The organism is Catellatospora sp. NPDC049111, from assembly GCF_040648615.1.
Lineage (GTDB): Bacteria > Actinomycetota > Actinomycetes > Mycobacteriales > Micromonosporaceae > Catellatospora > Catellatospora aurea.
The window spans coordinates 1-57,258 of the sequence record NZ_JBEZEB010000045.1 but is presented as its reverse complement, the minus strand read 5'-3'; the positions used below and the strand labels follow the sequence as shown (position 1 = coordinate 57,258).

The following is a 57,258-nucleotide window of genomic DNA, read 5'->3' as shown; positions in this document are numbered from 1 at the left end:
GGGGAGACCGGCAAGCCGTACGTGTTCGTCGACCCCGGCGCGTTCACCAACATGTTCATGGGCGTCGGCATCCTCAAGGTGAAGTCGCTGTTCCGCAAGCTGCGCAAGCTGGCGCTGCGCTACGGCGGCGTGATCGTCTTCTTCGACGAGGCCGACTCGCTCGGCAGCCGCGGCCAGCTCGCCCAGGGCGGCCCCGGCTTCCCGCGCGGCATGACCCCGGCGTTCACCGCCGGCCCCGGCTGCCACGGCTTCGGCTGGCTGTCCCCGGAGACGCAGTGGCGGCTGGCCAGGAACGCCGCGGCCGAACCGGCTCCGGCTCCGGCGCGGCGCCACCGGTTCGTGATGGGTGCGGGCATGAACAACGGCGGGGGCATGGGCACCCTGCAGGCCCTGCTCACCGAGCTGTCCGGGCTGAAGAAGCCGCGCGGCTTCGTCAACCGGTACGTGCGCCGGGTGCTGGGCATGCGCCCGAAGCCGCCGCCGCGATACCGCATCCTGGTGATGATGGCGACCAACCTGCCGGAGGCGCTCGACGAGGCGCTGCTGCGGCCGGGCCGCATCGACCGCATCTACAAGGTCGGCTACCCGAGCAAGGCGGGCCGGGTCCGCACCTACGAGGGCTACCTGGGCAAGGTGCGCCACGAGCTGACCGCCGCCGAGATCGACAAGCTGGCGACGATCACGCCGTACGCCACCGGCGCGACCATCAAGGACCTGATCAACGAGGCGCTGATCACCGCGATCCGGGACGGGCGCGAGGTCATCGCCTGGCGCGACGTGATGCGGGCCAAGCAGCTCAAGGAACTCGGGCCGCCCGAGGACGTCGAGTACATCGAGCGGGAACGGCACGCCGTCGCGGTGCACGAGGCCTGCCACGCGGTGATCGCGTACCGCACCCGGCACCACATGGAGATCGACATCGCGACCATCGAGAAGGGCAGCGACTACCTCGGCATGGTCGCCAGCATCCCGCCCGAGGACCAGTTCACCCGGTGGCGCACCGAGTACGAGTCCGACATCTGCGTGTCGTTGGCGTCGCTGGCGGGCGAGCGCATGTTCTTCGGCGGGGACAGCTCGTCCGGCGTCTCCGGGGACCTGGAGTCGGCGACGACGGTCGCGTCGTTCATGGAGGGCTTCTGGGGCATGGGCGGCACCGTGTCGTCGTACTCGACCGCCAAGCGACTGGAGGTCGGCGCACCCGGCGGCGGGCAGGGCGGCCGGCGCAAGAAGGGCCAGGACACCGAGGCCGAGGTGCGCCACGCGCTGGCCGACCGGATCGAGGACATGCTCGGCGACCTGCTGGCCCGTACGGCGGACCTGCTCGCCCAGCACCGCCGCGACGTGCTCGCCCTGGCCCACGCGCTGGAGACACACAAGACGCTCACCGGCGACGACGTGGTCGCGGTGCTCGAAGGACGGTCGGGCCCGGTCGTCGACGGCACCCTCTACCGATCCGAGGAGTTCCTCGCCGAGCTGGACAGATACCACGAAGCCGCGGCTGCGGCCCACCTCGGCCACAGCAGGCTGACCATGGCACTGCCCGCGGCGGCCGTCCCGGCGGAGCCGGTCCCCGCCGCCGTCGCGGTCGCCGTGGCGGAGCCGACTGCCTGGCCGGCTCCTGAGCCTGCCGTGCCCCCGGCCGACCCGGCCGCGGGGCAGGCTGACTGATGGAGCCGGCCGGCTCGGTCAGCCAGCCGTGGCCCCGTCGCGGGCGCAGGTCCGCCCGCAGCGGGACTGGGGTCAGCCACCCGGGCAGGTGTTGCGTCCACCGCTGACCGACACGCACCCGGTCCACGCCGGCACGGGTTCGGGCCGGGCGTCCTCCGGCCGGGTCAGCGGCGTACGCAGCCCGATGGTGGCCAGCGCGAGCACCGCCGTTGCGACGGCCAGGGCGGCTGCGCGGCGTGGTCTGCGGCGCATCCGCCACACGGCGAGCGCGCCGCAGACCTGTATCCCGAGCAGCACGTTCAGGGCGATGACAGTGCCGTCGTGGAACTGAAGCCGCTCGTCCCACGACACGAATCGCACCCTGCCGTTCGCGGCGGCCGACCCGACGAGGATGAGCAGCGCCGTGCCGAGCCAGCCGAGCACCAGGAAGAACCGCAGCAAGGGGTACCAGCCCTCGTCGATCGGCTCGGCAGGTGGCGGGGCTGGTTGCGGACTGGCAGTGATCATCCGGACAGTGTCGTACGCGTGCGCTCCTTTCGCTGTCCCCGGCCGCCGTGCCGGTGGCGTGCGTCAGCTCAGGTGCTCGCGCAGGTGGACCGCGGTCAGCGAACGCTGGTCGGCCAGCAGGTCGTGCGGGGTGCCCGCGAACACGATGCGGCCGCCGTCGTGGCCAGCGCCGGGGCCCATGTCGATGATCCAGTCGGCGCGGGAGACGACGTCGAGGTTGTGCTCGATGACGATCACCGTGCTGCCGCCGTCGACGAGGCGGTCCAGCAGCCCGATGAGGTTGTCGACGTCGTTCATGTGCAGGCCGGTGGTGGGTTCGTCGAGCACGTAGACGCGAGAGGTGTTGCCCAGCTCGGTGGCGAGCTTGAGGCGCTGGCGCTCGCCGCCGGACAGGGTGTCCAGGGACTGGCCCAGGGTCAGGTAGCCGAGGCCGACGTCGACCAGGGCGGTCATCGTCGGCTTGATCGCCTTCTCGGTGAAGAACGACGCCGCCTCGGTGATCTGCATGCGCAGGATGTCGCTGATGTTCTGCCCGCGCAGGGTGTGCTCCAGGACCCCGGGCAGGAAGCGGCGGCCGTCGCAGGCCTCGCAGGTGCTCACCACCGGGTCCATGAAGGCCAGATCGGTGTACAGCAGGCCGATGCCCTGGCACTGCGGGCAGGCGCCCTTGGAGTTGGCGCTGAACAGGGCCGCGTTGACGCCGTTGGCCTTGGCGAACGCCTTGCGGATCGGGTCGAGCACTCCGGTGTAGGTGGCCGGGGTGGAACGCTTGGAGCCGCGGATCGGCCGCTGGTCTATGAAGATCGCGTCGGGGTGATGCCGGGGCAGGCAGCCCTGGACGAGCGAGCTCTTGCCGGAACCGGCCACCCCGGTGACCACGGTCAGCACGCCCTGCGGGATGGCCGCGGTGACGCCCTTGAGGTTGTGCAGCGCCGCGTCCTTGATGACCAGCTCGCCGGTGGCGGTGCGCACCTTCGGCTTCAGCGCCTGCCGGCGGCTGAGGTGTTCGCCGGTGAGCGTGCCGGAGGCGGCCAGCCCGGCCAGGTCGCCGGAGTAGACGACCTGCCCGCCGTCGCGCCCGGCGCGCGGGCCCATGTCCACCACGTGGTCGGCGATGGCGATGACCGAGGGCCGGTGCTCGACGACGAGCACGGTGTTGCCCTTGTCGCGCAGGCGTACCAGCAGCTCGTTGAGGCGGTGCACGTCGTGCGGGTGCAGCCCGACGCTCGGCTCGTCGAAGACGTACGTCATGTCTGTCAGGCTGGAGCCGAGGTGGCGGACCATCTTCACCCGCTGCGACTCGCCGCCGGACAGGGTGGCGCTGGGCCGGTTGAGGCTGAGGTAGCCGAGCCCGATGTGGGTGAGGTTGTCGAGCCGGGCCGCCAGCGAGTTCAGCATCGGGGCCAGGGTGGGCGCGTCGACGCCGCGGATGAACGCGGCGAGGTCGGCGACCTCCATCGCGGCGCACTCGGCGATGTTGCGGCCGTCGATGCGGCAGGCCAGCGCGGCGGCGTTGAGCCGGGCTCCGCCGCAGGCCGGGCAGGCCGAGCGGGTGGCGACGCGCTCGATCGCGGCCCGGATGTGGGGGGCCGTGGTCTCGGTCTGCTTGCTCAGGTAGAGCCGCTTGAACTTGGGCACCAGGCCCTCGTAGGTGGAGTTCATGCTGCCCGCCGGGGTGGCCAGCTTGACCTTCGCCTCGGGCAGGTACATGAGCCGGTGCCACTCGTCGGCGGTGTAGTCGCGCAGCTTCTTGTCGTTGTCGAAGAAGCCGGACTGGGTGATGATCGCCCAGAACCAGCTGTCCACGTTGAAGCCGGACAGCCGGATCGCACCCTCGTTGAGCGACTTGTCCCGGTCGACGATGGCGTCCTCGTCGATCGACGCGACGTCGCCGAGGCCCTCGCAGTCCGGGCACATGCCGTTGGGGTCGTTGAACGACAGCACGCCCGGGTTGGCCACGGCGGGCGAGCCGAGCCGGGCGAAGATCAGCCGGAGCATCGAGTACGCGTCGGTGACCGTGCCGACCGTGGACCGGGAGTTCCCGCCCAGGCGCTTCTGGTCGACGATGATCGCGGCGGACAGGTTCTCCAGCGAGTCCACGTCCGGCTGGCCGTAGCCGGGCAGCAGCGACTGCAGGAACGCCGTGTAGGTCTCGTTGACCAGGCGCTGCGACTCGGCGGCGATGGTGTCGAACACCAGCGACGACTTGCCCGAACCGGACACGCCCGTGAAGAGTGTGATCTTACGCTTCGGGATGTCGAGACTGATGTCCTTGAGGTTGTTCTCGCGGGCTCCGCGTACCTGGATGAAGCCGTAGTCAGCAGTGGTCACGGGCAGACCTCCGGGATTGGGGTGAGAGCGGCTCGCAAGCGTAGCCTGTACCGTACGACGTACGCCAACTGATAAAACGAGGTGGAGTGTTCCCGTGAGCGGCAAAAGTGACCCAGGTCGCAGTCTCGCGCTGCTGTGGGGCTCGCACACCCGGCCCGGCCGGTCAGGCCTGACGGTCCGCGCGATCGTCGACGCCGCGATCGAACTCGCCGACGCCGAGGGCCTGGAGGCGGCCACCATGCGCCGGGTCGCCGACAAGATCGGGTCCGGGACCATGTCGCTCTACACCCACGTGCCCGGCAAGGCCGAACTCAACGACCTCATGGTCGACACGGTGCTCGGCGAGCTGTACACCGGCGTCGACGACCCGTCCGGACATGGCGGATGGCGCGAGGGCCTGCGCTATGTCGCCGAGCGCAACTGGGACATCAGCCTGCGCCACCTCTGGCTGCTCGACGCCACCGGCGGCCGCCCGACCCTGGGCCCGAACGCGGTCCTGAAGTACGAGGCGGAGCTGCGGGTGCTCGACGGCATCGGCCTGACCGACCTGCAGATGGACTCCGTGCTCACCCTCGTGCTGACCCACGTCGAAGGCGTCGCCCGCAGCCACGCGGGGCTGGTCCGCGCGCAGCGCGAATCCGGTCTGGACGAGCAGGAGTGGTGGCGGGCCACCGCCCCCGTCCTGGAGCGCGTCATGGCCGGCCACGACTTCCCGGTCGCCGGCCGCGTCGGCGAGGCCAGCAGCCAGGTCTACCAGGCTTCCGCCGACCCCGCCCACGCCTTCGCCTTCGGCCTCGATGTCATCCTCGACGGCGTCCAACGCCTCATGAAGTAGGCAAGGTCAACATCAAGTAAGCAAGGTCAACCTCCCTGCGCGGTAAGGAAGGGCACCTTCTACAACACATAGCGATGTGAAGGTGCCCTTCCTTACCGAGCAAGGCCGGGAGCAGGCAGGGGCCGTGGTCAGCGGCGGTCGCGGGCGCCGGCCACGGCGACCTGGCCGAGGCTGATGCCGCCGTCGTTGGGCGGGACCTGGCGGTGGGTGAGCACCCGGAAACCGGACAGGGTCAGCCCGTCCAGGGTCCGGCCGAGCAGCAGCGTGTTCTGGAAGACGCCGCCGGACAGCGCCACGGTGTGCAGGCCGTGGCGTTCGCGTACCAGCAGGCAGGCGTTCACGATCAGGTCGGCGACGCCGGCGTGGAACCGGGCGGCGATCTCCGCCACCGGCACCCCGTCCAGCCGGTCCGCCAGCACCGCGCGGACCAGGTCGGCGCCGCTCAGCGACAGCACCGCGTCCTCGGTGATCTCCGCCGGGTAACCGGCGACCTCGCCGCGCCGTGCCACCTGCTCCAGCTCCACGGCGGCCTGGCCCTCGTAGGTGACCTCGTCGCGCAGGTCCAGCAGGGCCGCGACCGCGTCGAACAGCCGCCCCGCGCTGGAGGTCAGCGGCGCGTTCACCCCCGCCCGCGCCGCGTCGCGCAGGGTCGACCAGGCCGCCGCGTGCCGCGCCGCCACCGGCAGGTCGGGCAGCTCGCCGCCGAGCGCGTCCAGGTAGGACAGCGCCATGCGCCAGGGCTCGCGCACCGCCGCCGCGCCGCCGGGCATCGGCACCGCGGCCAGATGACCCGCCCGGGTGTACGCCGCCAGATCCGCCACCAGGATCTCGCCGCCCCACAGCGTGCCGTCGTCGCCGTAGCCCAGCCCGTCGAACGCGACCCCGATCACCGCCTCCTGCTCCGCGTGCTCGGCCAGGCAGGACGCGATGTGCGCGTGGTGGTGCTGCACCCCGACCAGCTCCACCCCGTCCCGCTCCAACGCGTACGCCGTCGACGGGTAGTCCGGGTGCAGGTCGTGCGCGAGCAGTTCGGGCGTAATGCCCAGCAGTCGCTCCAGGTGCCCGACGCCCTCGGTGTACGAGCGGAACGTCGCCGCGTTCGACAGCTCGCCGATGTGGTGCGACAGCGTCGCGAACTCGCCCCGGGCCAGGCAGAACGTGTTCTTCAGGGCGGCCCCGCAGCCCAGCACCGGCCGGCGCAGCTTCCACGGCAGCCGCACCGGCCGCGGCACGTACCCGCGCGAGCGGCGCAGCAGCATCGGCGACCCGCGCACCACCCGCGCCACCGAGTCGTCGGTGCGCAGGTGGATCGGCCGGTCGTGGGTCAGCGCGACGTCGGCGATGCCGGTCAGCCGGGCCATCGCGTCGTCGTCGCGGTAGGCGATCGGCTCGTCGGAGGAGTTGCCGCTGGTCATCACGAGCGGCCGGACGATCGTGGCGAGCAGCAGGTGGTGCAGCGGCGTGTACGGCAGCATCACTCCCAGCTCGCGACAGCCCGGCGCGACGGCCTCGGCGATGCGGTGCGCCGGACGGCGGGTGCGGCGGGGCAGCAGCACGATCGGCCGGGCCGGATGGCGCAGCAGGCGTGCCGCGGCGGGCTCCACCTCGGCGATCCCGGCCGCCTCGGCGAGGTCGGCGACCATCAGCGCGAACGGCTTGTCCTCGCGGTGCTTGGCGGCGCGCAGCCGGGCGGCGGCCTCGGGGTGCGTCGCGTCGACGGCCAGGTGGTAGCCGCCCAGGCCCTTGATCGCGACGACGGCCCCGGCGCGCAGGAGCCGCGCGGTCGCGGCGACCGGGTCGGCCCCGGCGGTGAGCACCGAGCTGCCGTCCATGCCCAGCAGGCTGAGCCGGGGCCCGCAGGCCGGGCAGCACACGGGCTGGGCGTGGAAGCGGCGGTCGGCGGGGTCGCCGTACTCCTTCGCGCAGTCGTCGCACATGGCGAACCCGGCCATGGTCGTGTTCGGCCGGTCGTATGGCACGTCGCGCACGATGGTGAACCGGGGACCGCAGTGGGTGCAGTTCGTGAACGCGTACCCCTGCCGGCGGCCGCCCCCGCCGGTGGTCTCGTCCAGGCAGGCCTCGCAGGTCGCGGCGTCCGGGGTGACCTGCGCGGCTGGCGGGCCGGACGCGTCGCTGGCCACGATGGTGAAGCCGGGCGCGCCGGTCACCGGCAGCGGCGCGGCGGTCATCGAGTCGATCACCGACAGCGGCGGGCGTTCCAGGTCCAGCGCGCACAGGAACGCGTCCAGCGCCGACCGCGGCCCCTCGGCCTCGATGAACACGCCCTCGGTGTCGTTGCCGACGTGCCCGCGCAGGTGCAGCCGCTGCGCGAGGGTGTACACGAACGGCCGGAACCCCACACCCTGGACGACTCCGGCGACCCGCACCGCCAGCCGCTCATGGGAGGCTTCGTCGGAAATCACCCCGTATGCCATGACATGATTCTGCGGCCCGGCGGCCCGAAAACCGGCGGACCCGCCCGGCGGCGGCCTAATAGGGGCGACGCATGCCGTGCCGGGCGAGCACCCGCTCGTAGTAGGCCAGCAGCGCGTTCAGCTCTCTGACGACGTCGTCCAGCTCGTCCAGGGCGTCGGCGTCGCCGGGAGTCTCCCGCAGCGTCCCCGCCGCGCCCGCCAGCTGCGTACGCAGCACCGACAGCGAGTCGCCCTGGAGGTTCACGCCGGGGAAGGCCCGACCGGGCAGGTGCACGACAGCGGCGTTGCCCGCCTGGCTGAGCAGGGTCACCTCGGTGGGGCGCTCGGGATCCGCAGAGGGCTGCATCAGGTCATGATCGGTCCCCCGCGACCGGGCCCGCAACGGAGAATGCCGCCGCGACGCCGAGGAGGGCCTGGCATCGCGCGGCCGGGCTTTGATCAGACGCGTTCGAGCGGTAGGTGCGGCTCGGCGGGCAGCTCGACCGTGACCGTGTCGCCGGGGCGCACCGGTCCTCCGGCCAGCACGATGCTCATGATGCCCGCCTTGCGGATCAGGTCTCCCGCCTCGTCGCGGTACACGACCTGCTTGAGCAGGCCGTCCTCGAAGCGGTCGATCTGGGCGCAGGGATTGCGCAGGCCGGTCACCTCGACGACGGCCTGCGGGCCGATGCGCAGCACCGTTCCCCGGGGCAGCGACAGCAGGTCCAGGCCACGAGTGGTGATGTTCTCGCCGAGCTGGCCCGGCGCGACCGCGAAGCCCTGCTCGCGTACCTCGTCGTGCAGCTCGGCGTGGATCAGGTGGACCTGGCGCAGGTTGGGCTGGGTCGGGTCGGCGGCGACCCGCGACAGGTGCTGCACGGTCACGCCCGCGTGCGCGTCCCCGGCCACGCCGAGCCCGGCGATCAGCTCGATCTCGTCGGCGTTCGGCTTGCTGAACCGGTGTTCGGCGTCCCGGCTGACGGCCACCACGATGGGAGCTGACATGCGCCCATCCTCGCATCCGGCCCGGCAGGTGTCAGGTGGGCAGGAGGCCGCCGGGTTCAGCCGAGGCGCTCGACGGCCACCGGGATCAGGCCGTGGGCGCGGGCCAGCTGTCGCAGATCGCCCAGCAGCGCGGGTATCGCGGTGGCGGGTCCGTCGCGCAGGCACGCGGTCAGGTCGACGGCCCAGCCGAGGCCCGGCCCGATACGGCGCAGCTCCCAGGTCAGCTCGTGCCCGTTTACCTCGCGGCGGGCCCGCCCGACGAGGCGGCCCGACGGGTCGGCGGCGGGTTCGACCGGGTCCAGCCGCCACCACAGCCGCAGGCACTGCAGCCCGTGCCGGTCCAGGTCGCCCGCGAACAGGATCCGGTACACGTGCCGATCTCGGAAGCCGGGCGGCGCCTGGGCCGGGCCGAGGCGCAGCAGCGGGGCCGAGGGCAGTGGCAGGAAGTCGCCGAACCGCGCCCGCAGCCACGCTTCGTCCGGCAGGTCGCGACCGCCGAGTTCGCGCAGCGCGGTCTCGGCGGCGCCCGCGTCGACCGCGCGTGCCCGCCCGCGAAGCCGCGCGTCGGCGCGCAGGTCTCGGCTGAGCGCCGGGGTGCACTGCCACGAGCCGCCGGTCGCCGTCCAGGTCACGTTGTCGATGCCGATGGCGGTGCCGTCGTCGCGCAGCACCAGGTCCTCGACGACGACCGCCGCAGGGCGATCGGACTCGTCGGCGGCGAGCAGGTAGTAGTCCAGCTGCCTGGGCGGCGGGAGGGGCATGTGCAGATGATGCACCCTGCCGGGCGGATCCGGGTATCGCGACCCGCCCCGCCCGGTCAGTGCCGGGCGACGCGCTCCAGCCTTACCTCGGCCAGGGCCCGGGCGTCGTAGGTGTTCTCGCGGTTCTCGGCGAAGTCGGCCAGCCGGTCCAACGCCTCCTTGTTGCGGCCGTGCAGCAGCAGGTCGTTCAGCTTGTTGCGGATCGCGAGCAGCGGGCCGCGGGTGAAGTCCTCGACGAGCGTGACCAGGGTCGAGTGGGCGTCCAGGCGGACCAGGCGGAAGTCCGCGACCGCCTCGCCGAGCGGCCACATCCGGGCCCGCATCACCAGCCGGTACGGCGCTTCGCAGCGCACCACGTGGGTGACGTCGGCGGTCGACAGCGGCCAGGGGCCGACCTTGTGGTGCAGCCTGCTGCCGAGGGCGGGCCAGGAGGAGTCGACATCCCTGATGTGCGCGGTGCCGACGACCCAGTCCGCGTAGGTCCAGCCGTCGGCGAGGACGGCGAAGACGCGCTCGGGCGAGGTGTCGATGACGCGCTCGGTTCGTGCCATGCGGGGGTCGTACCCAGCCCAGGAACGAAATATGCATATCGCCCATATGCCGCTCGCGACCGTCCGTGATCCACCGAGTTGCCAGGCAATCGTGGATATCTTGCCGGCTCATTCGCCCAGGTGCCGGGCAAGTCGGGTGATCATGGGCGGGTGCGGCCGGGTTAGGCGGGCGGCGGAGCGGGTAGGCGGTCGTCGTCAGCACCAGTCCAACGAGGAGGAGGAAGACATGACTGCCATGAACCCGATCCCCTGGGACCCGTGGAGCTACAGCGCGGACCTCGACTACAAGACGACCGACGAGGGCGGGGACCGCTCGATCGTCGGCTTCCACGTCGAGGCCGTCGACGGCGGTATCGGCAAGATCGATGAAGCGACCGGGGCCGTCGGCTCCAGCTACATCGTGGTCGACACCGGTCCGTGGATCTTCGGCAGCAAGCGGATGCTTCCCGCGGGAGTCGTGAACAACATCGACTGGACCGAGGAGAAGGTGTTCGTCAACCGCTCGAAGGCCGAGATCAAGGACGCTCCGGAGTACGACCCGGACCTCCGCGACGAAACGCTGTACCGCGATCAGGTCGGCACGTACTACGCCGACCGCGAGCGCCGGTGACGATGTGAGAAGGACGGGCCCCGGCGCACGAGCCGGGGCCCGTCCTCGTCTGTGCCCGGTTCAACCGCGCCACTGCGCGGGCAGCGGAGCCTCGCACAGGCAGCACGTGTAGTCGCCGTCCTTGACCAGGTTCAGTGCGGCGCAGGCCGGGCAGCGGCGGAACTCGAACGCGGCGGTGAAGCCGCCCGGGTGGGTGATCCCGGCGCGGTCGAGCGCCGCGGCCACCGCCGGCCACGACGCCGGCGCGGGTGCGTACCCGGTGGACTGGTTGCTGACCTCGGCGACGGCCCAGCCCGTGGCCGTGCGCCGCAGTGACAGCTCGCCCGCGCTCAGCACGTCATGGCCGCCCGCGCAGGCGACGTGCTCGCTGCGCCGGTCCGCCGCCAGCAACCGGCCGGACGCGTCGACGACATAGGTGAACGGCTCACCGCCTACCCGCGCCACCCAGGCCCGCACGGCCTGCGCGGAGTCGAGCAGCCGACCGGACTGTCCAGGGTCGACGGTCGCGAGCAGGTCGGGCGGGCCGATGTAGCGGTACAGCCGAGCGGCAGCCTCGTCCATCCCCGCAGTCTGCGCTCCGGCGCTCGGCGCGGCCACGTGGTTTCCCGGGCGCTGGGCAGGTGTTGGTTTGGCGTCCGTGGGCTGCGGGCATCGCCGTGTCAACGACAGGGAAAGGAAAACACCGTGGAAATCACCGGTATCTTCACCGCCGTCATCATCGGTCTGGTCATCGGTGTGCTCGGTCGGCTGGTCCTGCCGGGCCGGCAGTCCATCGCGCTGTGGCTGACCATCGTCATCGGTGTCGTCGCGGCCCTGCTGGGCACGTTCGTTGCGGGCGCCTTCGACGTGGCGAACACGGGCGGGGTCGACTGGCTGGAGCTCCTCTTCCAGATCGGATTCGCGGCGCTGGGCGTCGCGCTGGTCGCGCCGATCGCCTCGCGGTCGCGCATCGACTGACACCACAGCCACGATGCGGGCCGGGCACGACGCCCGGCCCGCATCACGCTGTCCGGACCCGGTCCGGCTCGCCGCGCGGGGTGTGCGCGCGGACGAAGTCGCCGACGAGCCGGTGCCAGTATCGGGCACGGCGCAGCATGCCGTGGCCGTCGCCGGTGACGTCGAGGAAGGCGACGTCCGCTCCGGCCTTTTCCGCGGCGACGGCGTACCGGCGGGAGGCGCCCGGGTCGGTGATCCGGTCGGCGTCGCCGTGGGCGATCAGGACGGTGCGCCCGGCGAGCTGCGCGACCGGGTCGCCGGGCTCGATCCACGGGGCGAGCGCGCAGACGGCGATGACCTGCGGATCGCCCGCACCCCACAGGGCCGCGCGAGCGCCCATCGAGTGTCCGACGAGGACGACCGGCAGCCCCGGGTGGCGGCTGCGGGCCTGGTCCAGGGCCCACTCCAGGTCGCGCACGGGGTCGGCGGCCGCGCCGTTCCAGCCCCGGAAGCGGTAGCGCAGTCGCCACACCGTGACGTCGCCGGGCATGGCCCGCTGGAACGGGAGCATGCGCAGGTAGGCGGCTCGGCCGCGGTGCGCCCGCCCGTGCCCGTCGGTCGCCCCGCCGTGCAGCAGGATCACCAGCGCCTGCGGGCGGTCGGCCGCCTCACGGATCTCCAGCGCGGGTACGCGCATGTCTGCTCCCTCGGTGATCGGGGCCGGTGCTCGCCGCCGGCCCCTGCCATCTGTACCGCGCGCGGGGCCGGACATCCAGCCGGTGCCCGCCCGCTTGCCCCAGAGATGGTGATGTGCCATCATTGTGTTCCTAGCACATAGTGAGTGTGCATCACGATCTCGGGAGGCTCCGTGGCCGAGCAGCGGCACCTGGCGGCGCTCGACCGCGTGCTCGAACTGGTCGTGCTGCTCAACAAGGACATGACCGAGAGCCTGGCCAAAGAGGGGCTCACCCCGTCCCGGACCACCCTGCTCTGGCTGCTGCGCAGCAGTGGGCCGAGCACCCAGCGGGCGCTGGCCGACGGGCTCGGGGTGAGTGCGCGCACCGTCACCGGCCTGGTGGACGGGCTGGAGGCGACCGGCTTCGTGACCCGGCAGCCGCACCCCACCGATCGCCGGGCGCTGCTCGTCTCGTTCACCGAGCACGGCGCGGCGGTCGTCGCCGACATGGAGAGACAGCAGGCCGGGTTCGCCGACCTGCTGTTCGGCGGGATGTCCGAGGACCGGTTCGAGTGCCTGAGCGCCGGCCTCGACGAGATCGTGGACCGGCTGCGCGCAGTCGGCCTGACCACCACCCCTGGCGAGGAGCCCTCATGACGACCCCCGCTTCCCTGTCCCGATGGCAGCAGGCGTGGCGGCTGACCCGCCGGTTGTTCGCGTACGAGCTGGGCATGTGGCGCAGCCTGTACCGCTGGGTGCTGCGCCGCCCGCTGGTGACCGAGGACGGCGGTGCCGCGTTCGGCTACGCCAAGGCGATGACGCCGGTGATCTGGGTGTTCATCGTGATCTCGGCGATCGAGATCCCGGCCGTGGACCTGCTGCTGCCGTGGGAGAGCGCGCGGCTGGCGCTGGCGCTCGTGGGCGTGTACGGCCTGGCCTGGATGATCGGCCTGCTGGCCATGGTGAAGGTGCACCCGCACCTGGTCGTGCCGTCCGGCCTGCGGCTGCGGCACGCGGCGACGATCACGCTGCCGATTCCGTGGGAGAACGTCGTCTCGGTGAGCGCCCGCAACCGCTCCCTGCAGGCGAGCCGCACGTTCCAGTACGAGCAGACCGCCGACGGCACCGTGATGAGCATCGTCATCCTGAGCCAGACCAACGTGGACGTCGTCCTGCGCGGGCCGACCGTGTTCCACCTCCCGAAGGGGCCGACGGAGCCGGTCACCCACGTGCGGGTCTGGGCCGACGACCCGAAGGCCCTGGTCGCGGCGGCCCGTGAGCACCTGGCCCGCTCCGGCGCGCACACGGCCTGAACCCTGCTCCAGTCCATGATCACGGTGTCAGTGATCATGGACTGGGCTGCGTTTCGGCAGTTCAAGACAGCGAATCGGAGATCGGGCGACCCGATGGGGTCAAGAGATCCATTTCGTATGGTCGTCCCCGCGGCCCCGTACCGCCCATGTATTCGCAGGTCGAAGCGTGACCGGGAGTTCTCCCTCGGCGTCGGAACCGGTACCGCGGCTGGGACATGCTGTTCCGTTTGCGGCTACATCTTTTTTGATGTGGCCACATCAAAAAAGATGTAGCCGCTCGCACCGACACCTCGTTTCCCTCTGTGTCATCCTTGGGGAAGGCAGGGTGACCTGCTGAAACTTTGACCCGTGAGGGCGCGCAAGGAGAACCACCCCCGTGACATCGCACCACCCGGTACCCGACCCCGAAGTACCGGCAAAGCCCCGGACCAGGACATACCCGGCCGCTTACAAGGCGCGGATCCTGGCCGAGTACGAAACCCTCGATAAGGCCGGCAAGGGCGCCCTACTGCGCCGCGAAGGCCTGTACACCTCGCTGATCGCGGCGTGGAAGCACCAGCGTGATCAAGGAGCCCGCGAGGCCCTGGCCAAGCCCGCCGGCCGACCCAGGACCGACCCCGCGGTACGCGAGGCCGCGCGGCTGCGCGCCGAGAACGAACGACTGCGCGCCGAGCTCGACAAGGCCCGCAAGGTGATCGAGGTCCAGGGAAAACTCTCCGCGCTGCTGGGTCAGCTCGCCACCGACAGCGCGCCCGAGCCGGGCGAGACCAGATGATCGACACCGCCGTGGAGGCGGCGATCACCGAGTTGGCGCCGCTGATCGGGGTCCGGGCGGCGTGCGCGGCGACCGGCCGGCCGCAGGCCAACCACTACCGCCGCCACCGCAAGAGCCCACCGCCGCCACGCCCGGCACGAACGCCCAAGCCCCAGCCGCGTGCGCTGAGCACGGCCGAGCGCGACAGCGTCCGGGCGCTGCTCAACAGCCCCGACTTCGCCGACATGGCCCCCGCCGCGATCTACCACACCCTGCTCGACGAAGGCGTCTACCTTGCGTCGGTGTCGAGCATGTACAGGATCCTGCGCGAACACGGAGAGGTCCGCGAACGCCGCCGCCAGGCCGTCCACCCGCCCAAGGTCAAACCCGAGCTGATCACCGACACCCCCAACCGGGTCTGGTCGTGGGACATCACCAAACTGCGCGGGGCGGCCAAGCGGGAGTTCTACCACCTCTACGCGGTCATCGACATCTACAGCCGCTACACCGTGGCCTGGCTGATCGCCGAACGAGAGGACGCCGCCCTGGCCGAACGACTCCTGGCCGACGCGGTCACCAAGCAGAACGTCAGCCGTGACCAGTTGACCATCCACGCCGACCGTGGCACCTCCATGGCGTCCAAGACCGTCGCGCAGATGATGGCCGACCTCGGCGTCACCAAGTCCCACTCCCGGCCCCGGTGCAGCAACGACAATCCGTTCTCCGAGGCCCAGTTCAAGACGCTGAAGTACCGGCCGGACTTCCCCGACCGCTTCGGCAGCCTCCAGGACGCCCGCAACCACTGCCGGACCTTCTTCACCTGGTACAACACCATCCACCGACACTCCGGCATCGGCTGGCACACCCCGCACGACGTCCACCACGGCCACGCCGACCGGGTACGCGAGGTCCGCGCCGACGTCCTGGCCGCCGCCTACGACCGCAACCCCGAACGGTTCGTCCGCGGCACCCCGCAACCGCCTGCCCTACCCGCAGCCGCGTGGATCAACAAGCCCGAGGAGAACACGGCTCAGTCAACGAATCCCTGAACCGACCGCCCCACAACGGTTGACACCTTCCGTTTTCCGCCACCCGCGATACGCTGCCCGCCGTGACCGGCCACCGCGACGACTTCACCCTCGGCATCCGCGACGATGAGGCTCCCACCACGGCCGCCCTGCGACGGGTCCTGAGCGAAGCAGCAGGGGTCGTCATCGTCGGGACGTCCCCGCACCAAGTACACGAACCGGATGCCGACCGCATCACGCTCGCCGGTGCCGAGATCGGTGAGCTGGCCGACCTCCTGGCCATCGTGGACGGCGGCACGGGCGATCTTTGCCGGTGCCTTGGCTCGCCGACGATCCTCGTGCGCGACGCGGCCGGCCAGGACATCGCTCAGTGGACCCTGCATCACCAGACCAGCCTGCGGGGCATCGGGGACTGCGACGCCGACCTGCGGGACGGCCCCGCGCTCACGGACTGGCTCGCCGAACACGGTCTGACCGGACCCCGCGAGATCCAGCGGATGCTGGCGGAATACGAGGCGCAGGAGGAGTACCGCCGGGTCGCGTGGGTGCAGGCCGCCCCGTCAGGGCTCACCGAGGCCGCAGAGGCCACGTCCCAGCGGGAGGACGACGCGGAGGAGCGGCTCGCCGAACTCACCGCCGTGCGCTTTCCGGATGCCGCGCAGCGGATCGCGGTGCTACTGGCCTGGGCAGGCTTCACCCCGCACGCCCCGCCGGTGCCCGGGGGCGGCACGCCCTGGTATGAACTCGCGCCGCAGCGGATGCTGTTGCGGGAGTCCGTTGAGTCGATCTTCGAGGTGCTGGCCGCGCCCACGCCGGAACAGCTCGACGGCGCCGCCGATCTGTTCACCACCCTGGAGTGGAAAGGCCGGCCCGACCCGCCGGAGCCGCTGCGGTCCGTGCTGATCGCGCACGTCTCAGCCACGGGGACCGGGCCGATGAAGTCCCGGATGGGGTGGGGCTACGGCCGGGCGGGCTGACGGCCCGCTCAGGTCCAGCGGCGTACGTACTCGCCGTCGGGGTCGAAGCGTTCGGCCTGCCGGTCCGGGCTGAAGCGCCGGTACGGCTTGGTGTCGGTGCCGGTGCCGGCGACCCACTGCCAGTTGCCGTAGTTGTTGGCCACGTCGGCGTCGATCAGCATCCGGTCGTACCAGGCCGCGCCGTCGCGCCAGTCCAGCCCGAGGGTCTTGGTCAGGTATGAGGCGGTGACCAGCCGCGCCCGGTTGTGCATCCAGCCCTCGGCGGCCAGCTGCTTCATGCCCGCGTCCACGATGGGCACCCCGGTCTCGCCGGCCTGCCACGCCTGCAACGCCACCGGGTCGTCCTGCCACTGCTCCTGCGCGCCCGGCCGGAAGGCCTGCGTGCGCAGCTTCGGGAACGCGGCCAGCAGCTGGTGGTAGAAGTCGCGCCAGCACAGCTGCCGGACGTACGCCTCGGGCATGCCGTCGGCGGTGGCCAGGGCGAGCGGGGACAGGCAGCCGAAGTGCAGGTACGGGCTCAGTCGCGAGGTGGCGTCGCCGGGCAGGTCGTCGTGCCGGTCGGCGTACGCGGCGGCTTTGGTCTTCCAGCTCTTGACGCGGCGCAGCGCCTCGCTCTCGCCACCGGTCATCGGGTGCGGCGACTCGCTTTTCGCATCGCCGAGCACGGTGCGCGGGTCGTCGCCGGTGACGCCGTCGGGCAGGTGGATCTTGCGCGGGGTGGCGACCGTGCCGCGCCAGCGCGACGACTGCCAGGCCCGCCAGTACGGGGTGAACACCTTGTAGTGGTCGCCGCCCGTGGACGGGGTGACCTCGCCGGCGGGCACGATCGTGACGCCGGGGAAGAGTTTGAGCGCCAGCCGCTCGCGCGAGCAGGCCCGTGCGAGCCGCTCCTGGCGGCGGGTCGCGTAGGCCGACACGTCGGCGGTCAGCGCGATGCCCTCGGCGCCGACCTTCCGGGCGGTGCGCACCGCCTCGGCGACCGGGTCGCCGGAGCGCACCAGCAGGTCGCCGCCCCGGCGGCGCAGGCCGTCGCGGAGGTCCTGCAGGCTCTCCAGCAGGAAGCGGCGGCGGTTGCCCGGGACGGTCAACGCCGGGTCGGCGACGAACAGCGGGACCACCCGTTCGGCGTTGGCGCAGGAGGCGGCCAGCGCGGGATGATCGTGCACGCGCAGATCGCGGGTCAGCAACAGGACGACGGTATTCATGATCATCCCCAGGCGTCGGCGGGAGATAACGATGCAGCAATCAACGCAACTGTACGCTGCGATAGGCTGCTGACGTGGCAGGCGAGGACGAAGGGCTGAGCGCGGGCGCCGTCGCCCGGCGACTCGGCATCGCCGTCACCACGCTGCGCACCTGGCACCAGCGCTACGGGCTCGGCCCCAGCGGCCACGACCCCGGCCATCACCGCCGCTACGACGCCGACGCCCTGGCCCGCCTGGAGACCATGCGCCGGCTCACCGCCCAGGGCGTGCCCGCCGCCGAAGCCGCCCGCGTCGCCCGCTCCGCCGGCCGCGACGGGATCGCCCAGCTCACCGAGGAGCGCCCGCACACCCGCGACGGCGGCGGCCACACCGTCGCCGTCGGCCGGGCCGGAGCGCAGGCCCGCGGCCTGGCCCGCGCCGCCATGCGCCTCGACGCGCTGACCGTGCGCCACCTCGTGCAGGAGTCCGTCGCCGAGCACGGTGTCGTCGACGCCTGGCAGGACCTGCTCGTGCCGGTGCTCGTCGGCATCGGCAACCGCCACGCCGCCACCCAGCGCCTCGTCGACGTCGAACACCTCGTCTCGCGCTGCGTCAGCGAGGTCTTCGGCGGGGTCCGCCGCCCCGCGCCCGGCTCACCGGTGCCGGTGCTGCTGGCCTGCGCCGACGAGGAGCAGCACAGCCTGCCCCTGGAGGCCCTGGCCGCCGCGCTCGCCGAACGCGGCGTCGCCGCCCGGCTGCTCGGTGCCCGCGTCCCCCCGCGCGCCCTGCTCGACGCCGTACGCCGCACCGGCCCGGCCATCGTCGTCGTGTGGTCGCACCAGCCCGACACCGCCGACCTCGCCACGCTGCTGGCCGTGCTGGAGTTGCCGCGCCGCCCCGCCGTGGTCGCGGCGGCCGGGCCCGGCTGGCCCGACGAGCTGCCCGACGGTGTGCTGCGGCCGCGCACGCTCGGCGAGGCGCTCACGCTCGTCGCCACGGTCAGCCCGCCGTCCTGACGTCCGGACTGCCGCCTTGTGCGAAGGCACCACCGGCGGTGGTCGTTTTCGTCGACCGCGACCATCGGCGTCGACTCGCGCGGCCATACGCTCAGGGCATGACGAGCCGGCGGGGAGAGTGGGGCGACGTGACGCAGCAGATCACCGTGGACGCGGTGGTGCAGGCCGAGGAGCTGGCGCGGGCCGCGGCCGATCGGCTGGGCGTACGCATGCGGGAGCTGTCCACCGTGCCCGAGCAGAACCGCGCGGCCGACCTGCTGTGCCGGGTCTGGCGGGCCGACTCGCCCGACCAGCTCATCAACGCCGGCATGCTGCGCGCGCTGGAGCACTCGGGCAACTACGTCGTCGGGGCCTACCGCGGCGACGACCTCATCGGCGCGGCCGTGGGCTTCTTCGGCACCGGACACCTGCACTCGCACATCGCCGGCGTGGACCCCGCCAAGCAGAGCGGCGGCGTGGGTTTCGCGCTCAAGCAGCACCAGCGGGCCTGGACCCTGGCCCGGGGCATCGGCGAGATCTGCTGGACCTTCGACCCCCTGGTGCGCCGCAACGCCCACGTCAACCTGCACAAGCTCGGCGCGACGGCGGCCGAGTACCTGCCGGACTTCTACGGCGAGATGAACGACGGCATCAACACGGGCGAGGCGACCGACCGCCTCTACATCCGCTGGGAGCTGCTGTCCCCGGCCGCGTCGGCCGCCGCTCGTGGTGCGGTGCGCGAGGTCGACCTGGCCGCGCTGCGCGCCGCTGGGGCGGCCGAGCTGCTGAGCCGCACCTCGACCGACGCGCCGACCCTGCCGCCGACCCGCCCGCCCACGGGCGCCCCCGTGCTGCTGGTCGCGGTGCCGGCCGACATCGAACGGCTGCGGGCGCAGGACCGCGACGTGGCGAAGTTGTGGCGGACCGCGGTGCGCGAGGCGATCTGCGGGGCGCTGGAGACCGGCTACCGGATCACCGGGATGAGCCGTGAAGGTTGGTACGTGCTGGAGGAGAAGTCATGAAGGTGACCGGGTTCGAGCTGCGCCGGATCGCGATGCCGCTGGTCAGCCCGTTCCGCACCTCGTTCGGGGTGGAACACGACCGCGACGTGCTGCTGGTGCGCGCGGTCACCGAGGACGGGGCGCAGGGCTGGGGCGAGTGCGTGGCGATGGCCGAGCCGCTGTACTCCAGCGAGTACGTGGACGGAGCCGCCGAGGTGATCCGGCGTTTCCTGATCCCGGCGGTGCTGAGCCTGCCGGACGCGGACCCGTACCTGGCCGAGGTGCCGTTCGCGAAGATCAAGGGCCACCCGATGGCCAAGGCGGCGGTGCAGATGGCGCTGCTGGACGCGAGGCTGCGGATCGCGGGCACACCGCTGGCGGCGCACCTGGGCGCGGTGCGCGACCGGGTGCCCGCGGGCGTCTCCGTCGGCATCATGGACTCGATCCCGGAGCTGCTCGAAGCCGTCGCGGGTTACCTGGCCGAGGGCTACCTGCGGATCAAGCTGAAGATCCAGCCCGGCTGGGACGTCGAGCCGGTGCGCGCGGTGCGCGAGCGCTTCGGCGACATCCTGCTCCAGGTCGACGCGAACACGGCGTACACCCTTGCCGACGCCCGCCACCTGGCCAAGCTGGACCCGTTCGAGCTGCTGCTGATGGAGCAGCCGCTGCCCGAGGACGACATCCGGGGCCACGCCGAGCTGGCCAAGCAGGTCAGGACCCCGATCTGCCTCGACGAGTCGATCACCAGCGCGCGGGCCGCCGCCGACGCGATCGCGCTCGGCGCGACGTCGGTCGTCAACATCAAGCCCGGCCGCGTCGGCGGCTACCTGGAGGCCCGCCGGGTGCACGACGTGTGCGCCGCCAACGGGGTGCCGGTCTGGGTCGGCGGCATGCTGGAGACCGGCATCGGCCGCGCCGCGAACGTGGCCCTGGCCGCGCTGCCCGGCTGCGTCCTGCCCGGTGACACGTCCGCCTCGGACCGTTACTTCCGCCGCGACATCACCGCCCCGTTCGTGCTGGCCGACGGGCACCTGGCCGTGCCGACCGGGCCGGGCGTGGGCGTCGAACCGGACCCCGAAGCGCTCGCCGAGGTCACCACCGCCACGGAATGGATCGCCCGCTGACCCCTTCGCCCCGTTTGGTCGGACCGGGACCGCCACCTCGGGGACAATGACGGCGTGGCTGCGCGTACCCGGCTCCGTATCGACTGGCTGCCGCTGGTCGTGGTGCTGCTGTGCCTGCTGTCGGCGGGCGGGTACGTGATAGCCGTCGTCCAGCAGGGCGGCACGCCGGTGCTCTGGTTCGTGGGCGGCCTGCTCGTCGCGGCGGCGCTGACGCTGGGCGGCACGCTCGGCTCGCGGCGCAGGCGGGCCCCCGCACTGCTGGTGGCCGGGGTGCTGCTGTGCGCGCTCGGGGCGCTGGCGCTGTTCAGCGTCGGCCTGCCCGTCATCGCGGCGGGCCTGATCGCCTTCGCCGCCGCGGCCCGCGCCCGGATCACCACCTGACCGGTAACCCGCACGACCCCCACCCCTTGCCCCTGGAGGCTTGAACATGCATGACCTGCTGCTGCGCGGTGGCACGGTGTACGACGGTCTGGGTGGTCCCGGCGTCGTCGCCGACGTCGCGATCACCGGCGACCGGGTGAGCGCCGTCGGGGCTGATCTCGGCCCGGCCCGGCGGGAGATCGACGTGACCGGCCTGGCCGTCGCGCCGGGCTTCATCGACGCGCACAGCCACTCCGACCCGGTGCCGCTGATGCCGCAGCCGCAGCCGTTCAAGCTGCACCAGGGCGTCACCACGGAGATCGTCGGCAACTGCGGCTTCTCCTTCGCACCGCTGGACGCCGCCGCGATCGAGGCGACCGGGCCGCTGTTCGCCGAACTGGCCGGGGGCGTGCCGGTCGTGCCACGTGACTTCGCCGGCTACCTCGACGACATCGCCGCCACCGGTCCGACCAACCACATTGCGGCGATGGTCGGGCACAACACCCTGCGGGCGTACGCCAACGGCATGGACGAGCGGTTGCGCCCCGGCGCGCTGGAGCAGATGTGCCGCCTGGCCGACGAGGCTTTCGCGGCCGGGGCGGTCGGCCTGTCCAGCGGCCTGATCTACCCACCCGGCAGTTACGGCGACACCGCCGAGCTGATCGCCCTGGCCCGGGTCGCGCACCGCTGGAACCGGCCTTACACCACCCACATGCGCAATGAGGACGACCGGCTCGGCGAGGCCCTCGACGAGGCGATCACCATCGCCACGCAGGCCCGGGTCCGGCTCCAGATCTCGCACTGCAAGGTCGCCGGCAAGGCCAACCACGGCGGCGGCAAGGCGCTGCTGGCCAAGCTGCACGCCGCCCGCCTGGCCGGGGTGGACGTGCGTGGCGACCAGTACCCGTACCGCGCGGGCGGCACCTTCCTCAACGCCCTGCTGCCTGGCGCGGCGCTGGTCGGCGGCACCGAGGCGATGCGGGCCCGGCTCGCCGACCCGGCCGAGCGGGCGCGGCTGCGCGCCCTGGCCGAGGACGTGACGCAGCCCAACGGCTTCTGGGCCCGGGTCACCCCGGCCGACGTGTTCGTCACCACGCACACGACCCGGCCCGAGGTCACCGGCCGCACCCTGGCCGAGCTGGCGGGCACCGCCGACGCCTTCGACACGCTGTGCGAGGTGCTGCTGGGCGACCCAGGGGCGGGCATGGTGGTCACGATGATGGCCGAGGACGACGTCGAGACCATCATGGCCGACCCGCTGATCGGCATCGGCTCCGACAACGGCCCGCCGGTCGGCCTGCAGCACCCGCGCACCTGGGGCTGCTTCCCCCGGGTGCTCGGCGAGTACGTGCGCGAGCGCGGCCTGCTCACCCTGCCCGAGGCGGTCCGCAAGATGACCTCGGCGATCGCCGACCAGTTCGGGCTCACCGGACGCGGCTTCGTCGACGCCGGCGCGGTCGCCGACCTGGTCGTGTTCGACCCGGCGACGATCGGCCACGACGGCACCTACGCCGTGCCCGACGTGCGCCCGACCGGCGTCGAGCATGTCGTGCTGGCCGGTCACGTCGTGGTCGAGTCCGGCCGGTTCACCGGCGAGCGGCGCGGCCTGGTGTTGCGCGGCTGACGGCCCGGTGATTTCCGCTGGACGCGACGGCTGCGCGGTGCGAGCCTGTGCGTGAGATCGAGTCTGTTCGGGAGGCGTGGTGATCACTTCGCTGTCCCCGACGGGCTTCCTGGCCAGGCTCAAGGCGATCGACCGGTCGGGCTTCGCCTTCGGCGCCCGGCTGCCGTCGCGCCGCCTGCTCATGCGTGAGCACATGCGCAGGGCGGCCCTATGGTCGCAGGCGTACTCGTCCGAGGACTGGCCGTTCCCCGCGCTCGCCGAAATGGTCGATTCGACGGTGCGGGCCCATCCCGAACTGGTGCGACGGGTCCGGTGGGTCGGGGCGTCGACCGGTCCGGGCATGCTGGCGTGCGAGGACGCGCTGCACTGGTACACCCTGCACGTGGTTCGCGGCGCGGAACTGCCGGACCTGCCCGATCCCTACGAGCCGCTGTTGATGGCCTTCGAACGCGGCCACGCCTTCACTCTGATCAGCGGTGCCGTCGAGATCGACCTGTCGACGATTCCCTGGGGAACGGTGGCCGGCCATGCCGCCGCCGATCCGATCGTCGACCTCGATCCGGCGATTCTCGACGAGATCGACAGAGAGGCGGTGGTGTAGATGGCAGATGACAGCGGGAACGCCACATGCTGCTTCTGCCATGCCGTGATCCGCGTCAGTGAGGACGAGTTCGGGATGCAGGTGCAGCTGGCCCCGATCGCCGGCCAGAAGATCATGCAGGTGATGTGGGCCCACTCCTCGTGTCTGAGAGATCGGCTGCACCCCCACATGGCCGTCTGGTGGGAGTAGCGCCGGACGCGCGACATGCGCGCCCGGCTCGGCTGCCGGTTTGCCCGCGCCTGCGCGGCACATCGGCAAACAGCGGTTACATCTTTTTTGATGTGGCCACATCAAAAAAGATGTAACCGCTCGCCGAGGTATACGGTCCAGCGGCAGTCGTGCTGTCGATCATGAAGTTGGGGCAGGGACACGCCGTCGAGCCGTGCCATAAGTTCATGATCGACGTGGAAGGGGCCTGCTGTGCGTTGCCTGGGAAGGTTGAGAGGGGGCTGAAAAGTGCTGCATGATCGACCCTTGTGATCAGCAAGGGTCGATGCGACGATGCATCTACTCGTGTGGAGCCTCACGCGGATCGGGCGGCCGAGGGCAACCGGTGGGACCGGACGGCGCCTGGTTGGCCGCTGCGCGGCCGCCGCGTATCCGTCCCGTCCACGGCCCGATCCGGGACATGCGGCCGGCACCCGCTCCATGAGGAGATCTCGTGAGTATCCGCACGTTGAGACGCCGTGTCGCGCTGGTCGCGGTCGGCGCCATGGTCGTGGTCACGGGGGCGACGATCGCGTCCCCGGCCCACGCCGCCGTGTCCTGCCAGGTGACCTATACGAAAGCATGGGACAACGGCAGCGGCTTCGGCGCGAACATCAACATCACCAACACCGGCGACCCGCTGACCAGCTGGTCGCTGACCTGGACCTGGCCCGGCAACCAGGGCGGCATCCAGGGCTGGTCGGCCAACTACAGCCAGTCCGGGCAGAACGTCACCGCGACGAGCCTGTCCTACAACGGCAACCTGGCCACGGGCGCGTCCACCGGCATCGGCTTCAACGGCACCTACAGCGGCACGAACACCAACCCGAGCAACTTCGCGATCAACGGGGTCTCCTGCGGTGGCACCACGCCGACGGTGAGCCTGGTCGTGTCGCCGACGTCGGTGAGCGTGCCCGAGGGTGGCACCGCGACCTACGCCGTACGCCTGTCGGCCCAGCCGAGCAGCAACGTCACCGTGTCCACCACCGCTGGTTCGGGTGACGCCAACCTCACCGTGTCGTCGGGCGCCAGCCTGACGTTCACATCGAGCAACTGGAACACCAACCAGATCGTGACCCTCGCGGCCGCGGAGGACTCCGACACCAGCAACGGCACCCGGCCGTTCACGGTCGCCGCCAGCGGTCTGACGTCGGTGACGGTCAACGCCACCGAGGCCGACAACGACTCGGTCACGCCGCAGTCGCTGGTCGTCTCCTCGACCGGCGTGAGCGTGCCGGAGGGCGGCACGGCGACGTACACCGTGCGCCTGGCTGCGCAGCCGTCCGGCAACGTGACGGTGACCAACACGGCCGGTTCGGGTGACACCAGCATCACGGTGTCGTCGGGTGCGAGCCTGACGTTCACCACGAGCAACTGGAGCACTCCCCAGACGGTGACCCTGGCTGCGGCGGAGGACTCCGACACGACCAACGGCACCCGTCCGATCACGGTGGCGTCCAGCGGCCTGACCTCGGTGACCGTCACCGCGACCGAGGCCGACAACGACACGACCACCACGCAGTCCCTCGTGGTCTCGCCGACCAGCGTGAGCGTGCCCGAGGGCTCGACGGCCGTGTACGCGGTGCGCCTGGCGATCCAGCCGACCGGCAATGTCACGGTCACGAACACCGCGGGTTCGGGTGACACCAGCATCACGGTCTCGTCCGGCGCGAGCCTGACGTTCACCACCAGCAACTGGAACACCACGCAGAACGTCACCCTGGCGGCGGCGCAGGACTCCGACAGCACCAACGGGACCCGGCCGATCACGGTCGCGTCCAGTGGGCTGACCTCGGTGACCGTCACCGCGACCGAGGTCGACGACGAGAACACCGCCAACGCCTACATCACCGAGTTCACGACCCAGTACAACAAGCTCAAGGACCCGGCCAACGGCTACTTCTCGCCGGAGGGCATTCCGTACCACACCATCGAGACGCTGCTCGTCGAGGCGCCGGACCACGGCCACGAGACGACGTCGGAGGCGTTCAGCTTCTGGATCTGGATGGAGGCACAGTACGGCCGGGTCACCGGCAACTGGACCCCGTTCAACAACGCCTGGAACATCACCGAGCAGTACATCATCCCGTCCGCGGCCGCCCAGCCGGGGCAGAGCACGTACAACCCGAGCGACCCGGCCGACTACGCGCCCGAGTCGCTGCAGCCCAACGGCTACCCGGTGGCGCTGAGCACCAGCGTGGTCGCCGGCCAGGACCCGCTGGCCAACGAGCTGCAGAGCACGTACGGCAACCGCAACATCTACGGCATGCACTGGCTGCTGGACGTCGACGACGTGTACAAGTACGGCACCGGCCGCACCGGCGCCGAGTGCGGCGACAGCACCCAGCGCGTCACCTACATCAACACGTTCCAGCGCGGGCCGCAGGAGTCCACCTGGGAGACGGTCGCGCACCCGTCCTGTGACACGGGCCGGTTCGCGAACTTCCCGTCGCTGTTCATCCAGGGCTCGGGCACCAACCAGTGGCGCTACACCAACGCGCCGGACGCCGACGCGCGTGCCGTCGAGGCCGCGTACTGGGCGCTGCAGTGGGCCACGGCCCAGGGCAACCAGTCGCAGATCTCGGCCACCATCGCCAAGGCCGCCAAGATGGGCGACTTCCTGCGGTACGCGATGTACGACAAGTACTTCAAGACCCCGGGCTGCACCTCGACCTCCTGCACGCCGGGCAGTGGCAAGAGCAGCAGCAACTACCTGATGTCCTGGTACTACGCCTGGGGCGGCGACATCGGCGGTGCCTGGTCGTGGCGCATCGGCTCCAGCCACAACCACCAGGGCTACCAGAACCCGCTGGCGGCGTACGTGCTCGGCTCGTCGGGTCCGTCGGCGCTGCGCCCGCTGTCGCCCACGGCGGCGGCCGACTGGGACATCAGCCTCACCCGGCAGCTGGACTTCTACCTCTGGCTGCAGTCGGCCGAGGGCGCCATCGCCGGTGGCGCGACGAACAGCTGGAACGGCAACTACTCGGCGCCGCCGTCCGGCACGCCGACCTTCTACGGCATGGCGTACGACGTGAAGCCGGTCTACCACGACCCGCCGAGCAACCAGTGGTTCGGCTTCCAGGCGTGGTCGCTGCACCGGGTGGCGGAGCTGTACTACGTCACCGGTAACGCCAAGGCCAAGACGATCCTCGACAAGTGGGTCGCCTGGGCGATCGCGAACACGACGCTCGGCTCGGGTTCGACGTTCACCATCCCCGGTGACATGACCTGGTCGGGCCAGCCGTCCGGCAACTTCAGCGGCGGCGGCACCCCGGCGGCCAACCCCGGTCTGCACGTCACGGTGTCCAAGACCAGCAACGACGTCGGCGTCGCGGCGGCCTACGCCCGTACGCTGACCTACTACGCGGCCAAGGAGAACGGCTCGACCCTGGGCAACTCCGCCAAGGCGACCGCGAAGGGCCTGCTGGACCGGATGATCCTGCTCAAGGCGAACGACACCAAGGGCATCGTGGTGCCCGAGGTCCGCGAGGACTACAACCGGTTCGACGACGTGTGGAACTCCACCACGCAGACCGGCATGTACGTCCCGTCGGGCTTCAGCGGCATGATGGGCACCGGCGTGCCGATCAACTCCAGCTCGACCTTCATGTCCGTCCGGCCGTTCTACGCCACCGACCCGGCCTGGCCCGCGGTCCAGGCGTACATGAACGGCACCGGCCCGGCACCCACCTTCACCTACCACCGCTTCTGGGCGCAGTCCGACATCGCCATGGCCTTCGCCGACTACGGCAGCCTGTTCCCCGCAGGCTGACCCCCTCCACCCCGGGCGGGTCACCCCCCCCGGCCCGCCCGGGCCCCTCGTTTCCGCTGATCATGAACTTATGGCACGGCTCGACGGCGTGTCGCCGCCCTGGCACCGTGATCGATATCGGTGCCGGGGTCGGACCGTCGGACGGATGTGGGAGAGTGCCTGCCGTGGATGTGGGGGAGTTCTGGGGGCTCGTCGGGCGTGCGGTGCGGGAGGAACCTGACCAGGCGCGCCGTGCCGGCTGGATCCAGGGGCAGCTCGCGGCACGTGAGGTCGAGGAGATCCTGGATTTCGAGGCGCACCTCGACGACGCGTCCGACCGGGCGATGACCTGGCTGATGTGGGGCGCGGCCTACCGCATCTTCGGCGGCTGCTCCGACGACGGCTTCTGCTACTTCCGCACCTGGCTGATGAGCCTGGGCCGGGACGCCTTCGAGCGTCTGGTCGACGACCCCGACGCGCTGGCCCTCGAGTCGCAGATCCTCGCCCTGGCCGGTCGCGAGCGCGCCGACTGGCGCGCGGACGAGTGGCCGGAGTGGGAGGAGCTCAACTACGCCGCCTCCGAAGCCTTCGAGGGCGTACGCGGCCACGGCGCCAACATCTACCGCGCCGTCGAAGAGCACCGGCGCGAGCCCCGGCTGCAGACCCTGCAGGACGAGCACTGGAACTTCGACGACCCGGCCGAGGCGGCCCGCCGCCTGCCCGCACTCGCCCGGCTCTTCCCGCACCTGCCGTCCGTGCCGCTGCCGCCGGTGCCGCTGCCGCCGGGTGCAAGCCGGTTCGAGCAGTCCGATGAGCCGTCCGACGAGCCGGAGGCGGGTGGTCCCATCCCGGAGATCCCCGGGCAGCTCGCGATCCCCGGCCTGCCGGAGTGAGTCGCCCGCCGAAGCGACCGGCCTGGCGGAGCGGACCCGCCCGGGGGTTGGCGTCAAGGTCCGACCGCCACTCGCCGGACGCCCGCGGGCAGTCGGCCGATGCGCGGGTTGCCGGCGTCTGACATGGTTCGGTGCGGGTCGGGTATGTGGTGCCCCGACCGGACGCGTAGGCAGTAGGAGGCGACCATGACCGACAGGGGACCGGACAGGCCCGTGGAAGACCCGCCCGGTGGTGCGGACAAGCCCGTTGAGGGGCCGGCCGGCGGTGCGGGCAGCGGCGGGCCCGAGGCCGAGTGCAGCAAGGAGTGGGGCAGCGCCCTGGCCCTGGGCATCGCGCTCGGCACGGCCATCGGCTCGGCACTGGGCCTGGCGCTGGACAACCTCGCCCTGGGCATCGGCATGGGCATCGCGGTCGGCGTGGCGCTCGGGGCCGGCATCCAGGCCCAGCGCCGCCAGCAGAAGCCCTGACCCCGGCCGAGCAGCGCCCACCCCCCTTTGGGTGATCATGAACTTATGGCAGCGACACGCCGTCGAGCCGTGCCATAAGTTCATGATCAACGCAGTGGGGTGGGTGGGTCAGGGCTCGCGGTGCAGTTCCAGGACGAAGGCCTCCGCCGGGCGCAGCGGGGGTGCGAGCAGGCCGTGCCCGGCCAGGGTCGCCCCGGTGAGTACGAGATTCGGTTGCCAGGGGCGGCCGTGCAGGTGGGGGCCGGGCAGTTCGGGCAGCAGGGACACCCGGTAGGCCGCGTCGGGGTCCAGGCCGGGCAGCCGCAGGCGGGTCGCGCCGTCCCGGGCGCTCGAACCCAGCTGGGCGTACGCGAACAGCGCGTGCCCGCCGTCCGCTGCCACCACGCCGTGCAGGTACGCCGTCGGGTCGGGATGGTCGGCCCGCACCGTGCGTCCGGTGTGGATCAATCCGCGCAGCCGCCGGTACGCCGCGATCCAGGAACGCAGGGCGGCCCGCTCGTCGTCGGTGCAGGCGGTGATGTCCCACTCGATGCCCGCGTGGCCGAACAGCGCGGTGGCGCAGCGGAACGCCAGCGAGGTGGCGCGGCCGTTGGTATGCGAGACGGGCGGGCCGACGTGGCAGCCGACCAGTTCCGGGGGCAGCAGCAGGCCGGTCCAGCGCTGGATGTGCTGGCGCTCCAGCGGGTCGTTGTTGTCCGAACCCCACACCCGGTCGGTGCGGGCCAGCACGCCGAGGTCGACGCGGCTGCCGCCGGACGAGCACGACTCTATCTCCAGGGCGGGGTGCCGCTCGCGCAGCGCGTCGAGCAGCCGGTACACGGCCTCGGTCTGCGCGTGCACCCCCGCCGCGCCGCCGTGCACCGCCTCGACCAGGTCCCGGTTGTGGTCCCACTTCAGGTACGCCGGGCGGTACTCGGCGACCAGCGCGTCGAGCCGGTCCAGCAGGTACGCGAAGACCTCGGGGCGGGCCACGTCGAGCACGTGCTGCCAGCGCTGCTCCTCGGGCAGCCGGCCGGGCACGGCGAGCACCCAGTCGGGGTGCTGCTCGGCCAGCCGGGAACGGGGGTTGACCATCTCCGGCTCGACCCACAGCCCGAACTGCATCCCGAGCCGGGTCACCTCGTCCACGAGCGGGTGCAGGCCGTCGGGCCACACGTCCGGGTCGACGTGCCAGTCGCCGAGGCCCGCCTTGTCGTCGCGGCGGCCGAGGAACCAGCCGTCGTCGAGCACGAAGCGCTCCACGCCCAGCTCGGCGGCGGTGCGCGCGAGTGCGGTCAGCTTGGCGAGGTCGTGGTCGAAGTAGACGGCCTCCCAGGTGTTCAGGGTCAGCGGCCGGGGCGTGACCGGGTGCGACGGGCGGGCGCGCAGCCAGCCGTGCACGGCCGCGGACAGCCCGTCGAGGCCCGCTGCCGAGTAGGCGAAGTGCACCCACGGGCCGGTGTACGTCTCGCCCTCGGCCAGCCGTACCTCGCCGGGTTCGAGCAGCTCGCCGCCGCCGAGCACGCCGTCGCGGTCGGGCAGGCGCTGGGCCAGGTGCTGGTGGTTGCCGGACCAGCCGACGTGCACGCCCCACACCTCTCCGGTGCGCCAGCCGAACCCGGGCGTGCCCGCCGTGAACAGCGACGGCGCGCCGAAGCCGGTGCGGCCGCGGCGGCTCTCGTGCGCGATGGTCTGGTCGCCGAACGCGCTCCGTTGCGGGGCACGCTCGCGCGACCAGCGGCCGGTGAAGTCGAGCACCTCGGCGGCCTGGGCAGGCACCGGGAGCAGGCAGAGCAGACTGTCGACGTGCCAGACGCCCGGGGCGGTGCTGGTCACGGCGTGGCGCTGGCGGACCAGGCCCTGCGGCGTCAGCTCCAGCTCGGTGCGTACCGCGATGCCCGCGACCTCGTCGTGCGACAGGGCGGTGACCGTACCCCCGCCGGTCGGGTCGACCACGACCGTGACCGGGGCGCAGAGCGTCAGCCGCAGGTGGCCGGGGCCGCCGTCGCGGTGGCCGGTGAGCCCGGGGCGGCCGGCCCAGCGGTCGTACTGGGTGGGCAGCAGCGCCGCGGTCGGCGGCAGCGCGTTGCCGCCTGCGTCCTGCGCGGCGGCCAGCTGGTCGAGTGGGGTCTCGCCGAGATCGGCGCCCCAGTGCAGCACCCGGGGCAGGCCGGGCCCGGCCACGTCGAGCACCAGTGACACCGCGGCGGCGCGCAGCGCCACCAGCTCTGAACCACCCACGGAATTCCACCCGTTCCAACGAAATCCAACATCACCGGACGGCGTCGAGAGTAGGAGCCGCGGCGGGACTCGTCAACGAGCGGTGAAGGTGAACTCGCCGTACTCGGCCGCCGTCGTGAACCCGAGACCGGCGTACAGCGAGCGGGCCGCGGCGTTGCCCGCCATCACGTTGAGCGTCACGTGGTCGACGGTGTCCAGCAGCCGCCGGCACAGCGCCGACACCGCGCCCCTGGCCAAGCCCTCGCCCCGAGCCCGCGGATGCGTGGTCACGTTGCCCAGCGCCGCCACCCGGTACTTCGGCGACCACACGTGCACGCCCGCCACCGCCAGCAGCTCGCCGTCGCGGCGCACCCCGACGTACTGCCCGGTCTCCAGCATCCGCGCGTCGAACCAGTTGCCGGGATACGCCACCTCGTACAGCGCCAGCAGCTCGGGCAGGTCGGCGCCGGTCAGCACGTCGCCGAGCGGGTCGGCGAGCGCGGCCGGGTCGGTCAGCGCCAGCTTCAGGTGCGGGCCGCCGGGCATGGCGTCGAACTGCGCGGCCAGCACCTGCTCGGCCCCCGGCGACAGGTGGGCGTAGAAGCGGCGCGGCAGCAGCGGGACCAGCCCGGCCAGCAGCGTGTGCGAGCCCTGCGGGCGGTCGTCGAAGGCGAGCAGCACGGGCAGGCCGCCGCCGTGGTACACCAGCGCGACCGCGTCGCCGTCGCGATACCAGGTCGTGTACGGCCAGAAGAAGTCGTCCAGATCGCCGAGCTGGTACGCGTGCAGCGCGGGAGCGCCGCCCAGCAGCCGCGCCAGCTCGTCCCGATCGTGCACACCCGTCACCGCCACCGCTCGATGATCACACGCGGGTTTGCCCGGCCCCGCTTCGGGTGACGAGACAACCGTGATCCTCGTCGGCACCTCCGGCTGGCAGTACGCCGACTGGCGCGGTCCGTTCTACCCGCCCGGCCTGCCGCAGCGGCTCTGGCTGCGGCACTACGCCGAGCACTTCCCGACCGTCGAGGTGAACAGCGTCTTCTACCGCCTGCCGCCCCGCGACACGTTCGCCGCGTGGCACGACCAGCTTCCCGACGGCTTCGTCATGGCGGTCAAGATGAGCCGCTACCTCACCCACGTCAAACGCCTGCGCGATCCGCGCGAGCCCGTCGACCGCTTCCTCGCCGTCACCGCCGCCCTGGCCGACCACCTGGGCCCCGTGCTCCTCCAGCTCCCGCCGACCTTGCCCGCCGACCCCGAGGCCCTGGCGGCGGTCCTGCGCTGCTTCCCGCCGCGCATCCGCGTCGCCGTCGAACCCCGCCACCGCTCCTGGTGGACCGACGAGACCCGCGCCGTCCTCGAACACCACCACGCCGCTCTGTGCTGGGCCGACCGCCTCGGCCGCCCGATCACCCCCCTCTGGCGCACCACCGACTTCGCCTACCTCCGCCTCCACGAGGGCCGCGCCACCCCTCGCCCGCGCTACGGCCGAGCAGCCCTCACCACCTGGCTGGCCCGCCTCACCGACACCTTGCCCGCCGACGCCCCCGCCTACGTCTACTTCAACAACGACTCCCACGCCGCCGCCATCGCCGACGCCGACTTCCTGAAAGGAAGGGCACCTTCACATCGCTCTGCGTAGAGGAAGGGCACCTTCTTAACGCTGCGATGCGGTGAGCAGGGCGTATCCGGCGTGCTCGACCCGCCGCAGCCACGGCCCGAAACCATGCCAGCCTCGGCCCCGAAACAGCGCCACCGCCCCGGACCGCGGGCGCGGTCGGGGCGGCGGCCGATCGGGCTCAGGCCTTGGCGCTGCTCAGGGACAGCGGATTCGACGGGGCCTTGCTCTTGGCGGCCTCCATCTTCGCGCCCAGCTCCTTGAGGTCACTGCGGCTCATCGCCTTGCGGACCTCCGGGAACCACTCCTGCTCCTCCTCCTTGACGTGGTGGCGGACGTTCTCCATCAGCACCGCCATCTTGGCGTCGAAGCGCTCGTCGCGCGGGTCGGCGTTCTTCAGCTCGTTCAGCATCCAGGCCACCACGTGGTGCTCCTCGACGCTCTCCAGCACGTGCTCACCGGTCTCCGGCGCGGCCTTGCGCGCCGTCGGGTAGAACAGGCTCTCCTCGATGTACGCGTGCGTGGTCAGCTCGGCGATCACCTCGTCGACGATCTTTCGCTTCTTGGCGTACGCCGAATCCCCGGCCTTCTCGAACGCCTTGAACAGCTTCTCGACCACCTTGTGGTCGTCCTTGAGCATCGTGATCGCGTCCTGCCCCACGGCCGTCGCCGGCATCGACTTCTTGCCCTGCGGGGTCTTCGCAGCCGCCTTGGGGGTGGTCTTCGCCGTGCTCTTGACTGCGGTCTTCGGCGTCTTCGCGGCCTTCTTCGCCGCGGTCGTGGTCTTGCGCCGGCTGGTGCTGCTCGCCGTCTGGCTCATGCTTTCCTCCCAAAGGTCCGACAGTTCCTTCGCAGCCACATCTACCCGATAAGCGGCGCCGTTAGTCGTCGATCGGCCGCCCCTCGCGTAAACGGGTGCCTGGACACGCTGCCGCGAAGGACCGATGACGACGCCGTGAGCGGGTGGCGGGTGCCGACGCCGCCCGGCGCAGGGCCGGTGCGGACCAGGCGGGATCGGGCCGAGTCGCGGGACCTGTCAGACCGCGACGGCCGTCAGGGCTCCCGCCGGAACCGGGGCGAGCTTGCGCAGCGGCTCCCACAACTGCGGCAGCAGCCGGGTGGCGGCCGCGACGGTGGCGTCGGTGTCGGCGAGCATCGCGAGGTGGCGGCAGGCGTGCGCGGCGACGGCGTCCAGGTCCACGGTGGCGGGGCTGGGCGCGAGCGGGTGCGGGCCGGAGGTCATCGCGTCGAGCCGTACCGGACGGGTGTGCCGGGGGTCCAGGTCGGGCAGGGCGGCGTACGTCAGCACGACCGCTCCCTGCTCGACCCGCCATGAGGTCGAGTGCAGCAGCCCGCCCTCGGTGCACGGCGACAGGCCCGCGAGCAGGCGCGCGACGTCGTCCGGGTGTGCCCCGTCGGTGACCGGGGTGCTGCGCGGGCGGTAGCGCAGGCTGCCGTCCTGCACGGAGAGCAGGAGGGCCTCGACGACGACACCGGGTGACGACACGTTCCGCAAGGTATCCGCTGTTGCCATGAATGTGCAACAAGCCGCTCCGGGGTGCAGCAGTCGGTTGCCTGCGAGAAGCCCGCCAGGCTCGATCAGGAGGCCCCGCCAGGTGCGGTCTCCTGGCCGGCACGCCGCCGCCGTCCGCACCTGCCGTAGCCCGCAGGCGTCTCCCCAGCTCAGCTGAGGTGCGGCGTTAACAAGGTGCCCTTCCGCTACGCAGAACGATGGGAGGGTGCCCTTCCTTCGGTCAGGGTGTGGAGGTCGATGGTGCGGGAGAGGTCGGCGGGGGTGAGGAAGCCGACCAGGAGGCCTTGGGAGATGACGAGGCAGGGCAGGCGGGTGGCGGCGACGCGGCGGGCGGCTTCTTCGAGGGGGTCGTCGGGGGACAGGACGGTGAGGCGGTCCAGGGGGAAGCGGACGTCGCGCAGCGTCTTGCCGGCGCGCTGGGCGGGGGACAGGCGGGCCAGGGAGAACAGGGTGACCAGGCCGGCGGGGCGGCCGTCGGGGTCGAGCACGGGGTAGGCGTCGGCGGGGCGGTGCGCGGCGGCGACGGTGATGAAGTCGGCGAGGCGCTGGGTCACGTAGCCGGCGACGGGCGGCGGCGGGGTCATCGCGTCGCGGACCAGGACTCCGGACAGGGCCGAGCGCAGGCGCGCGTCGGCCTGCTCGGCCTGGCCCGCGAACAGCAGGAACCAGCCGAGCAGCACCAGCCACAGGCCGCCGATGTCGGCCAGCCACAGCACCTGCAGCGTGCCGCCCGCGATCATCAGGACGCTGACGACCATGCCCGCCCGCGCGGCCGTGCGGGCGGCGAAGGCCCGGTCACCGCGCCACCACCACAGTGCCGCGCGCAGCACCCGGCCGCCGTCCAGGGGCGCGCCAGGCAGCAGGTTGAACACGGCCAGCACCGCGTTGACCAGCGCCAGCCACGCCAGCGCGACCCAGGCCAGCGGGGCCAGGCCGGTCAGGTAGAGCCCGCCGGCGGCCGCGCCGAACAGGGCCGCCGCACCGAGGCTGGCCAGCGGTCCGGCGAGCGCCACGAGCAGGTCGGCGCGGGCGTGCGGCGGTTCGGACTCCAGTTCGGCCATGCCGCCGAGCAGCCACAGCGTGATCCGGCGCACGCTCACCCCGTAGTGGCGGGCGACGATGGCGTGGCTCAGCTCGTGGGCGAGCAGCGAGCCGAGGAACAGCACGGTGACGGCGAGGGCGACGATCCAGTACGCCCCGGTGGAGCCGCCCGGCGCGCCCGCGGGCAGCACGGCGGTCGCCAGCCCCTGGCCCAGCAGCAGCATGATCAGCAGTACCGACCAGTGCACGCCGACCGGGATGCCGGCGATGGTGCCCAACCGCAGAGTGGGTCGCATGGGCGTCCTCCTGTGCCCCCATCATCCCTCGCCGCGCCCGCTGTCGGGAATCTTGTCGGAACGGCCGGATTTCGCCCGGCAAACCGACCCACAAGATCGCCGGAGGAGCACAATGAGGGCGTGAAGCTCGTCCTGGCGGGGGACACGATGCTCGGCCGCTCCGTGGCGGACCGGCTCACCCTCGGGCACGCCGCGTACGAGGAGATCTTCGCCGAGCAGGTGCGGCAGCTCACCGCCGCGGCGGACCTGTGCGTGGTCAATCTGGAATGCTGCATCTCCGAGCGCGGCGAGCCGTGGCCCGCGCCCGGCAAGCCGTTCTTCTTCCGCGCCCCGCCCCGGGCCGCGGGCCTGCTGGCCTGGCTGGGCGTCGACTGTGTGACCCTGGCCAACAACCACGCCCTCGACTTCGGCCCGGTCGCGCTCGCCGACACCCTCGACCACCTGGACCGGGCCGGGGTCGCCGTGGTCGGCGCGGGCCCCGACCAGGCCAGGGCGCGGGCGTGGCGGCTGCTGGAGGCCGGCGGCGTACGCCTCGGCGTGCTCGGCGTCACCGACCACCCGCAGGACTTCGCGGCCACCGAGGACGGCCCCGGGGTCGCCTTCGCCGACCTGCGCCACGGCGTGCCGGACTGGCTGGCCGGGCTGGTCGCCGAGATGGCCGCGCAGGTCGACGTCGCCCTGGTGACCCCGCACTGGGGCCCCAACATGACCAGCGGCCCCGTCGGGCACGTCCGGCAGGCCGCGACGCAGCTTCTCGCCGCCGGGGCGACGCTCGTCGCCGGGCACTCGGCGCACGTCTTCCACGGCGTGCACGGGCCGGTGCTGTACGACATGGGCGACTTCGTCGACGACTACGCCGTCGATCCCGGCCTGCGCAACGATCTCGGGCTGCTGTTCGAGGTGACCGTGGACGAGCTCGGGCCGGTGTCGGTCGAGGCGGTGCCGCTGGCGCTGGACTTCACCCGGACCCGGTTGGCGATGCCGCACGAGGGGGAGTGGATCAGCTGGCGGTTCGGCAAGGCCTGCGCGGAACTGGGCACCCAGGTCACCACCACCGAGCAGGGCCGGTTGCTGGTGGCACTGCGCTGAGGTTTGCGCTCATGCGCATGTGGACATCCCAGTGTCAGTCAACCCCTACTGACATAACTGGAGTCACGATGTTCGCCATCATCGCCGCGATCTGCTTCGGGCTCGCCCTGCTGCTGGACCTGCTCGGCGAGGGCGTCGAGCCGCTGTTCACCGTCGGCACGCTGTCCCTGCTGGGCTTCCTGTTCGTCGCGCTGCACCTGGCGGGCTTCGCCACCGCCGTGCGCGGCCGCAACTGGCGCCGCCGGTAGCACCCCGCCCGCCCACGCGGGCCCATGAACGCCCGCCTGCGCCGGTCAGGGGCGCAGGCGGGCTCTTTCACGTCCGCAGCGGTTCGCCGAGCAGGCCCGTCAGCGGTCGGCGAGGCGGGCCCGCACGACGAGGTCGTGCAGCGCGTCGTAGGCGGTCGGCGCGGGCGGCAGCGCGGTCGTCGCCTTGGCCTCGGTCAGCTGCTCGCGCAGCCGGACCGTGTCGGCGAGGATCTGCTCCGGGCCGGGCAGCCCTTCGTCGACGCCGAGCCGCCGGTGCTCGCCCTGCCGCTTGGCCGCGATCAGATCCGGCACGTACGGCAGCTTCGCGTCCTCGTGCAGCAGGTTCAGGTCGGCCACGACCTCGCCGGTGCGCATCAGGTGCAGGCCGGTCGCCAGCACCCGCAGCAGGTACAGCGCGGGCTTGAGCTCGCCGGTCTTCGCGAACAGCTTCTCCGACGAGATCGAGAAGCCCAGGTAGTGGTCGGCGTAGCCCGCGTTCAGACAGCCCGGCACCAGCGACAGCAGCTCGGCGTGCAGCGGTGTGGTGCGCACCACCAAGGGCGAGGTGACCTGCTCCAGCACGTCGCCGCTGCGGCCGAGCAGCAGCTTGGCGCACTTGGTCAGGTCGTGGGTGACCAGGTCCAGCTCCACGCCGTGCCGGTCGCCGATGTGGTTGATCGTCGCCGGGCCCTGCCGCAGCCCGGCCAGCTCCGCGATCGGCAGCAGGTGCGCTCCGCGCAGGTCCACATCGGAGTCGACCGAGGCGAAGCCGTACAGGTGAGCGCCGCTGACGGTCGCGAAGACCAGCGGGTACGGCTGCTCGTCGGCGACCTGGCCGGTCCAGGCCGGGATCGTGACCGTCATCGCAGCGCGAGGGCGTGCAGCTGGCCGGCCCGGGTGCCGACGTAGATCACGCCGTTCCAGACCGCGGGCGTCGACTCGATGCACGCGCCCGGCTTGACCTTCCACAGCGGCTTCGGCGCGACCGAGGTGTCGGCGACGTCGAACGCGTACAGCCAGCCCGCGTTGCAGTCACCGATGATCAGCACGTCGTCGATGATGACCGGCGAGCCGTGGCCCATTCCGGGCACGTGGTGCCGCCAGCGGATCTTGCCCGTCTCGCGGTCCACGCCGACCAGGTCCATGGCGTGCGTGCCGAAGATGACGATGTCCTTGTGCAGCGCCGCGGTGCTGTACGTGCCGCCGTTGCGCTCGTCGATCTTCCAGACCAGCGGGTCGTTCGGCTTGCTCGGGTCGAGCTTCATCAGCTGCCCGACGGTCTTGGACCGGGCGTTCTTCTTCTCGTACTCCGAGCCGACGTACAGCATGCCCTGCTCGTCGGAGACGATCGAGCCGTCGGTGTCGTCACCGGTCCAGAAGCGCAGCACCCGCTTGGGCTTCTGCCCGCTCTTCAGGCCGCTGATGTCCCAGCCCTGCACCAGCCCGGCCGAGTTCGCGAAGTAGATGGTGTTGCCGGACACGTTGACCGAGTTCTCCACCGAGAACGTCTTGTGCCCGGCCTCCTTGATCAGCTTGTCGTCCCAGCTCGGGGTGTTCCAGATCAGCTTCGGCTTGACGGTGACCTTGCCGTTGGCGTCGTAGCCCCGGTTGAGCTTCACGATGTGGAACTGGCTGTTCTCGCCGCCCTCGAACAGGTAGTCGTCGATGATGATCGCCGAGCTGTCCCAGTCGTTGTTCCACAGCGTCGGCTTCACCGCGTACGCCGACAGCTTCCACAGCTCCTTGGGCTTGTCGCCGTCGATCGCGATGATGCGGAAGTAGTCGTCGCGCGAACCCGTGTACACCAGCGGGAAGCCGTCCGGGTCGATGGTCACCGAGCCCTTGATGATGTCGTTGGTGGTGAAGTCGGGCAGCAGCCGTTCGCCGGTGGTCGCGTCGAGGAAGTGCACCTTGCCGTCGTACGCCCCGAACACGAGCCAGGTCCTGCCCTCGCGCTCGAACACCGCGGGCTGGCCGGTCCAGCCCATGCCGCACCAGATGCGCTCGCCGTGCTCGTCGACCGACGGCCGGCACATGTTGCCCGACTTCGGGAAGCGCCACAGCTCCTCGGGTTTGGTCTTCGGCATCGGCCCGGAGCCGTGGAACGTGCGCGTCGGGTTGCCCCGGAACGTCAGCAGCCCCGGCACCTTGTCGCCCCACGGCTTGCCCGCCGAGGCGGGGTCGTGCCAGCCGCTGAACGCGGCCGGGGCCGGCTCGGGCGCGCCCGAACCCGACGGCGCGGCCGAACTCGGCGACACGAACGCCGGGTCGTCGGGGGCGGAGTCGCAGGCGGCGACGGCGGTGGCGAGGAGCGCGGCACAGAGCAGCGCGAGGCGGCGGCCGAGGGGTCGGGTCACCGGGCAAGTATCCACAACGACCGTGCCGTGCCGTAAGGCCACCCGATCGGCCGCCGTCGTCACCGAACGGCCGAGTCCAGCCCCTCTTCGCGTACGCCCACCAGGAACTTCTCCACCGCGGCCCGGTCCGGCTCGGCGGGCAGCACGGTGTCCGCCGCCGCCCGCGCCAGGTCCGCGGAGCGCTGCTCGGCCAGCGCCGACACCCGCTCGAACGGCACCTCGCCGCGCTTGACCGACAGCAGCAGCTCCCGCTCGTCGGACACGTCGACCAGCACCTCACCGGTCCGCAGCACGTGCGCCCCGGCCCGCAGCAGCCGCAGCATGTGCATGGCCTGCTTCCAGCGCACCTCGCCGGTGCGCTCCCGGTGCGCCCGCAGCTTCGCGAACTGGTCCGCGGCATAACGACCGTAGGTCTCCGCCGCCCGGCTGGACAGGAAAGCGCCGCGCACCGCCAGCAGCCGCTCGCCGGTCGGCGTGCACAGCTCGACCAGCGGTGACCACAGGCACTCCAGCACCGTCGGATTCGCCGTCAGGGCGAGCGTGCACAGCCGCTCGACCTCCCACGAGAACTGCTCCTCGGCCGGGCCGTCCACGTGCGTGGGCGGCTTGTCCAGGCCCCAGAACAGCCGGGTCGGCGCGACGAACACGCCCCGGCGGTCGGTGTCGGAGGCGGGGCCCGCGAGGCCGTACGCCCGCGAGCCCACCACCACCGACAGGATGCCGTGCTCGACGACGAGCTGATGCGCGTCCAGCACTAGATGACGATCTCCGCCTCGGTGGCGAACTGGTCGATCTCGGTCAGCTCCTCGGCGGTGAAGTCGAGGTTGCCCAGCGCGGCGATGTTGTTCTCCAGCTGGGCCACGCTCGACGCGCCGATGACCAGGCTGGTCATGCGCTCGTCGCGCAGCGCCCAGGCCAGCGCGAGCTGCGCCAGCGACTGCCCGCGCCGCTGGGCGATCGCGTTGAGGCCCTCGACCTTGACCCGGTTGCTTGGGGTCAGCGCGTCCTCGTTGAGGAAGCGGCTGGTCCGGATGCGCGAGTCCGCGGGCACGCCCTGCAGGTAGCGGTCGGTGAGCAGGCCCTGGGCCAGCGGCGAGAACGAGATGCAGCCCGCGCCGACCTCCTCGAGGGTGTCCAGCAGCTGGTCGCGCTCGGTCCAGCGGTTGATCATCGAGTACGACGGCTGGTGGATCAGCAGCGGCGTGCCCAGCGACTTCAGGATCGCCGCCGCCTCGCGGGTCTGCGCCGAGGTGTACGACGAGATGCCGACGTACAGCGCCTTGCCCGCGCGCACGGCCGCGTCCAGCGCGCCCATCGTCTCTTCCAGCGGCGTGTCCGGGTCGAAGCGGTGCGAGTAGAAGACGTCGACGTAGTCCAGGCCCATCCGCCGCAGCGACTGGTCAAGGGACGCGGTCAGGTACTTGCGCGAACCCCACTCGCCGTACGGACCCGGCCACATGTCGTAGCCGGCCTTCGTCGCGATGACCAGCTCGTCCCGGTACGGTTTGAGGTCCGTGGCCAGCATCCGGCCGAAGTTCTCCTCGGCCGCGCCCGGCGGCGGGCCGTAGTTGTTGGCCAGGTCGAAGTGCGTCACGCCCAGGTCGAAGGCGCGGCGCACGATGTCGCGCTGGCGGTCCCAGGGACGCTCGTGGCCGAAGTTGTGCCACAGGCCCAGCGAGATCGCGGGCAGTTTCAGCCCGCTCCGGCCGGTGCGGCGGTAGATCATGGAGTCGTATCGCTTCGGGTCTGCCACGTACGTCATGTGGATCAGCCTAGTCCGCGGGCCTCGCACCCCTGCCTGGTGTTCCGCGTCACCCCCACGGGCCGCGCCCACCTGGCTACGCTGCCGCCACCACGACGACCGAAGGAACCCTCATGCGCAAGACCCTTGGTGTGCTCGCCCTCGGCCTGACCCTGCTGGCCGCGGCTTGTGGCGGCGACCCGGAGCCCGGCGCGGCCCCACCGTCGGCTGCCGCCACCTCGGCGAGCCCGGCCGCGCCGTCAACGGCGCCCACCGCCGGCGGCGACATCGCGGCCGCCTGCACCGCCGCTGACAAGGCAGACGACGACCTGTTCGCGACCCTGGAGACCCTCGGCACGCGGGCCGTCGACGCCGGACGGGTGCAGGCGACGCTGGTCGCGTACCAGAAGAACGCCGAGCTGCTGGCCGAAGCCGCGACCAAGACCGGCGACGCCAAGGTCAAGCCGGCGTTGGAGGCGCTGGCCAAGGCGCGAGGCGACATCGCGGCGTCGTTGAAGACCGTCGGCACCGACAAGAAGAAGCTGATCGCGGCCACCAACACCGCCGCGGACCTGCAGGCCACCGTGGCGATGTGGCGCTACCCCGACGGCCTGTGCGGCGAGTACGCGGGCTGACGCTCCGTCCCGGCCGCGTCGCGAACGCAGTTTCGGGGAAACTGCACGAATCCGGTCCGCGATTGCTGCAGTTTCCCCGAAAGAGCCCACATGTCAGCGGGTCGGGGCGAGGCAGAGGGAGACGACCTGGCTGCCGTCGTGCCAGCCGATCATCAGGGCATGGGCGGTGATCGCCGCGGTTTTGCCGCAGGAGACGGCCTGTGGTCCGTCGGGGCCGGTCGAGGGCAGGGTCATGATGCCGGTGACGCGGTAGACGGCGCGCGCGTCGTCGCAGGCCACGAGCTGCGCCTGGCCTGGGAGCAGGACGCCGGGCCGGGCGGGGCCGCCGTCGGACGACGTCAGGCAGCGGCCGGTCAGCACGTCGGCGGGCGGTGGCGCGGCCGCACCGTCCGGTCGCAGGATCAGCCCGGCGATGACACCGACGGCGACCAGCGCGACGACGACCCGGCCGCCGAACGCGACCGCGGACAGGGCGGTGTACCTGGCCTCGAACCTGCGAGCGCCAGCGTCCGGCTGCCGGGGACCGCGCCGGAGGAAGGCCCGATGCCGCCACCTGCGGTGCAGCCGCGCGGCAGCGCCGAGGACCCGGGCGTACGCCCGCGACGCCGTGACGAAAGCCACGATGACGGCGAACAGGGTGACGCCCGCGGCGACGCCCCGCCCTGCCGGTGTGCTCGCGACCGGCCTGAGCAGCAGTGCGACGAAGGGCACGGCGACGCAGGCCCACGCCACGATCCGGCCGTACTCGGTTCGGGTGGGCAGTCTGCGGACCAGCCGCCGCATCGCGGTCGGCAACCGCGCGTAGGACCACCCCGCGCCGGCGGCCACCAGCACGGCCAGCGCGCCACCGGTGATCCGCTCGGCGCGCGGGCTCCCGGTCAGCAGGACGGCCGCCCAGCACAGCCACGCCAGCACCGCGCCGTCCGCGAGGCGGTGCAGCCAGGCGTACACAGCCTGGCCCAGGTTGCGGTGCAGCAGGTCGTGCTGCGGGTCCTGGGCGAGGGCGTCGATGAGCGTCCGGCCGCCCGCGGTGTAACGGCCCGTCCTGAGCTGCTCGACGGCCAGGTTGTTGCGCGCGGCCACGTGCTGCGGATCGAGCGCCAGCGCCCGCTCGTAGCAGGCCTGCGCGTACGCGGGATCGAACGCCGCCGCGTGGACCCGGCCCAGCGTCAGGTGCGTGTCCGGTACGTCCGGTGCTAGTTCCACGGCCTTGCTCGCGGCCAGATACGCCGACTCGACGCCGACCACGGTCTCGTCCAGCAGCTCGCTGTCGGCGAGCACCACGTGGCAGGCCCAGTTGTCCGGCGCGAGCCGCACCGCCTCCAGCGCCGCCTCCCTCGCCTCCGGCGGGCGGCAGCGATGGCGCAGCGCCGTCGACCGCAGCCGGTGCGCCCAGTCGCTGCTCGGCTCGGCGGCCACGGCCGCGTCGGCGGCCCGCAGCATCGCCCGGTGGTCGCCGCGTTTGCTCTCCACGATCGCCAGCAGGCACAGGGCAGCGGCATTGTCCGGGTGGCGGCCCAGCACCCCGGCCAGGATCTGCCCGGCGGAGTCGGGACGGCCCACCGCCAGCAGGGCCTCGGCTCGCTGCAGGTCGTCGAGGACGTCGTCGCCCTGCGCCACGGGATCGCTCACGACGACGGATTATGCGTGATCTTCAGGCGCGGTGGGGGGCGGTGCGTCGGTCACACCACGTCGTAGCCGAGCATGAGCACGCCGGTGCTGGTCGGGGTGCTGTCGACCAGGCGGAGCCGCTGTGGGCGGGGCATCTCGTTGAACAGCCGCTTGCCGGTGCCCAGCAGCAGCGGGTGCAGGAACAGCCGGTATCCGTCGACGAGATCCTGCCTGATCAGCTCCTGCACGAGCACCCCGCTGCCCAGCACGGCGATCACCCCGTCGCCCTGCGCCTTGAGGTCGCGCATTGACTGAGCCAGGTCGCCCTGAAGGACCGACGCACCGGGCCAGTCCACGTGGGTCAGGGTTCGGGAGGCGACGTGTTTGGGGGTGGCGTTGAGGTGGGCCGCCATCGGGTTCTCGTCGGTCTGGGTGGGCCAGAACGCGGCCATCTTCTCGTAGGTCCGCCGCCCGAACAGGTACGCCGTCGTGCCTTTGAGCCCTTCGCCCGCCGCCGACGCCTGGACCTCGTCGAAGTACGGCGCGGCCCAGCCGCCGTGCTCGAAGCCGCCGTCGCGGTCCTCGTCCGGGGACCCGAGGCTCTGCATGACCCCGTCCAGGGTCACGAACTCGATGACCATCAGCTTGCGCATACGTTTCTCCCTGCCGCTCGCGGCCGACCGCGCCGGCCCGTCTCCTTCTGTACGAACGAGCGGCCGCCCGATCGACAGCACGACTCCTGCGCATGTGGATGGACCGGCTTACGCTTCCGGGCATGAGGGCGAGAACCGCGGTGGCCGCGTTCATCGCGGCCACGGGGATCGTGATCGCCGTCGGGGTCTTCCTGGCGACGCGTGACACCCCCGGCCAGGCGACACCGGAGGCGGCGGTCACCGAGTACGTGGCCGCGCTCCAGGCCGAGGACCGAGACCGGCTGCGGCTGCTCGCCCATCCGCGCAGCGATGCCGCGGCCGAGATCGACAGCAGGCTGGCCCAACTCGGCGGGCCTGCGCTGAGCGTCACCCAGTGGACGATCTCCGCCACGGAGTCGGACGCGACCAAGGCCGCGAAACTGTCCGGGACTCTCGACGGCGCGCCGTACCAGACGACGATCTGGCTTCAGACCTGCGACGACCGCTGGTGCGTATCCATGGGCCCGTCCAAGGACGGGACACCCAAGCCGTGACCCCGCTGCACTTTCCAGGAAACTGCAGCAATCGCCACTCCTGATCCTGCAGTTTCCTTGAAAGTGCAGGGAAACCGCGGAACCCCGGGTGGGGAGGGGAGTCAGGCGAGGTGGTCCGCGGGCCATTGGGTGCCGACGACGTTGAGGAGTTTGAGCGCGTCGGCGGACGGGCTGCCGGGGGCGGCGGTGTAGACGATCAGGCGCTGGCCGTGGCCGGCGACGTCGAGGACCTCGCACTCCAGGGTCAGTTCGCCGATCACGGGATGGCGGACGTGTTTGGTCGTCGAGCCGCGCCGGACGTACACCCGCAGCTGTTCCCACCGCCGGACGAACTCCGGGCTGGCCGCGCGCAGCCGGGCGATCAGGCCGTGGATGCCGGGGTCCTGCGGATACTGGGCGGCGGCCGCGCGCAGTTCGGCGACGCACTCGTCGGCGAACGCGGACGACTGCGGATCGGCCAGCGCGATCGCGCTCAGCTCGCTGCCGAACATGTTCCACAGCATGTTGCGGCGGCCGGGCGGCCAGGTCGTCGGGTCGCCGAGCAGGGCGGCGGCCATCGGGTTCCAGGCGAGGATCTCGTACTTGACGTCGATGACGTACGCGGGGGTGTCGTCGAGCCGGTCGAGCAGGTGCAGGATGCCCGCGGGCACGTCGGGGCTGGGGCCGGTTGGCGGGGCGGGCAGCTCGCCGGACAGGTGGTACAGGTGCGCGCGTTCGTCGTCGGACAGTCGCAGGGCGCGGGCCAGCGCGGACAGCACCTGCCGCGACGGGCGTGGCCCCCGGGCCTGTTCCAGCCGCGTGTAGTAGTCGACCGAGATCCCGGCGAGCCGGGCCGCCTCCTCGCGCCGCAGGCCGGGTGTGCGCCGTCGGGCCCCGGCGGGCAGGCCTACGTCGCCGGGCTGCACGCGGGCGCGTCGGCTCTGCAGGAACTCGGCGAGCTGGCGGCGATCCATGCCGTCATCATGCGCCGGGTGGGCGGCGGCCATCCAGGGACCGCCGGTCCCTGGTTCAGCCGTGCTCTCCTCATCGCCTGGGGCATACCGCAGGCTCGGCGGCATGAGCGAAGCGAAGGTCGCCCTCGTGACGGGGGCCAACAAGGGAATCGGGTACGAGATCGCGCGGGGGCTCGGCCTGGCCGGGGTGACGGTGCTGGTCGGGGCGCGTGACGCGGAGCGCGGCGCGGCTGCGGCCGAGAAGCTGGCCGCCGAGGGGATCACCGTGACGGTACTGGAGCTGGACGTGACCGATCCGGTATCGGTGTCGGCGGCCGCGGCGCGGATCGAGCTGGCGCACGGCCGCCTCGACATCCTGGTCAACAACGCGGGCATCCTGCTCGAACGCGGCCAGCGGCCCAGCACGATGCCGGTCGAGGTGCTGGAGCGGACCTTCGCCGTCAACGTGTACGCCGTGGTGCGGGTGACCAACGCGCTGCTGCCGCTGCTGCGGCGCGCCCCGGCGGGGCGGATCGTCAACCTGTCCAGCGGGCTGGGCTCGCTCGCGCTGACCAGCGATCCGGATGGGCCGTACGCGCCGTTCCCGCTGCTGGCGTACAACGCCTCGAAGAGCGCGCTGAACTCGGTCACCGTCTCCTACGCCAACGAGCTGCGCGGCACGGCGATCAAGGTGAACGCGGCCGATCCCGGCTACTGCGCGACCGACCTCAACGGGCATGCCGGACCGCGTACCCCGGCGCAGGGCGCGGCTGTCGCGGTGCGGCTCGCCACGCTGCCCGACGACGGCCCGACCGCGGGCTTCTTCAGCGAGGACGGCCCCGAACCCTGGTGAGAACCGCGGGCGCAGGCGGTCCGCGACGGGCCGCCCGCGCTACGCCTGGGGAATGGGGGCGATCGAGACCTCGACCGGGCCGACGCGCAGGATGCCGTCGTCGAGCGGTGTGCAGCGGATGCCGCCATGGCCGCGCAGCGCCCGCCAGGCGCCGGGGCCGATGGTCACGTCCATCCAGGCGCAGGGGTGCGCCGGTCGGTTGACGCGCAGCCGCACCGGTCCGTCGCCGGAGTCGAGCACCAGCACCGAGCCGACCAGGTCGTCGACGGCGATGCCGCTGGTCAGGATGTTGCGCCGGACGTGGGTCAGGTCCGCGCCGGGCGGCAGCGACTCCTGCGCGATCACGGTCACGCTCGCGTCCCGGTGCGCCTGCCTGCCGAAGTACCGGTCCCCGACGATGCCGAGCTGTGCCCGGATCCGCACCTGCTCGACCAGCTCACCCGGTGGCTCGGGCGAGGGCCCGTCCGCGGGCCGCCCCTGAAACCGCCGCACCCCCGACGCCAGCAGCTGCACGATCTCGGCCACCAGCCCACCTTACGACCTGCGGCTACGCCCGTGGCGTGGACACCGGCCGTTTGGATCATGACGGGGGAGCGGGCGGGTGGTTAGGGTGGCGGGCATGGCGTTCGACATCGCGCGGGCTCGCGCTGCATACCCGGCTCTGGGTGAGGGTTTCCGGCACTTCGACGCGGCCGCTGGCTCGCTGGTCGCGGAGCCGGTCGCGCAGGCGGTCGACGCCGTCTACCGGGGTGCGGTGGCCAACCGCAGCGACGCGTTCGCGCCCGGCCGGCGCGCGATCGGGATCGTCGCCGACGCTCGCCGCGCGGTCGCCGACCTGCTCGGTGCGGACCCGGCCGGGGTGGTCTTCGGCAACAGCGCGACGTCGCTGGTCTACCTGGTGGCCCGTACGCTCGGCCAGTCGTGGGGGCCGGGCGACGAGGTGGTCGTTTCGCGGCTCGACCACGACTCGAACGTGCGCCCGTGGGTGCAGGTCGCCGAGGAGCAGGGCGCGACCGTGCGCTGGGCCGAGTTCGACCCGGCCACCGGTGAGCTGCCGACCTGGCAGTACAAGGACCTGGTCAACGACCGCACCCGGCTCGTCGCGGTGACCGCGGGCAGCAATGCGATCGGCACCCGGCCGGACGTGCCCGCCATCGCCGCGATCGCGCACGCCGCCGGGGCGCTGGTCTTCGTGGACGGCGTGCACGCGACGCCGCATCAGCCGACCGACGTCGCGGCGCTCGGCGCGGACTTCTACGTGACCAGCGCGTACAAGTGGTCCGGCCCGCATCTTGCCGCGTGTGCGGCGGACCCCGCGCTGTGGGCGGGCATGTTCCCGGCGAAGCTGCGCCCGTCCAGCGACGCCGTGCCGGAGCGCTTCGAGTTCGGCACGCCGAGTTTCGCGTCCCTGGCCGGGGTCACCGCCGCCGTCGACCACCTGGCGGGTCTCGACCCGGCCGCGACCGGATCCCGGCGCGAGCGCCTGCTGATCTCCCTGACCGCGGTACGCGACTATGAGGCGGAGCTGTTCGCCCGGCTAGTGGACGGGCTCGCCTCGATCGACGGGGTGTCGCTGTGCCCGGCCCCGGCCGACCGGTGCCCGACAGTGTCGTTCCGGGTCGGGTCGACGCACCCGGCCGAGACGTCCAAGGCGCTCGGCGACGCGGGGATCTGCGCGTTCGCCGGGGACTACTACGCGTGGGAGTACTTCCACACGATGGGCCTGCGGGACTCGGGCGGCGCGGTGCGGGCGGGTATCTACCACTACACCACGGCGGCGGACATCGACGCGTTGCTAAGTGCTTTGTCGAACCATTAAGGCAGCGGGATCCAATGCTCTATGAATAAACGGTGCTCACTGTCTTATTCCGCTCTGATGCGTTGAATGGCTCTTGAGAAGTCGACCTTCCTCTCGGCCCAAGATGTGATTAGTCGTCGGTTGTCAACTTCGAGATCAAGCGAGCTTAAGGAGTCACGCATTGTAAAGTACATTCCTTCTTCCATGCGGGCAATAAATGCCATTTCTAATGGCTGCAGTGGTCCTAAATCGAGAAACGCGACCTGATCTTCGCTTTCGTCGATGAGTTCCCAGATCTCATGCTCGATTATTGCACCAAGAAGAACCGACGCACCTAAAATCACGTCGTTGTCAAACTTCATCTTGGCGGCGTCGCGTCTACGGGCCAGCTCATCAGGAGGCGATCCATGTACGGCTCGGAAATATGGTCGAATGATGGACTCGCCGAGCAGCCTCTCGCCAGTGTAGTGAACCGCGCCGAAGAACGGCGGAGTCAATGCGTTCAAACGCAGCTTTTGTCCAAGAACACTCATAGACCTCTCGACGTCGGGCCATAGGCCGTCATCGAGATCTCCAAGCAGGAAGTCTCTCAGGAGAGATATAGCTGCCGGCTCCTCTATCTGACTTTGAAGATCTTCATGTGTAATGAGCGGCCTGTCTGTAAGTAAAGCCTCAATTGGACATGCTTCTGCGAACGAAGTCCGAGTAATGAGTCGATGCCGCCAGGCCGTCAGTGCAGCCCGAAAATTGGGTACCGACCAGTCTTTTAGCTTCCGTGAAACAAGCCCCAGAGTGGACCTCTCTCGCAATGCGGAGAGGGAACATTCAAGCAGATGGTCGTGTAGCTGATAGTCGATTCGATTCTCGGCGATGAATATCAGGCGATCTACGTTTCCCAGTAGGACAAACGCCTGCGCGCCGTAAGCGATATTCGCCGATCTCATCATGCGAATGCAACACTGAGTGAATTCGTCAACAGCTAACGTAGACGTGTCTGCGTGACTATGGAGGCCGATTAGTAGGGGGTCTAGCAGGTCCTCGGCGTCGAGCACGTCTTCTCCATCGTCGCCTAGCCGTGTGCCGCTTGTTTCAGCGAAGGCGAGGTACCCGAACCCGCCGCCCTCGGTAAGCAAGTAATTTGATGGATAGCCTGAGAGCATCTGGCCCGCGACAGCTAGCTTTGTGCAAGCGCTAATGACCATACGGCAGACTGCGGGGCTCGGAGATAGCACGTCGAGATATCGAGACAAAAAGTAGGCGACGTTGTAGCGATGCTCCAGAAGTGCCGACTCGTCCTCTACGAGTTTACAGCCCATCGTAAAGATTGCATCCGTGCCGCCATCGTATAGTCCGTCAAGAATCTGTATGGCCACTTGGGCCACAACGTCCCATTCTCCTCTACGAATCGCAGGCATGAGGACGGACCAAAGTAGTTTAGGGCTCGGATGTTTCCTGACTAGTTCAATTGACGCGAAATACTCAAGGAAAGTTTGATGGGTAAATTTATAGATGCGTCCGCCACTCTCCTTCGTGCCGATGTCGGTAAGCACCCAAGCCCTACCTCGCCAAGATTTCATTAATTCGTGGGCTTCGTCCGTGGCTTGCTCGATAGTTTCAAAGCGGCGCCCCAGCCAGTGGTTGGCAATCCGTTGCTCTAGCTTCTTTTCTGACACGCCCTCTGCGAGCTTGCTATCCGTGAAGATCCAGAGCGCCACATCCTGCAATGCTGTGCGTGCGTCAGACCTGAGGATCTTCACGCTGGAAATGCCCCGGCTTGCGTCCCACCGATCGAAGAGCATTCTTGAGCACTGCTCGTAGAGTTCTGCGCGACTACGTGGAATTGATCTTTCGCCGCGATATACATTGCACAGGAGCCCCAGCATTAGTGCGTTGCGTCGGAGGTCGCGGATGGACTCCGACTCTTTCAAAAAGGCGATAGCGACTGAACTTCGCTCACTTGGGGTCAAAGCTCTGTCCAGACCAAACCACGACTGGGCATAGGTCTCAACGTCACGCTCGCTAAATGGCAGAAGTGACGCCACTTTGAAGATTTTTGGGCTTAGGGGAGCTTCTCGATAACCTACAATTCGGGATGTGACCATCATATGGGCGGTGGGATATGAAGCGGAGAAAGCCTCAATAGATTGGGTGATCTCGCGCCGACGATGCGTCTCTATAAGCTCATCGAGGCCGTCAAAAATGACTATCGCTCGCCCTGATGCCAGTAGGTACTCAATTACCGATCGAGATGTGGCTAAGTGGAGTTCTTCGCGTATGGCACTGACCAAATAGTCGACTAGAGAGCAATTCTTCGAACGTTTCTGTTCTTCATAACGCCGAAGTGTAACCACGAACGGAACTTGCGCCAGCATTGAGTCTTCACCCTGCGCTTCGCCTGCAAGGTCATTTGCGACTCGCTGCACCAGTGTCGATTTTCCTGCCCCGGGGTCACCGAGGACGACGAGGCGGTATGTATGTAGTTTTAACTGCGTCAGTGATACGAAAGACGGATCGCGTTCAATTGGATCGCTCTCTCGAATTCCGAATTGCTGAGGATACTCGGGATCGAAACGTGGGGTAACATAAATGTCTTCTAGCGAAACGCGCTTCTGCGCGTCGAAATCCGCGGGCGATATTTCGTCGGTGGTAGCTCGGAGCACGCGGCAATATTCGGACGCGAATTGCACCACCTCTGCATAGACGGCATAATTGCATTGTTCTATGGTGCGTGTTTGGTCAGCTACTGCCTTTAAGCGGCCGGCAAGTAGTTCAATGTTTGCCTGTTGCCTAACGAGAACATATTCGTCTTGGTCATTCTTGCGCAAAGTTGTCATTGCGGCATTGATTGAGATCGAAAGTGTCGATATTAGGTCAGTGGCGTATGGTCCGGCGTTCGCGGCTTTAAGATCCAGGCGCAGCCTAAGCATCGCGGACATCTGTTCGATCAGGAAGTTGCGTACTCTGTCGAGCTCGTTGGAAATTACCGCAACTGCAACAGTGCGAGCAATATTGCGGAACTCCGCAGAATGCAGAAACTTTGCAACATGGGTACGATTCTCGTCGTTGATAAACATACTCAGACGAGAGAGATACTCAATCGCGTTCGATTCGATTCGGCCGGAGATTGTTTTGATGTTGCGTGCGGTATCCCGCTTTGCGCGATCGGACTTCGTGGATTTCCAGTGCGCGACAATGCCCTTGACTGCCTCGACGGCTAGACCGGCAAGTAGATTGGGACTTACTGGATCCATTTGGGCCTCGTTCTATCGTGCGCGGCAGGGCAACACAAGATTGGTTTCAAGTTCCGATCGAGAACTCGCACCAAATGTTAGATGAACTGCCGTCGGGTGAGAAGCTGGGCGTTAGTGGCGCTGTCGCGTTAGTCGGCTTGAGCTTGCTGGCTGTATTCGGCCTGAAGCAGCCCGCGTGCCAAACTTGACTTCAAGCGTGCTTGAACTTCTAGCGTTGCTGACAAGCGCCTACAACGGGAGCAGCCAATGCACGCCATCCGCCAGTACGAATTCGGCTCCGCCGCGACCCTTCGCTACCAACAGGTGGCCGACCCGGTACCCGGCGGGGGACATGTAACTATCGAGGTCGAGGCGGCGGGCGTACACCTGATCGACACGACGATCCGCTCCGGCAGCCCAGGGCCGTTCCCGCCGCCGCAGCTGCCGATGACGCCGGGCCGCGAGGTCGCCGGCCGGGTAGGCGGCATCGGGCCGGGCGTCGACCGGGCCTGGCTGGGCCGGCGCGTGGTCGCGCACCTGGGCACGACCAGCGGCGGGTACGCCACGCGCGCGGTCGCCGCCGTCGCCTCCCTGCACGAGATCCCCGAGCAGCTCAGTGCCCCGGCCGCGGTGGCGATGATCGGCACCGGCCGGACCGCGGTCGGTGTGCTGCGCCTGGCGCGCCTGACCGAGGCCGACGCGGTGCTGGTCACCGGCGCGGCGGGTGGCCTGGGCACGCTGCTCGTGCAGGCGGCGCAGCGGGCCGGGGCGCTGGTCGTGGGGGCGGCGGGCGGCCCGGACAAGGTGGCCCGGGTCCAGCGCAACGGAGCCGACATCGCCGCCGACTACCTGGACCCGGGCTGGGCCGACAAGGTGCGTGCCGAACTGGGTGAGCGCGACCTGACCGTGGTCCTCGACGGCGTCGGCGGCGAGCAGGGCCGCGCGGCCCTGGAACTGCTCGCCCCGCTCGGCCGCTTCCTGATCTTCGGCGGGTCCGCGGGCGCGCCGACCCAGCTCACGACCCAGGACCTGTACGCCCGGGGCATCATCGCCTCGTCGGCGATCGGCCCGGCCATGCTGAAGGTAGCGGGTAGCCTGCGCCCCCTGGAGGAGCAGGCCCTGCGCGACGCCGCCGAGGGCTGGCTCACCCCGGCGATCACCACCTTCCCGCTCGCCGAAGCCGCTCGCGCCCACACCGCCGTGGAGACACGCGCGACTGTTGGCAAGGTCGTCCTGATCCCCTGATCCGCCCGCGCACCTGACCGCGCGAGGTCTCACCGGCCACGTCGCGCTTCGGTGCGGGCGTGTCCCACACCATGATCATTCGACTTGCCGGGCACATGTGTATGGGTGCGCAAGATACGCACAGGTGCCTGGCAAGGCGAGCGATCATGGGGCGGTCGGCGGCCAGCCGACCGGCGTGGGGAGTGGTGTGGGTTACGGTGTCGGGGCACACGTGCTGGTAGCGTGGGCGGTGCCGGCACACCCGTGTGGGAGAGTCCGCGTAAAGCGGCGCCGAAGGGGCAATTCCTCCCCGGAACCTCTCAGGCACCCGAACCGTACGGGCATGGCGACTCTGGAGCGGCGCGACCCGCCGTGGCGAGGCTCATGAGCATCGCCCGTGACAGAGGGGGAGGGCTATCCATAGTCCTCGACCCCGGAGCACACATTGAGCGCCTTCGTAGAACGCCACATCGGTCCCGGTTCAGACCAGACCGAGAGCATGCTCAACGCCATCGGCTACTCCTCGATCGAGGAGCTGATGGACGCGGCCATCCCCGAGGTGATCCGCTGGCACGGCGCGCTGGACCTCCCGGCCGCCGCGACCGAGGCCGAGACCATCGCCGAGCTGCGCGCCTTCGCCGACCGCAACACGGTCGCCACCTCCATGATCGGCCTGGGCTACTACGGCACCCACGTGCCCGGCGTGATCAAGCGCAACGTGCTGGAGAGCCCGGCCTGGTACACGGCCTACACGCCGTACCAGCCGGAGATCAGCCAGGGCCGGCTGGAGGCCCTGCTCAACTTCCAGACCGTGGTCACCGACCTCACCGGCCTGGCCACCGCCAACGCCTCCATGCTCGACGAGGGCACCGCCGCCGCCGAGGCGATGACGCTGGCCCGCCGTTCGTCGAAGAGCAAGAGCAACGTGTTCGTCGTCGACGCGGACACGCTGCCGCAGACCATCGACGTGATCGCCACCCGGGCCGAGCCGCTCGGCATCGAGGTCCGCGTGCTCGACCTGGACGCCGAGGAGCTGCCCGAGCAGTTCTTCGGCCTGCAGCTGCAGTACCCGGGCGCGTCCGGCGCGCTGCGCGACCACGCCGCCCTGATCGAGACCGCGCACGCCCGCCAGGCCCTGGTCTCGGTGGCCGCGGACCTGCTGGCGCTGACCCTGGTCCGCGCCCCGGGCAGCATCGGCGCGGACATCGCCTGCGGCAGCGCCCAGCGCTTCGGCGTGCCGATGGGCTTCGGCGGCCCGCACGCCGGCTACCTCGCGGTGCGCGCCGGTCTGGAGCGCTCGCTGCCCGGCCGCCTGGTGGGCGTCTCCAAGGACGCCGATGGCACCCGCGCGTACCGGCTCGCCCTGCAGACCCGTGAGCAGCACATCCGGCGGGAGAAGGCGACCAGCAACATCTGCACCGCGCAGGTGCTGCTCGCCGTCATGGCCAGCATGTACGCCGTCTACCACGGCCCGGACGGGCTGCGGAAGATCGCCCGGCACGCGCACGACAGCGCGAGCCGCCTGGCGGTCAGCCTGCTCACCGGCGGCGTCGAGGTCGCGCACACCGCGTTCTTCGACACCGTCACCGCGGTCGTGCCGGGCCGCGCGCAGACCGTGGTCGCCGCCGCCGAGCGCGACGGGATCAACCTGCGCCTGGTCGACGCCGACCGGGTGAGCGTGTCCTGCGACGAGACCACCACGGTCGCGCACCTGAAGGCGGTCTGCGCCGCGTTCGGCGTGGCCCTGGCCGAGCCGCGCCAGGCCACCGCGATCCCGGCGGAGCTGGCCCGCGACACCGAGTTCCTCACCCACGAGGTGTTCTCCAGCCACCACAGCGAGACGGCGATGCTGCGCTACCTGCGCCGCCTGTCGGACCTCGACTACGCGCTGGACCGGGGCATGATCCCGCTGGGCTCGTGCACCATGAAGCTCAACGCCACCACCGAGATGGAAGCGGTCACCTGGCCCGAGTTCGGCCAGCTGCACCCGTTCGCGCCGCAGCACCAGACCGCCGGCTACCGCGACATGATCGCGCAGCTGGAGGGCTGGCTGGCCGAGGTCACCGGGTACGACGCGGTCAGCGTGCAGCCGAACGCCGGTTCGCAGGGCGAGCTGGCCGGCCTGCTGGCGATCCGGGCGTACCACCGCGCCAACGGCGAGGCCCACCGCGACGTGTGCCTGATCCCGTCCAGCGCGCACGGCACCAACGCGGCCAGCGCCGTGATGGCCGGCATGCGCGTGGTCGTGGTGGCCTGCGACGACTCCGGCAACGTGGACCTGGTCGACCTCGACCGGGCGATCGACTCCCACCGCGACGACCTCGCGGCGATCATGGTCACCTACCCGTCGACGCACGGCGTGTACGAGACCGGCATCGCCTCGCTGTGCGCCAAGGTGCACGAGGCCGGCGGTCAGGTGTACGTCGACGGCGCGAACCTCAACGCGCTGGTCGGCTTCGCCAAGCCGGGCAAGTTCGGCGCGGACGTGTCGCACCTGAACCTGCACAAGACGTTCTGCATCCCGCACGGCGGCGGCGGTCCTGGCGTCGGCCCGGTGGCCGTGCGCTCGCACCTGGCCCCGTACCTGCCGGGCACCAAGGACGTGTCGGCGATCAGCGCGGCCCCGCACGGCAGCGCCGGCATCCTGCCCATCCCGTGGGCGTACCTGCGCATGATGGGCCCGGACGGCCTGGCGGCCGCGACCGGCACCGCGGTGCTGGCGGCCAACTACGTCGCGGCCCGGCTGAAGGAGCACTACCCGGTGCTGTACAGCGGCAACAAGGGCCTGGTCGCCCACGAGTGCATCCTCGACCTGCGGCCGATCACCAAGGCCACCGGCGTGACCGTGGACGACGTGGCCAAGCGCCTGATCGACTACGGCTTCCACGCCCCGACGATGTCGTTCCCGGTCGCCGGCACCCTGATGGTGGAGCCGACCGAGAGCGAGGACCTGGGCGAGCTGGACCGCTTCGTCAACGCGATGATCTCGATCCGCCGCGAGATCGACAAGGTCGGCGCGGGGGAGTGGCCGGCCGATGACAACCCGCTGGTCAACGCGCCGCACACGGCGTCGATGGTGACCGGGGACTCCTGGGACCACGCGTACCCGCGCTCGGTCGCGGCCTACCCGGGTCTGGGGAGCGCGTCGGAGCGCGCCGGAAAGTACTGGCCGCCGGTCCGGCGCATCGACGGCGCCTTCGGGGACCGGAACCTGGTGTGCTCGTGCCCGCCGCCGGAGGCGTTCGCCTGAGGCCTGCTGCCGCCGGCCCGGGGAGGCGTCCATACGACGCGGGCTTCGGGCCGGCTCGGCGGGTGTTTTACTGATCTTCGGGGCGCTTCGTCGCGCCCCGGGTCTTCGCCGTTAGGGTCAGGCCATGGCGTGCACCGCGGGACCGCGGTGCGGAGCGATGCTCGACCCGTCGGGGAGCAGCTCGCCGGTGTCCTCGAAAACGATGACGCCGTTGCAGAGCAGGCTCCAGCCCTGCTCAGGGAAGGACGCGACGACCTTGGCAGCGTCGTGGTCGATCGCGTCGGCTGAGGGGCAGACCGGTTGGTGCTGGCACAACATCGGGGTTCTCCGCGATTCGGTTAGGGGTGGTGGCGTTGGAAGCTCGATCTGAGACCGTCCGTCGCCGGTGTGCTGTCGATCACAACAGTGACGCACGCTACCAAGCCGAACGAGCCTTTTACGAGCAGGTAACGCAGGGCCTTTCTAGATATCAACCTTTCGGACGAGCGGAATGAAGCCGGTCGGTCTAGCCCCCACCCACGGGACGGCCAGGGATATTCCCGGCATTCCGGCGACCTGCCGTGACCAGGCATGGGAACGCTCCCGGCTGGAGTGGCGTGTGGGCGATCCGGGCGATCCGGCCACGCTGGTGGAGAACTTCCTGGCCCGGCACGGGCTGCCGGTCGGCGATCTGTCCGGGCCGTGCCTGGCGGGGCTGGCCCATGACGTCTGCGGCGCCGCGCTGTTCGTCTCCGCGGCGGGCGGGGCCGCCATGATCGGCGGCTGCCTCGGGGCGCCCAGCCCCGCGCCGGCCGTGCCGGACGTGGTCGTCGTGGTATACGAACACACGGCAAACCTACGCCTCCAGGAGCCGTCCGCGGGCGACCTCGGCCGAACGGTGGGCGCGTGGCGGCTCGGCCCGTGGCGGCCCTCCTGGAGCCCTTCGCGCCATGCCGAGGCGGTGGAGTCGGTCCGCGAGGCCATCGCCCGCGGTGACGTTTACCAGGTCAACATGGTCGGCCACGCCGCCGCCCAGTACCACGGGGACCCGCTGCCCGCGCTGCGCCGGGTGACTCGGCTGGCCGGTGCGCGGTATGCGGGAATCCTTCAGGGCGACGGCTGGGCGATCGGCTGCGCCTCCCCGGAGACCCTGCTGGAGGTCCGCGGCGGGCACGCGGTCACCCGGCCCATCAAGGGCACCACGCCGGCCACCGAGGCCGGCCGGGTCGAGCTGCTCTCCTCGCCCAAGGAGCGCGCCGAGCACGTCATGATCGTCGACCTGCAGCGCAACGACCTCTCGCACGTCGCGCAGACCGGCACGGTGCGTGTGCCCGAGCTGTTCGCCGTACGCCGCTGGGCCGACCTGTGGCAGGCCGAGTCGGAGGTGACCGCGCTGCTGCGGCCCGGCACCGGGCTGGCGGAGCTGCTCCAGGCGATCTGCCCCGGCGGTTCGGTCACCGGCGCGCCCAAGCTCGCCGCGCTGCGTGAGATCGCCGCCCTGGAGCCGGTCGGCCGCGGCGTCAGCATGGGCGCGTTCGGCTGGATCGGCCCCGACGGCATCGACCTCGGCCTGACCATCCGCACGGTCGCCGCCGACGGCCAGGACCTGCACGTCTGGGCGGGCGGCGGCATCACCATCGACTCCGACCCCGCCGCCGAGGTCGCCGAGGCCGCCGCCAAGGCCGCCCCGGTCCGCGCCGCCCTGCAGGGCTGATCTGACCCACCCGGTGCCCGGCACCGCCCCCCGCCGCCGCCCCCCGCCGCCGCGTCCCGCCGCCCAGCGCCGCGTCCCGCCCGTCATAGACGTTGGGCAAAATACGCGGATTTGCCGGGGTAGGGGGAGAAGAGCAATGGCCACCGCGA

Annotated in this window: 53 protein-coding genes and 1 riboswitch (1 of these 54 only partly in view); of the genes, 28 read left to right on the top strand and 25 right to left on the bottom strand. The window is 70.9% G+C overall.

Translation table 11 applies throughout. The annotated features are described in order from the left end of the window. Positions 1-1,668 carry the 3' portion of an AAA family ATPase gene (locus AB0B66_RS36690; RefSeq protein ID WP_360538885.1) on the top strand. The gene continues 807 nt to the left of window position 1, outside the view, so only the last 1,668 of its 2,475 coding nucleotides appear in the window; its start codon lies off the left edge, out of view; it ends in the stop codon at positions 1,666-1,668. 72 nt (positions 1,669-1,740) lie between these two features. On the opposite strand, the gene AB0B66_RS36685 is transcribed toward AB0B66_RS36690, so the two are convergent. Next, complete coding sequence (locus tag AB0B66_RS36685; protein ID WP_360538882.1) at positions 1,741-2,175, bottom strand: hypothetical protein; 435 nt, start codon at positions 2,173-2,175, stop codon at positions 1,741-1,743. Between the two features lie 63 nt (positions 2,176-2,238). Beyond that, positions 2,239-4,506, bottom strand: a complete 2,268-nt coding sequence (locus AB0B66_RS36680) for an excinuclease ABC subunit UvrA (RefSeq protein WP_360538879.1) — start codon at positions 4,504-4,506, stop codon at positions 2,239-2,241. A gap of 94 nt (positions 4,507-4,600) precedes the next feature. On the opposite strand from AB0B66_RS36680, the gene AB0B66_RS36675 reads away from it, so the two are divergent. Further along, positions 4,601-5,341, top strand: coding sequence for a TetR/AcrR family transcriptional regulator (locus tag AB0B66_RS36675; protein WP_360538876.1), 741 nt, complete (start codon positions 4,601-4,603; stop codon positions 5,339-5,341). 128 nt (positions 5,342-5,469) lie between these two features. On the opposite strand, the gene hypF is transcribed toward AB0B66_RS36675, so the two are convergent. From hypF to AB0B66_RS36650, 5 genes are all read right to left on the bottom strand, one after another. After that, positions 5,470-7,776, bottom strand: a complete 2,307-nt coding sequence (hypF, locus tag AB0B66_RS36670; RefSeq protein WP_360538873.1) for a carbamoyltransferase HypF — start codon at positions 7,774-7,776, stop codon at positions 5,470-5,472. A gap of 55 nt (positions 7,777-7,831) precedes the next feature. Next, positions 7,832-8,122 carry a hypothetical protein gene (locus tag AB0B66_RS36665; RefSeq protein WP_360538870.1) on the bottom strand — a complete coding sequence of 97 codons (291 nt, stop codon included), beginning with the start codon at positions 8,120-8,122 and terminating at the stop codon, positions 7,832-7,834. 92 nt (positions 8,123-8,214) lie between these two features. After that, complete coding sequence (locus AB0B66_RS36660; RefSeq protein WP_360538867.1) at positions 8,215-8,760, bottom strand: MOSC domain-containing protein; 546 nt, start codon at positions 8,758-8,760, stop codon at positions 8,215-8,217. Positions 8,761-8,816: 56 nt separating this feature from the next. Then, the gene (locus tag AB0B66_RS36655; protein WP_360538864.1) at positions 8,817-9,521 is read right to left on the bottom strand and encodes a hypothetical protein; all 705 of its coding nucleotides are present in this window, start codon (positions 9,519-9,521) and stop codon (positions 8,817-8,819) included. Between the two features lie 56 nt (positions 9,522-9,577). Beyond that, complete coding sequence (locus AB0B66_RS36650; RefSeq protein ID WP_360538861.1) at positions 9,578-10,072, bottom strand: SRPBCC family protein; 495 nt, start codon at positions 10,070-10,072, stop codon at positions 9,578-9,580. A 226-nt stretch (positions 10,073-10,298) separates the two neighbouring features. Between AB0B66_RS36650 and AB0B66_RS36645 the strand changes: the two genes are divergently transcribed. Next, the gene (locus tag AB0B66_RS36645; RefSeq protein WP_360538858.1) at positions 10,299-10,682 is read left to right on the top strand and encodes a PRC-barrel domain containing protein; all 384 of its coding nucleotides are present in this window, start codon (positions 10,299-10,301) and stop codon (positions 10,680-10,682) included. A 60-nt stretch (positions 10,683-10,742) separates the two neighbouring features. Here the strand turns inward: AB0B66_RS36645 and AB0B66_RS36640 are convergent, their stop codons facing one another. Then, entirely contained in the window at positions 10,743-11,243 is a 501-nt protein-coding gene (locus AB0B66_RS36640) for a hypothetical protein (protein WP_360538855.1), read from the bottom strand. A gap of 123 nt (positions 11,244-11,366) precedes the next feature. On the opposite strand from AB0B66_RS36640, the gene AB0B66_RS36635 reads away from it, so the two are divergent. Further along, complete coding sequence (locus AB0B66_RS36635) at positions 11,367-11,639, top strand: GlsB/YeaQ/YmgE family stress response membrane protein (protein ID WP_360538852.1); 273 nt, start codon at positions 11,367-11,369, stop codon at positions 11,637-11,639. Positions 11,640-11,682: 43 nt separating this feature from the next. Here AB0B66_RS36635 and AB0B66_RS36630 read toward each other — a convergent pair whose 3' ends face one another. Then, entirely contained in the window at positions 11,683-12,315 is a 633-nt protein-coding gene (locus tag AB0B66_RS36630) for an alpha/beta fold hydrolase (RefSeq protein WP_360538849.1), read from the bottom strand. Between the two features lie 171 nt (positions 12,316-12,486). Between AB0B66_RS36630 and AB0B66_RS36625 the strand changes: the two genes are divergently transcribed. From AB0B66_RS36625 to AB0B66_RS36610, 4 genes are all read left to right on the top strand, one after another. Further along, complete coding sequence (locus AB0B66_RS36625) at positions 12,487-12,951, top strand: MarR family transcriptional regulator (RefSeq protein WP_360538846.1); 465 nt, start codon at positions 12,487-12,489, stop codon at positions 12,949-12,951. After that, entirely contained in the window at positions 12,948-13,607 is a 660-nt protein-coding gene (locus AB0B66_RS36620; RefSeq protein ID WP_360538843.1) for a hypothetical protein, read from the top strand. Before AB0B66_RS36625 ends, AB0B66_RS36620 begins: the two co-directional genes overlap by 4 nt. Before the next feature lie 376 nt (positions 13,608-13,983). Beyond that, positions 13,984-15,410 (top strand): IS3 family transposase gene (locus AB0B66_RS36615; protein ID WP_360538840.1). Its coding sequence is split into 2 segments (ribosomal slippage): positions 13,984-14,314 and positions 14,314-15,410, totalling 1,428 coding nucleotides; the frame shifts between segments, so codons are not numbered across the junction. A 62-nt stretch (positions 15,411-15,472) separates the two neighbouring features. Further along, positions 15,473-16,366 (top strand): hypothetical protein, encoded by an 894-nt coding sequence (locus tag AB0B66_RS36610; RefSeq protein WP_360538837.1) that lies wholly within the window; start codon positions 15,473-15,475, stop codon positions 16,364-16,366. An 8-nt stretch (positions 16,367-16,374) separates the two neighbouring features. Here AB0B66_RS36610 and AB0B66_RS36605 read toward each other — a convergent pair whose 3' ends face one another. Further along, the gene (locus AB0B66_RS36605) at positions 16,375-17,571 is read right to left on the bottom strand and encodes a deoxyribodipyrimidine photo-lyase (protein ID WP_360538834.1); all 1,197 of its coding nucleotides are present in this window, start codon (positions 17,569-17,571) and stop codon (positions 16,375-16,377) included. A gap of 74 nt (positions 17,572-17,645) precedes the next feature. Here AB0B66_RS36605 and AB0B66_RS36600 point away from each other — a divergent pair, with 74 nt between their 5' ends. The 10 genes from AB0B66_RS36600 to AB0B66_RS36555 all read left to right on the top strand — a co-directional run bounded on the left by AB0B66_RS36600 (position 17,646) and on the right by AB0B66_RS36555 (position 28,574). Beyond that, entirely contained in the window at positions 17,646-18,566 is a 921-nt protein-coding gene (locus AB0B66_RS36600) for a MerR family transcriptional regulator (RefSeq protein ID WP_360538831.1), read from the top strand. 98 nt (positions 18,567-18,664) lie between these two features. Continuing rightward, positions 18,665-19,567, top strand: coding sequence for a GNAT family N-acetyltransferase (locus AB0B66_RS36595; protein WP_360538828.1), 903 nt, complete (start codon positions 18,665-18,667; stop codon positions 19,565-19,567). Next, a complete protein-coding gene (gene menC, locus AB0B66_RS36590) occupies positions 19,564-20,670 on the top strand; it encodes an o-succinylbenzoate synthase (RefSeq protein WP_360538825.1) in 1,107 nt (368 codons plus the stop codon). The genes AB0B66_RS36595 and menC overlap by 4 nt, the downstream gene beginning before the upstream one ends. A gap of 54 nt (positions 20,671-20,724) precedes the next feature. Beyond that, the gene (locus AB0B66_RS36585; protein WP_360538822.1) at positions 20,725-21,051 is read left to right on the top strand and encodes a hypothetical protein; all 327 of its coding nucleotides are present in this window, start codon (positions 20,725-20,727) and stop codon (positions 21,049-21,051) included. A gap of 46 nt (positions 21,052-21,097) precedes the next feature. Further along, a complete protein-coding gene (locus AB0B66_RS36580) occupies positions 21,098-22,654 on the top strand; it encodes a D-aminoacylase (protein ID WP_360538819.1) in 1,557 nt (518 codons plus the stop codon). Positions 22,655-22,733: 79 nt separating this feature from the next. Continuing rightward, positions 22,734-23,255: a hypothetical protein gene (locus AB0B66_RS36575; RefSeq protein WP_360538816.1), complete on the top strand. Its 522-nt coding sequence runs from the start codon at positions 22,734-22,736 to the stop codon at positions 23,253-23,255. 45 nt (positions 23,256-23,300) lie between these two features. After that, positions 23,301-23,444 (top strand): hypothetical protein, encoded by a 144-nt coding sequence (locus AB0B66_RS36570; protein WP_360538813.1) that lies wholly within the window; start codon positions 23,301-23,303, stop codon positions 23,442-23,444. Positions 23,445-23,916: 472 nt separating this feature from the next. Then, entirely contained in the window at positions 23,917-27,234 is a 3,318-nt protein-coding gene (locus AB0B66_RS36565; RefSeq protein WP_360538810.1) for a glycoside hydrolase family 48 protein, read from the top strand. Between the two features lie 155 nt (positions 27,235-27,389). Continuing rightward, complete coding sequence (locus tag AB0B66_RS36560; RefSeq protein WP_360538807.1) at positions 27,390-28,106, top strand: DUF4240 domain-containing protein; 717 nt, start codon at positions 27,390-27,392, stop codon at positions 28,104-28,106. Positions 28,107-28,292: 186 nt separating this feature from the next. Further along, positions 28,293-28,574: a hypothetical protein gene (locus AB0B66_RS36555; protein WP_360538804.1), complete on the top strand. Its 282-nt coding sequence runs from the start codon at positions 28,293-28,295 to the stop codon at positions 28,572-28,574. 108 nt (positions 28,575-28,682) lie between these two features. On the opposite strand, the gene AB0B66_RS36550 is transcribed toward AB0B66_RS36555, so the two are convergent. Then, positions 28,683-30,794 (bottom strand): alpha-galactosidase, encoded by a 2,112-nt coding sequence (locus tag AB0B66_RS36550; RefSeq protein ID WP_360538801.1) that lies wholly within the window; start codon positions 30,792-30,794, stop codon positions 28,683-28,685. A 72-nt stretch (positions 30,795-30,866) separates the two neighbouring features. Beyond that, entirely contained in the window at positions 30,867-31,625 is a 759-nt protein-coding gene (locus AB0B66_RS36545) for a GNAT family N-acetyltransferase (protein ID WP_360538798.1), read from the bottom strand. Between the two features lie 55 nt (positions 31,626-31,680). On the opposite strand from AB0B66_RS36545, the gene AB0B66_RS36540 reads away from it, so the two are divergent. Further along, entirely contained in the window at positions 31,681-32,415 is a 735-nt protein-coding gene (locus tag AB0B66_RS36540; RefSeq protein ID WP_360538795.1) for a DUF72 domain-containing protein, read from the top strand. A gap of 157 nt (positions 32,416-32,572) precedes the next feature. Here the strand turns inward: AB0B66_RS36540 and AB0B66_RS36535 are convergent, their stop codons facing one another. The 3 genes from AB0B66_RS36535 to AB0B66_RS36525 form a co-directional block, all read right to left on the bottom strand. Next, the gene (locus tag AB0B66_RS36535) at positions 32,573-33,211 is read right to left on the bottom strand and encodes a hemerythrin domain-containing protein (protein WP_360538792.1); all 639 of its coding nucleotides are present in this window, start codon (positions 33,209-33,211) and stop codon (positions 32,573-32,575) included. Positions 33,212-33,427: 216 nt separating this feature from the next. Beyond that, positions 33,428-33,898, bottom strand: a complete 471-nt coding sequence (locus AB0B66_RS36530; protein WP_360538789.1) for a hypothetical protein — start codon at positions 33,896-33,898, stop codon at positions 33,428-33,430. A gap of 212 nt (positions 33,899-34,110) precedes the next feature. Continuing rightward, positions 34,111-35,262 (bottom strand): site-2 protease family protein, encoded by a 1,152-nt coding sequence (locus AB0B66_RS36525; protein WP_360538786.1) that lies wholly within the window; start codon positions 35,260-35,262, stop codon positions 34,111-34,113. 120 nt (positions 35,263-35,382) lie between these two features. Between AB0B66_RS36525 and AB0B66_RS36520 the strand changes: the two genes are divergently transcribed. Continuing rightward, positions 35,383-36,351, top strand: a complete 969-nt coding sequence (locus AB0B66_RS36520; RefSeq protein WP_360538783.1) for a CapA family protein — start codon at positions 35,383-35,385, stop codon at positions 36,349-36,351. 68 nt (positions 36,352-36,419) lie between these two features. After that, entirely contained in the window at positions 36,420-36,599 is a 180-nt protein-coding gene (locus AB0B66_RS36515; protein ID WP_360538780.1) for a hypothetical protein, read from the top strand. Between the two features lie 99 nt (positions 36,600-36,698). On the opposite strand, the gene AB0B66_RS36510 is transcribed toward AB0B66_RS36515, so the two are convergent. The 4 genes from AB0B66_RS36510 to mgrA are packed head-to-tail and all read right to left on the bottom strand — an operon-like array spanning position 36,699 to position 40,718. Then, entirely contained in the window at positions 36,699-37,463 is a 765-nt protein-coding gene (locus tag AB0B66_RS36510; RefSeq protein ID WP_360538777.1) for a nucleotidyltransferase domain-containing protein, read from the bottom strand. Beyond that, positions 37,460-38,956, bottom strand: coding sequence for a PQQ-binding-like beta-propeller repeat protein (locus AB0B66_RS36505; RefSeq protein WP_360538774.1), 1,497 nt, complete (start codon positions 38,954-38,956; stop codon positions 37,460-37,462). The genes AB0B66_RS36510 and AB0B66_RS36505 overlap by 4 nt, the downstream gene beginning before the upstream one ends. Before the next feature lie 59 nt (positions 38,957-39,015). Further along, positions 39,016-39,711: a nucleotidyltransferase domain-containing protein gene (locus AB0B66_RS36500; protein ID WP_360538771.1), complete on the bottom strand. Its 696-nt coding sequence runs from the start codon at positions 39,709-39,711 to the stop codon at positions 39,016-39,018. Further along, a complete protein-coding gene (gene mgrA, locus AB0B66_RS36495; RefSeq protein WP_360538768.1) occupies positions 39,711-40,718 on the bottom strand; it encodes an L-glyceraldehyde 3-phosphate reductase in 1,008 nt (335 codons plus the stop codon). Before mgrA ends, AB0B66_RS36500 begins: the two co-directional genes overlap by 1 nt. Positions 40,719-40,831: 113 nt before the next feature. On the opposite strand from mgrA, the gene AB0B66_RS36490 reads away from it, so the two are divergent. Beyond that, positions 40,832-41,332: a hypothetical protein gene (locus AB0B66_RS36490; RefSeq protein ID WP_360538765.1), complete on the top strand. Its 501-nt coding sequence runs from the start codon at positions 40,832-40,834 to the stop codon at positions 41,330-41,332. Positions 41,333-41,425: 93 nt separating this feature from the next. Here the strand turns inward: AB0B66_RS36490 and AB0B66_RS36485 are convergent, their stop codons facing one another. Together AB0B66_RS36485 and AB0B66_RS36480 are read right to left on the bottom strand one after the other, a co-directional pair. Further along, positions 41,426-42,964: a tetratricopeptide repeat protein gene (locus AB0B66_RS36485; protein WP_360538762.1), complete on the bottom strand. Its 1,539-nt coding sequence runs from the start codon at positions 42,962-42,964 to the stop codon at positions 41,426-41,428. A 50-nt stretch (positions 42,965-43,014) separates the two neighbouring features. Further along, complete coding sequence (locus tag AB0B66_RS36480) at positions 43,015-43,596, bottom strand: dihydrofolate reductase family protein (RefSeq protein ID WP_360538759.1); 582 nt, start codon at positions 43,594-43,596, stop codon at positions 43,015-43,017. A gap of 122 nt (positions 43,597-43,718) precedes the next feature. Here AB0B66_RS36480 and AB0B66_RS36475 point away from each other — a divergent pair, with 122 nt between their 5' ends. Next, positions 43,719-44,129, top strand: a complete 411-nt coding sequence (locus AB0B66_RS36475) for a hypothetical protein (protein ID WP_360538756.1) — start codon at positions 43,719-43,721, stop codon at positions 44,127-44,129. Positions 44,130-44,230: 101 nt separating this feature from the next. Here the strand turns inward: AB0B66_RS36475 and AB0B66_RS36470 are convergent, their stop codons facing one another. Beyond that, a complete protein-coding gene (locus AB0B66_RS36470) occupies positions 44,231-45,082 on the bottom strand; it encodes a helix-turn-helix transcriptional regulator (protein WP_360538753.1) in 852 nt (283 codons plus the stop codon). Between the two features lie 103 nt (positions 45,083-45,185). Here AB0B66_RS36470 and AB0B66_RS36465 point away from each other — a divergent pair, with 103 nt between their 5' ends. Further along, positions 45,186-45,914, top strand: coding sequence for an SDR family oxidoreductase (locus AB0B66_RS36465; protein ID WP_360538750.1), 729 nt, complete (start codon positions 45,186-45,188; stop codon positions 45,912-45,914). 39 nt (positions 45,915-45,953) lie between these two features. On the opposite strand, the gene AB0B66_RS36460 is transcribed toward AB0B66_RS36465, so the two are convergent. After that, positions 45,954-46,439 (bottom strand): molybdenum cofactor biosysynthesis protein, encoded by a 486-nt coding sequence (locus tag AB0B66_RS36460; protein WP_360538747.1) that lies wholly within the window; start codon positions 46,437-46,439, stop codon positions 45,954-45,956. A 94-nt stretch (positions 46,440-46,533) separates the two neighbouring features. Here AB0B66_RS36460 and AB0B66_RS36455 point away from each other — a divergent pair, with 94 nt between their 5' ends. After that, entirely contained in the window at positions 46,534-47,733 is a 1,200-nt protein-coding gene (locus tag AB0B66_RS36455) for a cysteine desulfurase-like protein (protein WP_360538744.1), read from the top strand. A gap of 44 nt (positions 47,734-47,777) precedes the next feature. On the opposite strand, the gene AB0B66_RS36450 is transcribed toward AB0B66_RS36455, so the two are convergent. Continuing rightward, a complete protein-coding gene (locus AB0B66_RS36450; RefSeq protein WP_360538741.1) occupies positions 47,778-50,963 on the bottom strand; it encodes an NACHT domain-containing protein in 3,186 nt (1,061 codons plus the stop codon). Positions 50,964-51,209: 246 nt separating this feature from the next. On the opposite strand from AB0B66_RS36450, the gene AB0B66_RS36445 reads away from it, so the two are divergent. Together AB0B66_RS36445 and gcvP are read left to right on the top strand one after the other, a co-directional pair. Beyond that, a complete protein-coding gene (locus AB0B66_RS36445) occupies positions 51,210-52,187 on the top strand; it encodes a zinc-binding dehydrogenase (RefSeq protein WP_360538738.1) in 978 nt (325 codons plus the stop codon). A gap of 236 nt (positions 52,188-52,423) precedes the next feature. Further along, positions 52,424-52,512, top strand: a riboswitch (glycine riboswitch). Between the two features lie 99 nt (positions 52,513-52,611). After that, the gene (gcvP, locus tag AB0B66_RS36440) at positions 52,612-55,416 is read left to right on the top strand and encodes an aminomethyl-transferring glycine dehydrogenase (protein WP_360538735.1); all 2,805 of its coding nucleotides are present in this window, start codon (positions 52,612-52,614) and stop codon (positions 55,414-55,416) included. Positions 55,417-55,533: 117 nt separating this feature from the next. On the opposite strand, the gene AB0B66_RS36435 is transcribed toward gcvP, so the two are convergent. Further along, on the bottom strand, positions 55,534-55,731 hold the full coding sequence (locus tag AB0B66_RS36435; RefSeq protein WP_120321268.1) for a DUF5999 family protein: 198 nt from the start codon (positions 55,729-55,731) through the stop codon (positions 55,534-55,536). Between the two features lie 175 nt (positions 55,732-55,906). On the opposite strand from AB0B66_RS36435, the gene AB0B66_RS36430 reads away from it, so the two are divergent. Then, complete coding sequence (locus AB0B66_RS36430) at positions 55,907-57,109, top strand: chorismate-binding protein (protein ID WP_360538732.1); 1,203 nt, start codon at positions 55,907-55,909, stop codon at positions 57,107-57,109. The last annotated feature ends 149 nt before the right edge of the window (positions 57,110-57,258 follow it).

Bases quoted from the DNA above. Each gene is read 5' to 3' on its own strand.
- menC (WP_360538825.1), top strand. From the start codon at position 19,564: ATGAAGGTGACCGGGTTCGAGCTGCGCCGGATCGCGATGCCGCTGGTC.
- AB0B66_RS36470 (WP_360538753.1), bottom strand. From the start codon at position 45,082: ATGGATCGCCGCCAGCTCGCCGAGTTCCTGCAGAGCCGACGCGCCCGC.
- AB0B66_RS36450 (WP_360538741.1), bottom strand. From the start codon at position 50,963: ATGGATCCAGTAAGTCCCAATCTACTTGCCGGTCTAGCCGTCGAGGCA.
- AB0B66_RS36665 (WP_360538870.1), bottom strand. From the start codon at position 8,122: ATGCAGCCCTCTGCGGATCCCGAGCGCCCCACCGAGGTGACCCTGCTC.
- AB0B66_RS36535 (WP_360538792.1), bottom strand. From the start codon at position 33,211: ATGAGCCAGACGGCGAGCAGCACCAGCCGGCGCAAGACCACGACCGCG.
- AB0B66_RS36620 (WP_360538843.1), top strand. From the start codon at position 12,948: ATGACGACCCCCGCTTCCCTGTCCCGATGGCAGCAGGCGTGGCGGCTG.
- AB0B66_RS36465 (WP_360538750.1), top strand. From the start codon at position 45,186: ATGAGCGAAGCGAAGGTCGCCCTCGTGACGGGGGCCAACAAGGGAATC.
- AB0B66_RS36595 (WP_360538828.1), top strand. From the start codon at position 18,665: ATGACGAGCCGGCGGGGAGAGTGGGGCGACGTGACGCAGCAGATCACC.
- AB0B66_RS36685 (WP_360538882.1), bottom strand. From the start codon at position 2,175: ATGATCACTGCCAGTCCGCAACCAGCCCCGCCACCTGCCGAGCCGATC.
- AB0B66_RS36445 (WP_360538738.1), top strand. From the start codon at position 51,210: ATGCACGCCATCCGCCAGTACGAATTCGGCTCCGCCGCGACCCTTCGC.
- AB0B66_RS36630 (WP_360538849.1), bottom strand. From the start codon at position 12,315: ATGCGCGTACCCGCGCTGGAGATCCGTGAGGCGGCCGACCGCCCGCAG.
- AB0B66_RS36580 (WP_360538819.1), top strand. From the start codon at position 21,098: ATGCATGACCTGCTGCTGCGCGGTGGCACGGTGTACGACGGTCTGGGT.
- AB0B66_RS36605 (WP_360538834.1), bottom strand. From the start codon at position 17,571: ATGAATACCGTCGTCCTGTTGCTGACCCGCGATCTGCGCGTGCACGAT.
- hypF (WP_360538873.1), bottom strand. From the start codon at position 7,776: ATGGCATACGGGGTGATTTCCGACGAAGCCTCCCATGAGCGGCTGGCG.
- mgrA (WP_360538768.1), bottom strand. From the start codon at position 40,718: ATGACGTACGTGGCAGACCCGAAGCGATACGACTCCATGATCTACCGC.
- AB0B66_RS36525 (WP_360538786.1), bottom strand. From the start codon at position 35,262: ATGCGACCCACTCTGCGGTTGGGCACCATCGCCGGCATCCCGGTCGGC.
- AB0B66_RS36645 (WP_360538858.1), top strand. From the start codon at position 10,299: ATGACTGCCATGAACCCGATCCCCTGGGACCCGTGGAGCTACAGCGCG.
- AB0B66_RS36510 (WP_360538777.1), bottom strand. From the start codon at position 37,463: ATGACGGTCACGATCCCGGCCTGGACCGGCCAGGTCGCCGACGAGCAG.
- AB0B66_RS36515 (WP_360538780.1), top strand. From the start codon at position 36,420: ATGTTCGCCATCATCGCCGCGATCTGCTTCGGGCTCGCCCTGCTGCTG.
- AB0B66_RS36455 (WP_360538744.1), top strand. From the start codon at position 46,534: ATGGCGTTCGACATCGCGCGGGCTCGCGCTGCATACCCGGCTCTGGGT.
- AB0B66_RS36650 (WP_360538861.1), bottom strand. From the start codon at position 10,072: ATGGCACGAACCGAGCGCGTCATCGACACCTCGCCCGAGCGCGTCTTC.
- AB0B66_RS36640 (WP_360538855.1), bottom strand. From the start codon at position 11,243: ATGGACGAGGCTGCCGCTCGGCTGTACCGCTACATCGGCCCGCCCGAC.
- AB0B66_RS36490 (WP_360538765.1), top strand. From the start codon at position 40,832: ATGCGCAAGACCCTTGGTGTGCTCGCCCTCGGCCTGACCCTGCTGGCC.
- AB0B66_RS36655 (WP_360538864.1), bottom strand. From the start codon at position 9,521: ATGCCCCTCCCGCCGCCCAGGCAGCTGGACTACTACCTGCTCGCCGCC.
- AB0B66_RS36475 (WP_360538756.1), top strand. From the start codon at position 43,719: ATGAGGGCGAGAACCGCGGTGGCCGCGTTCATCGCGGCCACGGGGATC.
- AB0B66_RS36660 (WP_360538867.1), bottom strand. From the start codon at position 8,760: ATGTCAGCTCCCATCGTGGTGGCCGTCAGCCGGGACGCCGAACACCGG.
- AB0B66_RS36480 (WP_360538759.1), bottom strand. From the start codon at position 43,596: ATGCGCAAGCTGATGGTCATCGAGTTCGTGACCCTGGACGGGGTCATG.
- AB0B66_RS36430 (WP_360538732.1), top strand. From the start codon at position 55,907: ATGAAGCCGGTCGGTCTAGCCCCCACCCACGGGACGGCCAGGGATATT.
- AB0B66_RS36555 (WP_360538804.1), top strand. From the start codon at position 28,293: ATGACCGACAGGGGACCGGACAGGCCCGTGGAAGACCCGCCCGGTGGT.